Annotated in this window: 53 protein-coding genes and 1 pseudogene (1 of these 54 cut by a window edge); 22 read left to right on the plus strand and 32 right to left on the minus strand. The window is 58.9% G+C overall.

Annotation, left to right across the window (positions count from 1 at the left end; translation table 11 throughout):
• On the minus strand, positions 1–76 hold the 5' end (the start) of the coding sequence (locus AC1DLV_RS21480; protein ID WP_476801897.1) for an ABC transporter permease. It extends 932 nt beyond the left edge of the window; only the first 76 of its 1,008 coding nucleotides appear in the window; it begins with the start codon at positions 74–76; its stop codon lies beyond the left edge, outside the window.
• A 40-nt stretch (positions 77–116) separates the two neighbouring features.
• Positions 117–1,655 (minus strand): ABC transporter substrate-binding protein, encoded by a 1,539-nt coding sequence (locus tag AC1DLV_RS21485; protein ID WP_476801896.1) that lies wholly within the window; start codon positions 1,653–1,655, stop codon positions 117–119.
• A 267-nt stretch (positions 1,656–1,922) separates the two neighbouring features.
• On the opposite strand from AC1DLV_RS21485, the gene AC1DLV_RS21490 reads away from it, so the two are divergent.
• The gene (locus AC1DLV_RS21490; protein ID WP_476801895.1) at positions 1,923–3,503 is read left to right on the plus strand and encodes a phytoene desaturase family protein; all 1,581 of its coding nucleotides are present in this window, start codon (positions 1,923–1,925) and stop codon (positions 3,501–3,503) included.
• Positions 3,504–3,520: 17 nt separating this feature from the next.
• Here the strand turns inward: AC1DLV_RS21490 and AC1DLV_RS21495 are convergent, their stop codons facing one another.
• The 3 genes from AC1DLV_RS21495 to AC1DLV_RS21505 form a co-directional block, all read right to left on the minus strand.
• Positions 3,521–5,089 carry a phytoene desaturase family protein gene (locus AC1DLV_RS21495; RefSeq protein ID WP_476801998.1) on the minus strand — a complete coding sequence of 523 codons (1,569 nt, stop codon included), beginning with the start codon at positions 5,087–5,089 and terminating at the stop codon, positions 3,521–3,523.
• 445 nt (positions 5,090–5,534) lie between these two features.
• On the minus strand, positions 5,535–6,764 hold the full coding sequence (gene arsK, locus AC1DLV_RS21500; protein WP_476801894.1) for an arsenite efflux MFS transporter ArsK: 1,230 nt from the start codon (positions 6,762–6,764) through the stop codon (positions 5,535–5,537).
• 39 nt (positions 6,765–6,803) lie between these two features.
• Complete coding sequence (locus AC1DLV_RS21505) at positions 6,804–7,118, minus strand: ArsR/SmtB family transcription factor (RefSeq protein WP_476801893.1); 315 nt, start codon at positions 7,116–7,118, stop codon at positions 6,804–6,806.
• A gap of 148 nt (positions 7,119–7,266) precedes the next feature.
• Here AC1DLV_RS21505 and AC1DLV_RS21510 point away from each other — a divergent pair, with 148 nt between their 5' ends.
• Positions 7,267–8,085 carry a sulfite exporter TauE/SafE family protein gene (locus AC1DLV_RS21510; RefSeq protein ID WP_476801892.1) on the plus strand — a complete coding sequence of 273 codons (819 nt, stop codon included), beginning with the start codon at positions 7,267–7,269 and terminating at the stop codon, positions 8,083–8,085.
• A gap of 23 nt (positions 8,086–8,108) precedes the next feature.
• Here AC1DLV_RS21510 and arsH read toward each other — a convergent pair whose 3' ends face one another.
• From arsH to uxuA, 5 genes are all read right to left on the minus strand, one after another.
• Positions 8,109–8,834 (minus strand): arsenical resistance protein ArsH, encoded by a 726-nt coding sequence (gene arsH / locus AC1DLV_RS21515; RefSeq protein WP_476801891.1) that lies wholly within the window; start codon positions 8,832–8,834, stop codon positions 8,109–8,111.
• Complete coding sequence (arsC, locus tag AC1DLV_RS21520) at positions 8,809–9,231, minus strand: arsenate reductase (glutaredoxin) (protein WP_476801890.1); 423 nt, start codon at positions 9,229–9,231, stop codon at positions 8,809–8,811. The genes arsH and arsC overlap by 26 nt, the downstream gene beginning before the upstream one ends.
• Positions 9,231–10,292, minus strand: a complete 1,062-nt coding sequence (arsB, locus tag AC1DLV_RS21525; RefSeq protein WP_476801889.1) for an ACR3 family arsenite efflux transporter — start codon at positions 10,290–10,292, stop codon at positions 9,231–9,233. The genes arsC and arsB overlap by 1 nt, the downstream gene beginning before the upstream one ends.
• A gap of 89 nt (positions 10,293–10,381) precedes the next feature.
• Positions 10,382–10,729, minus strand: a complete 348-nt coding sequence (locus AC1DLV_RS21530) for an ArsR/SmtB family transcription factor (protein WP_476801888.1) — start codon at positions 10,727–10,729, stop codon at positions 10,382–10,384.
• Positions 10,730–11,200: 471 nt separating this feature from the next.
• Complete coding sequence (gene uxuA / locus AC1DLV_RS21535) at positions 11,201–12,403, minus strand: mannonate dehydratase (protein ID WP_476801887.1); 1,203 nt, start codon at positions 12,401–12,403, stop codon at positions 11,201–11,203.
• Positions 12,404–12,507: 104 nt separating this feature from the next.
• Here uxuA and AC1DLV_RS21540 point away from each other — a divergent pair, with 104 nt between their 5' ends.
• A complete protein-coding gene (locus AC1DLV_RS21540; RefSeq protein WP_476801886.1) occupies positions 12,508–14,106 on the plus strand; it encodes a PucR family transcriptional regulator in 1,599 nt (532 codons plus the stop codon).
• A 35-nt stretch (positions 14,107–14,141) separates the two neighbouring features.
• Here AC1DLV_RS21540 and AC1DLV_RS21545 read toward each other — a convergent pair whose 3' ends face one another.
• The 9 genes from AC1DLV_RS21545 to AC1DLV_RS21585 form a co-directional block, all read right to left on the minus strand.
• Positions 14,142–14,894, minus strand: a complete 753-nt coding sequence (locus AC1DLV_RS21545; protein ID WP_476801885.1) for a fumarylacetoacetate hydrolase family protein — start codon at positions 14,892–14,894, stop codon at positions 14,142–14,144.
• Positions 14,895–14,912: 18 nt separating this feature from the next.
• On the minus strand, positions 14,913–15,725 hold the full coding sequence (locus AC1DLV_RS21550) for a sugar phosphate isomerase/epimerase family protein (protein WP_476801884.1): 813 nt from the start codon (positions 15,723–15,725) through the stop codon (positions 14,913–14,915).
• Positions 15,722–16,930: a UxaA family hydrolase gene (locus AC1DLV_RS21555; RefSeq protein ID WP_476801883.1), complete on the minus strand. Its 1,209-nt coding sequence runs from the start codon at positions 16,928–16,930 to the stop codon at positions 15,722–15,724. Before AC1DLV_RS21555 ends, AC1DLV_RS21550 begins: the two co-directional genes overlap by 4 nt.
• An 18-nt stretch (positions 16,931–16,948) precedes the next feature.
• Positions 16,949–17,236 (minus strand): UxaA family hydrolase, encoded by a 288-nt coding sequence (locus tag AC1DLV_RS21560; protein WP_476801882.1) that lies wholly within the window; start codon positions 17,234–17,236, stop codon positions 16,949–16,951.
• A gap of 1 nt (position 17,237) precedes the next feature.
• Positions 17,238–18,866 carry a dipeptide ABC transporter ATP-binding protein gene (locus AC1DLV_RS21565; RefSeq protein ID WP_476801881.1) on the minus strand — a complete coding sequence of 543 codons (1,629 nt, stop codon included), beginning with the start codon at positions 18,864–18,866 and terminating at the stop codon, positions 17,238–17,240.
• A gap of 5 nt (positions 18,867–18,871) precedes the next feature.
• Positions 18,872–19,684: an ABC transporter permease gene (locus tag AC1DLV_RS21570; protein WP_476801997.1), complete on the minus strand. Its 813-nt coding sequence runs from the start codon at positions 19,682–19,684 to the stop codon at positions 18,872–18,874.
• A 23-nt stretch (positions 19,685–19,707) separates the two neighbouring features.
• Positions 19,708–20,679, minus strand: coding sequence for an ABC transporter permease (locus AC1DLV_RS21575; protein ID WP_476801880.1), 972 nt, complete (start codon positions 20,677–20,679; stop codon positions 19,708–19,710).
• Positions 20,680–20,751: 72 nt separating this feature from the next.
• On the minus strand, positions 20,752–22,323 hold the full coding sequence (locus AC1DLV_RS21580) for an ABC transporter substrate-binding protein (protein ID WP_476801879.1): 1,572 nt from the start codon (positions 22,321–22,323) through the stop codon (positions 20,752–20,754).
• Between the two features lie 100 nt (positions 22,324–22,423).
• Positions 22,424–23,533 carry a M20 family metallopeptidase gene (locus AC1DLV_RS21585; protein WP_476801878.1) on the minus strand — a complete coding sequence of 370 codons (1,110 nt, stop codon included), beginning with the start codon at positions 23,531–23,533 and terminating at the stop codon, positions 22,424–22,426.
• Between the two features lie 1,219 nt (positions 23,534–24,752).
• On the opposite strand from AC1DLV_RS21585, the gene AC1DLV_RS21590 reads away from it, so the two are divergent.
• From AC1DLV_RS21590 to AC1DLV_RS21610, 5 genes are all read left to right on the plus strand, one after another.
• Entirely contained in the window at positions 24,753–25,397 is a 645-nt protein-coding gene (locus AC1DLV_RS21590; protein ID WP_476836235.1) for a helix-turn-helix domain-containing protein, read from the plus strand.
• Positions 25,398–25,660: 263 nt separating this feature from the next.
• On the plus strand, positions 25,661–27,139 hold the full coding sequence (locus AC1DLV_RS21595) for a thiol-activated cytolysin family protein (RefSeq protein ID WP_476801876.1): 1,479 nt from the start codon (positions 25,661–25,663) through the stop codon (positions 27,137–27,139).
• A 146-nt stretch (positions 27,140–27,285) separates the two neighbouring features.
• Complete coding sequence (locus AC1DLV_RS21600; protein ID WP_476801875.1) at positions 27,286–27,969, plus strand: exonuclease/endonuclease/phosphatase family protein; 684 nt, start codon at positions 27,286–27,288, stop codon at positions 27,967–27,969.
• A 644-nt stretch (positions 27,970–28,613) separates the two neighbouring features.
• On the plus strand, positions 28,614–28,844 hold the full coding sequence (locus AC1DLV_RS21605) for a hypothetical protein (RefSeq protein ID WP_476801874.1): 231 nt from the start codon (positions 28,614–28,616) through the stop codon (positions 28,842–28,844).
• 34 nt (positions 28,845–28,878) lie between these two features.
• The gene (locus AC1DLV_RS21610) at positions 28,879–29,001 is read left to right on the plus strand and encodes a hypothetical protein (RefSeq protein WP_476801873.1); all 123 of its coding nucleotides are present in this window, start codon (positions 28,879–28,881) and stop codon (positions 28,999–29,001) included.
• Between the two features lie 75 nt (positions 29,002–29,076).
• Here the strand turns inward: AC1DLV_RS21610 and AC1DLV_RS21615 are convergent, their stop codons facing one another.
• Both AC1DLV_RS21615 and AC1DLV_RS21620 read right to left on the minus strand, forming a co-directional pair.
• On the minus strand, positions 29,077–29,274 hold the full coding sequence (locus tag AC1DLV_RS21615) for a hypothetical protein (RefSeq protein ID WP_476801872.1): 198 nt from the start codon (positions 29,272–29,274) through the stop codon (positions 29,077–29,079).
• A 176-nt stretch (positions 29,275–29,450) separates the two neighbouring features.
• Entirely contained in the window at positions 29,451–31,835 is a 2,385-nt protein-coding gene (locus AC1DLV_RS21620) for an arylsulfatase (RefSeq protein ID WP_476801871.1), read from the minus strand.
• Between the two features lie 634 nt (positions 31,836–32,469).
• Between AC1DLV_RS21620 and AC1DLV_RS21625 the strand changes: the two genes are divergently transcribed.
• The 3 genes and pseudogenes from AC1DLV_RS21625 to AC1DLV_RS21635 all read left to right on the plus strand — a co-directional run.
• Complete coding sequence (locus tag AC1DLV_RS21625; RefSeq protein ID WP_476801870.1) at positions 32,470–33,147, plus strand: Crp/Fnr family transcriptional regulator; 678 nt, start codon at positions 32,470–32,472, stop codon at positions 33,145–33,147.
• Positions 33,148–33,294: 147 nt separating this feature from the next.
• Positions 33,295–33,888: a Crp/Fnr family transcriptional regulator gene (locus AC1DLV_RS21630; protein WP_476836236.1), complete on the plus strand. Its 594-nt coding sequence runs from the start codon at positions 33,295–33,297 to the stop codon at positions 33,886–33,888.
• A 628-nt stretch (positions 33,889–34,516) separates the two neighbouring features.
• A pseudogene (locus tag AC1DLV_RS21635) lies at positions 34,517–34,828 on the plus strand (integrase core domain-containing protein); the annotation flags it as partial.
• A gap of 100 nt (positions 34,829–34,928) precedes the next feature.
• Here the strand turns inward: AC1DLV_RS21635 and AC1DLV_RS21640 are convergent.
• From AC1DLV_RS21640 to ytfQ, 8 genes are all read right to left on the minus strand, one after another.
• Positions 34,929–35,342, minus strand: coding sequence for a PIN domain-containing protein (locus tag AC1DLV_RS21640; protein WP_476801868.1), 414 nt, complete (start codon positions 35,340–35,342; stop codon positions 34,929–34,931).
• Positions 35,339–35,587 (minus strand): type II toxin-antitoxin system VapB family antitoxin, encoded by a 249-nt coding sequence (locus AC1DLV_RS21645; protein WP_476801867.1) that lies wholly within the window; start codon positions 35,585–35,587, stop codon positions 35,339–35,341. The genes AC1DLV_RS21640 and AC1DLV_RS21645 overlap by 4 nt, the downstream gene beginning before the upstream one ends.
• Before the next feature lie 143 nt (positions 35,588–35,730).
• Positions 35,731–37,500 carry an L-arabinonate dehydratase gene (gene araD, locus AC1DLV_RS21650; protein ID WP_476801866.1) on the minus strand — a complete coding sequence of 590 codons (1,770 nt, stop codon included), beginning with the start codon at positions 37,498–37,500 and terminating at the stop codon, positions 35,731–35,733.
• A complete protein-coding gene (locus AC1DLV_RS21655) occupies positions 37,497–38,195 on the minus strand; it encodes a FadR/GntR family transcriptional regulator (protein ID WP_476836237.1) in 699 nt (232 codons plus the stop codon). Before AC1DLV_RS21655 ends, araD begins: the two co-directional genes overlap by 4 nt.
• 59 nt (positions 38,196–38,254) lie before the next feature.
• Complete coding sequence (gene yjfF / locus AC1DLV_RS21660; protein WP_476801864.1) at positions 38,255–39,235, minus strand: galactofuranose ABC transporter, permease protein YjfF; 981 nt, start codon at positions 39,233–39,235, stop codon at positions 38,255–38,257.
• On the minus strand, positions 39,235–40,248 hold the full coding sequence (locus AC1DLV_RS21665) for an ABC transporter permease (protein WP_476801863.1): 1,014 nt from the start codon (positions 40,246–40,248) through the stop codon (positions 39,235–39,237). The genes yjfF and AC1DLV_RS21665 overlap by 1 nt, the downstream gene beginning before the upstream one ends.
• Positions 40,245–41,756, minus strand: coding sequence for a sugar ABC transporter ATP-binding protein (locus AC1DLV_RS21670; RefSeq protein ID WP_476801862.1), 1,512 nt, complete (start codon positions 41,754–41,756; stop codon positions 40,245–40,247). Before AC1DLV_RS21670 ends, AC1DLV_RS21665 begins: the two co-directional genes overlap by 4 nt.
• A 97-nt stretch (positions 41,757–41,853) precedes the next feature.
• The gene (ytfQ, locus tag AC1DLV_RS21675) at positions 41,854–42,819 is read right to left on the minus strand and encodes a galactofuranose ABC transporter, galactofuranose-binding protein YtfQ (protein ID WP_476801861.1); all 966 of its coding nucleotides are present in this window, start codon (positions 42,817–42,819) and stop codon (positions 41,854–41,856) included.
• 106 nt (positions 42,820–42,925) lie between these two features.
• Between ytfQ and AC1DLV_RS21680 the strand changes: the two genes are divergently transcribed.
• From AC1DLV_RS21680 to AC1DLV_RS21710, 7 genes are all read left to right on the plus strand, one after another.
• A complete protein-coding gene (locus tag AC1DLV_RS21680) occupies positions 42,926–43,378 on the plus strand; it encodes a hypothetical protein (protein ID WP_476801860.1) in 453 nt (150 codons plus the stop codon).
• A gap of 586 nt (positions 43,379–43,964) precedes the next feature.
• Positions 43,965–44,351 carry a hypothetical protein gene (locus AC1DLV_RS21685; protein ID WP_476836238.1) on the plus strand — a complete coding sequence of 129 codons (387 nt, stop codon included), beginning with the start codon at positions 43,965–43,967 and terminating at the stop codon, positions 44,349–44,351.
• 31 nt (positions 44,352–44,382) lie between these two features.
• On the plus strand, positions 44,383–44,652 hold the full coding sequence (locus AC1DLV_RS21690; RefSeq protein WP_476801858.1) for a winged helix-turn-helix domain-containing protein: 270 nt from the start codon (positions 44,383–44,385) through the stop codon (positions 44,650–44,652).
• Between the two features lie 136 nt (positions 44,653–44,788).
• Positions 44,789–46,018 (plus strand): YcaO-like family protein, encoded by a 1,230-nt coding sequence (locus AC1DLV_RS21695; RefSeq protein WP_476836242.1) that lies wholly within the window; start codon positions 44,789–44,791, stop codon positions 46,016–46,018.
• Complete coding sequence (locus AC1DLV_RS21700; RefSeq protein WP_476836239.1) at positions 45,973–47,364, plus strand: TfuA-like protein; 1,392 nt, start codon at positions 45,973–45,975, stop codon at positions 47,362–47,364. Before AC1DLV_RS21695 ends, AC1DLV_RS21700 begins: the two co-directional genes overlap by 46 nt.
• A 53-nt stretch (positions 47,365–47,417) precedes the next feature.
• The gene (locus tag AC1DLV_RS21705) at positions 47,418–48,773 is read left to right on the plus strand and encodes a gluzincin family metallopeptidase (protein ID WP_476836240.1); all 1,356 of its coding nucleotides are present in this window, start codon (positions 47,418–47,420) and stop codon (positions 48,771–48,773) included.
• A 170-nt stretch (positions 48,774–48,943) separates the two neighbouring features.
• The gene (locus tag AC1DLV_RS21710) at positions 48,944–49,573 is read left to right on the plus strand and encodes a hypothetical protein (protein ID WP_476801854.1); all 630 of its coding nucleotides are present in this window, start codon (positions 48,944–48,946) and stop codon (positions 49,571–49,573) included.
• 155 nt (positions 49,574–49,728) lie between these two features.
• On the opposite strand, the gene AC1DLV_RS21715 is transcribed toward AC1DLV_RS21710, so the two are convergent.
• From AC1DLV_RS21715 to AC1DLV_RS21725, 3 genes are all read right to left on the minus strand, one after another.
• On the minus strand, positions 49,729–50,205 hold the full coding sequence (locus AC1DLV_RS21715) for a GNAT family N-acetyltransferase (protein WP_476801853.1): 477 nt from the start codon (positions 50,203–50,205) through the stop codon (positions 49,729–49,731).
• A complete protein-coding gene (locus AC1DLV_RS21720; RefSeq protein ID WP_476801852.1) occupies positions 50,202–52,046 on the minus strand; it encodes a tetratricopeptide repeat protein in 1,845 nt (614 codons plus the stop codon). Before AC1DLV_RS21720 ends, AC1DLV_RS21715 begins: the two co-directional genes overlap by 4 nt.
• A 1,142-nt stretch (positions 52,047–53,188) precedes the next feature.
• The gene (locus AC1DLV_RS21725; protein ID WP_476801851.1) at positions 53,189–53,668 is read right to left on the minus strand and encodes a hypothetical protein; all 480 of its coding nucleotides are present in this window, start codon (positions 53,666–53,668) and stop codon (positions 53,189–53,191) included.
• 514 nt (positions 53,669–54,182) lie between these two features.
• Here AC1DLV_RS21725 and AC1DLV_RS21730 point away from each other — a divergent pair.
• From AC1DLV_RS21730 to AC1DLV_RS21745, 4 genes are all read left to right on the plus strand, one after another.
• Positions 54,183–54,680 carry a S1/P1 nuclease gene (locus AC1DLV_RS21730; RefSeq protein ID WP_476801850.1) on the plus strand — a complete coding sequence of 166 codons (498 nt, stop codon included), beginning with the start codon at positions 54,183–54,185 and terminating at the stop codon, positions 54,678–54,680.
• Positions 54,681–54,726: 46 nt separating this feature from the next.
• Complete coding sequence (locus tag AC1DLV_RS21735; RefSeq protein ID WP_476801849.1) at positions 54,727–55,080, plus strand: phospholipase D-like domain-containing protein; 354 nt, start codon at positions 54,727–54,729, stop codon at positions 55,078–55,080.
• Between the two features lie 359 nt (positions 55,081–55,439).
• Positions 55,440–56,612 (plus strand): type II toxin-antitoxin system HipA family toxin, encoded by a 1,173-nt coding sequence (locus AC1DLV_RS21740; protein WP_476801848.1) that lies wholly within the window; start codon positions 55,440–55,442, stop codon positions 56,610–56,612.
• Entirely contained in the window at positions 56,588–57,592 is a 1,005-nt protein-coding gene (locus tag AC1DLV_RS21745; RefSeq protein ID WP_476801847.1) for a helix-turn-helix transcriptional regulator, read from the plus strand. Before AC1DLV_RS21740 ends, AC1DLV_RS21745 begins: the two co-directional genes overlap by 25 nt.
• Positions 57,593–57,671 lie beyond the last annotated feature (79 nt).

Consider the following 57,671-nt stretch of genomic DNA (forward strand, 5'->3'; position numbering starts at 1 on the left):
CGAAGACGATCAGCCCGACGCCAAGAAGTGTCATGGCTGCCATCAGCACCTGTTTGCAAACCCGCGCAAAGCCCATCTACGCACTGACCTTCGTATCGGCTGCTCTGGCTGGCGGATTACGCCTTTGCAACGAGGATGGGCTGCAGCGAGCCCGCCACGCTCGGCGTGACCTTCAGATCAGACTTGTAGACGATTGGCTGCACATATTGCAGCAACGGAATGACGTAGCCGTTCTCCGCGATATATTTCGACACGGCTTTCCACCCGGCGATGCGCTTTTCCTCGTTCTTCTCGCCCCAAAGCGGCGCGATCATGTTGTCGAGATCATCGGTGTTCCACACGGAGTGCGGAGACGGGCCAAACATGGCAAAGCCGGTCGATGTCGTCGGATCGCCGATCGCGTTGCCCCAGTTGTAGAACGCCGCAGGCGCGAGTTGATCGGCAGCGCGAAGCTCGTAATGCTTGGCGATTTCGTAGACTTCGATCTCGGCTTCGATGCCAACCTTGCGCCACATGCCGACGATCGCCTGGATCATCTCGTAGTCTTTTGGCTTGAGACCGCGCGTGGTCTGGATGGTGAATTTCGCTGGCTTGTCGGTCGAGAAGCCGCTGGCGGCCAAAAGTTGTTTGGATTTCTCCGGATCATAACCAACAACAATGGTCGGATCGTAGGCTGCATATTCAGGAGCCTCGAGCGTATCGATCGGCACGCCGTAACCGTGCAGCAGGCGTTCGACGATCGCCTTCTTGTCGATGGCGTGATGGGCGGCGAGGCGCACGTTCTGGTCGAGCATGACATCGACATTGTTGAGGAAGATCATGCCGATATCTGTGATTGGCGTAGTGACGCCGGCCAGGCCCGAAACAGCCTTCAAGCGATCGAACTCTTCGTAGGGAACGTCGATTGTCACATCGGACGATCCGCTTTCGATTTCCGCCACGCGGCTGGTCGCGTCCGGAACGAACTTGAACACCACGGTCTCGAATGCGGGCTTGCCGCCGAAATAATTCGGATTTGCCTTCAGCCGGAGAAACGCGTTGCCTTCGTAGGCGTCGACCATATACGGGCCGGTGCCGATCGGCTTTTTCTCGAAACCCTCGGCGCCCACCTTTTCGTAATAGGCCTTGGGCAGGACATAGCCGGTGAGGAAAGCCATCCATTTGAAGAAGGTCGGCTCGAAGCGCAGCACGTCGCCGGTGATCTTGTTGCCTTCAATCTTGTAGTTGCCGGCGGTCGACCAGATGAACTGGATCGGGTTGCCGGTCTCCTGCTTGGCAGCTCGCTCAAGCGACCATACGACATCCTCGGCGGTGAAGGGTGATCCGTCGTGCCAGGTGACGCCGTCGCGCACTGTCATCCAGACCTTCGTCTTGTCGTCGTTCCAGCCCCATTCGGTCAGCAGACCCGGCTTGAAGGAAAGGTCGGGTGCCTGGCCGATGAACTGGTCGAAAACCGACTGATAAATCGCCTGAATCGTCGGGTTGACCGCGGATGGGCCAACAGTTGGATCAAAGGACGGCAGGTTTACGTTGAATGCAATCGTCAATGCATCGCCGACGGCGGCAGCCGATGCAATGCCTCGACCGGCAAGCAACCCGGCCAGAAATGTACCGGCACCCAGCGCAAGCGTCTCACGTCTTGTAAAATTCGTCATTGGTTCCTCCCTGATCCCTTGCTTCGCCGGTGTTCTTGCCGATGGGACCATCAGCGGCGCCGGTCTGAAGAGATATTTTAATGTTAAAATGGTTTCCGCCGTTTTGCCAAGCGGATTTATATGCAAACGGATATTTTTTACGCCGGTCGCGTAGGCTGAAGCAAAACACGGTCAACAGGCTTGATCCGATCGAAAATGTTGTCCAGCTTCTGGATGGGGCGTTCGGATCGGGTGCCGGATTTGCAGGAATGGGGGAGCCATAACAATATGAGCGACGCTGATTACATTGTCGTTGGCAGCGGCATCAACGCGCTTGTCGCCGCCGCTATGCTCGGCCGCAAAGGCCGCAAGGTTCTGGTACTGGAACGCAACGACAGGCTCGGTGGCTGCCTGCGTACCGAAGAAATTACGGCACCCGGCTTTGTCCATGATGTGATGGCAACGACCGTCGTCCTGTTTCTTCTCTCGCCGGCCTATGCAGCGCTCGGCAAAGATCTGCATGCGCGCGGCCTCGAGATCGCTACCACCGATACGCCGACCGCCGTTCTGCTGCCCGATGGCCGGGCGGCGGTGTTCTCAACTGAACGGGCGCGCAATATCGCCTTGTTCGATGGTCTGGCCGCGGGCGACGGCGGGCGCTTTGCCAAGGTGATGGAGGGCATGGGTGCCGATGCGCCGTTTGTTTTCTCGCTGCTCGGTGGTTCTCTCTGGTCCGGCGGCATGCTGAAAACAGTCCTGAAGGAGACCTGGCGGCGGGGGCCGCGCGCCATGGCGTCCTTCTTCGGCGAGGCGCTGGAGACGGCGCGGGCTCATCTCGAAACCACCTACCGGTCGGAGGTGACGCAAGCGCTATGGGCGCCGTGGGTCCTGCATACCGGACTTGGTCCTGAAAGCGCCTATTCGGCGCAAATGGCCAAGGTGATTGCATTTGCTGTTGAGGCCGCCGGCTGTCCGATCGTGAAGGGAGGGACCCAGAATCTGGTTGCCGCTTTCAAGCGCCTCATCGAAGACCAGCATGGCATGGTGAAGACAGGCGCGGATGTCGAGGCGATCGTGCTTGATGGCGGCGGCGCCGCAAAAGGCGTGCGGCTTTCCGACGGCACGACGCTACACGCAGCCAAGGGTGTCATCTGCTCGGTTACGCCGAACCAGCTCTATAATCGATTGCTTGCCGGCAAGCAGCTTCCTTCCGCCGTCACGGATGGCGTCACCGCCTATCGTTATGGCAAGGGCAACATGCAGATACACTACGCGCTGTCACAGCCGCCCCGATGGAAGGCGGATGGTCTCGACAAGGTCGCGCTCATCCATATGACCCCTGGTCTCGACGGCGTCTCACGCGCCTCCAACGAGGCTGAGCGTGGCATGCTGCCCGCCATTTCGACGATCTGCGTCGGTCAACCGACAGCGCTCGATCCGGGACGCGCTCCGGAAGGCAAGGCGATCCTGTGGCTGCAACTGCCTGAAGTGCCGCGTTTGCTTAAAGGTGACGCGGCGGGCTTGATCGAAACGCCTAAGGACGGTCGCTGGACCGAGCCTGTCAGGGAAAAATTCGCCGACCGCATCGAGGATATTCTTGCGACCAATATCGAAGGCTTCCGCGAAACCGTGCTGGCGCGTCGCAGCTACTCACCGGCTGATCTTGAAGCGCTGAATGTCAACCTTGTAGGTGGCGACCCCTATGGTGGCTATTGCGGCATTGACCAGTTCTTTCTCTGGCGTCCGCTCAAGAATTCGGTCAACCATCGGACGCATGTTCCGGGGCTTTACCACATTGGCGCATCCACCCATCCCGGGCCGGGATTGGGCGGCGGCTCCGGTTTCCTGCTAGGCTCCTCGCTCAAGTAGACATTGCTTTATGCGGGTTACTTGCCGGCCAATTTCCGGCCGAGCAGGTAGCCCGATCCTGCCCCTGTGCCGGCGCCCGGCCATGTCGAAGCGCCGCAGAGATAGAGCTTTTCTATCGGCGTCCTGTAGCGGGACCAGCCTGCAACAGGCCTGAACATGAAGTTCTGATCGAGCCGGTGGCTGCCCGACAAATTGTCACCGCCGATGAGGTTCGGGTTTTCGCGTTCGAGATCCACAGGAGAGAACACCGCTCGCCCGAGAATCTTGGAGCGAACCCCCGGCGCGTAGGTATCGAGCAGATCGAGAACCCGTTCCGCATAAGCATCCTTGGCTTCGTCCCATGAACGCGCTGCGATGGTTCCAGCAGCATCGCCGAGAATCTCCGCCGGGACCACCCGCACCTGCACCCAGAGCACATGCTTACCCGCCGGAGCGCGACTTGCGTCGACCGCTGTGGGCTGGCCGACAACCAGCACAGGTTCCCGTGGCAGCAATCCACCCGTAGCTTCCGCATAAGTTCGTGCCATGAGGCCCATCTCGGGCGCAAGATGCACGTAGGCGAAGCGTTGGAGATCTTCACCAGCCTTCCAGTCCGGCAGACTGTCCAGTGCGAGATGAAGCATCATCGTTCCGGGGCCAGCGCGAAAGCCGGCAATTCTGGTGTCGAAGGATGCGCGGTCTGGGTCATCGGGCAGGAGTTTGCCAAAGACAAGCTGCGGATGCGCATTGGCGACAACGGCGCGGCTTGCCGGCAAAACGCGGCCATCGGCAAGCCTAACGCCCGTCGCGCGTTTACGGTCGGTTTCAATTCGTTCGACCGCCGTACCGAGGATGATCTCGCCGCCCTTCGCCTTGAGAAGCGAACTCATCGCGCGAATGATCGTATCGGCTCCGCCCTTGCCAATGACCATTCCGAAAGCCTGGTTCGCCATCGATTCCAGATAGGGGAACAGCGCGCCGCCCGCCGTGTCGGGCGCGAAATCCAGATGCAAGCCCCATGCGGCCATCATGGCCTTCACCTTGGCGCTCTCAAAATGCGCGTCAAGGAAATCGCGAGGTGTGGCGAGCAGCATGCGCGCCATGTCGTAGACTCCGCCGGTGCCCAAAGCACGCCAGGCATTCCAGGCAACCCTTGCGGTTTTCAGCGAAGGCATCTCGGCACCGAGCAGGCCGAAAATATGTGGCGCCTGTACGCCGAATTTGGCGAACATCGTCCGCCACGCCTCGGCATCCTTCGGCGACATGGCTGCAATGCGTGATGCGGTCTCTTCCAGGCTCGCGCTGACGCCCAACCAGCCGCCATCGGGAAAGGCAGACGCAAACGTATCCGACGCCGGCGCCAGTTCCAGTCCATGTGCGACCAGTTCGTCCTTGTAGTCGGCAAAAAAGGCGGACCCTGCGAACATGGAAAGATTCATGGCGCAAAGGTCGTGACGGAAGCCAGGCAACGTCACCTCGCGGGTCTTGACCGCGCCGCCGGCCTCGACGGCCTGCTCGATGACCGCAACTTTCCAGCCGCGCGAGGCAAGGTGTATGGCCGCAGCGAGGCCATTGTGGCCTGCACCTACGACAATCGCTTCATACATGAGCCCCTCCGTCCGGTTTTCATTTGCCCATTCCCGCAGGCATCGAACGTGTTCGCCGCCGTCCCGGTGCGAATGCTCGCGGGAACAAGCTTTCCATAAAAAAACTTTTAAGTCTAAAGTAATTTCAGGCCTTCGAAGCCAGACCGCTCCAGGCGAGAAAACGAGAGGGAGGGACCAGTGCGCTTTTCGATATCTTGTGCGGCGGCAGGTCTTTTGCGGCTTTGCCATTCCTCTCGGCGGCCCAGGCTGGCGGCCTGCCCTGCATGCGAGGACTGGTAGCCGGTTGCGGCGGCGTACTCCGAGAACTGCAGACAGGCAGACTCGTTGGATGTCCGCTACTGGCCAAGTATTTTGCTAAGCCGTCAGGCTGCTTGCGGCCCATTGCTGCCGTTGCCCATGGGCGCTCCCTAGCTTTGGGCCAACCTCTCATGGGATTGGTCAATGCTCACGTCTCTGGCACGAGTTCCGGAGAACGGCGAGTCCATCCAATGCTCGCGAAGGCGATTGCACCCCCGATGCCAAGCACGATGGCAACGGAAAGAGCGGACCAGGTCCCAACACGTGCCATGAGGATGGAGAAAATGAACGGCGCGAGTGCGGAGACGATCAACCTGATGGCGGAGATGCGGCCAAGCAGTGCTCCGTAGCCTTCAGAGCCAAACAGGGCCAGGGGAAGGGAACCCTGGACGATGCTGGTCAATCCTGACCCCAGTCCGAAGAGGATGGCAAAGGCGACACCGCCGGCAAACCAAGGGGCAGTGGTTAGCAGCACCATCAGTCCTGTGACCAAAAACATCGCTGAGACGACTGCCAGTATCAGTGGCGAAAGCCCGCGTCCGACAAGCATGTTAACGAAGCGGCTGAAAACCTGGGATGGCCCAAACAGCGTCCCCACCAGAACTGCACTTGCTCCGAGCCCGACTGCAGTGAGTAGCGGAACCATGTGTACGAGCAAGGCGGAGAGGACAAAGCCTTCGAGAGCGAAACCAAGCCCCATCAGTGTGAAAGTTCTCCGCCGATCTGGTGCGCTGATGCTCCCCTCGATTGCCGCCGCGCTTTCTGATTTCGCCAGCCCTTGCCTCGATCTGTCCGCCTTCATGGCTCTCGCCAGCCAAAAATGAACAGGCAGGCAGACAACCAAGTTTAGCGCGGCAAACGCCAGATACACCTCACGCCACGTCAGATGTTTGTGAAGCTCGGAGGTAATCGGCCAGAACAAGGTGGATGCGAACCCGGCGATCAGGGTCAGATGGGTGATGCTCCTCTGCGCTGTCTGGGGGGTGATCTGCACCAGTGCCGCGAAGGCGGCGTTGTAGAGGACAAATGCGGACGCGATCTCCATGACGACCATTCCCGCAATGAAGGGAATGCGCCCTGGAGCCCACGCACACAAAATCAGAGCGCATGCGGCTACAAGGGATCCAAGGGCCATCATGGGGCCTGCGCCATGTTGATCGATCCGACGACCAATCGACGGAGCCGCTAAACCGCCAACAAGCAGCGAGGCTGAAAAGATGCCGAACACCCATTCCTGCGGCCAGTCGAAGTCCTTGGCCATTCCAGGAGCAAGGATGCTGAAGCTGTAATAGAGGGTGCCGTATCCAATAATCTGGGTTAGGCCCAGGCCCCAGATGACCATGCTGCGACGATGTTCAATTGAAACAGCCGATGACATATTTCGTCTTTCTGGCATTATCGAAGTTTCAGGTAAAAATTAAGCTGCGTCGTCCCGTTTTTGGGTGGCCGCATCAGCGCAGCATTCGTCGACCAGGAACCCAAGCAATCCGTTCATGGCAGCGTAGTTGGCCCTGCAGATCAGCGTCGTCGCCTGCCGTTCCTGCGTGACCAGTCCAGTGGCGATCAGTCGATGTAAATGATGGGAAAGCGTCGATGCGGCGATGCCGATCCTGTCTTGCAGATGTCCAACGGCAAGACCTTCTTCGCCGGCACGGACGAGCGCCCGGTACACCCGCAAGCGAGTCTGATTGCCGAGCGCCTCAAGCTGATTGGCTGCTGTTTCGATGTTCATGGAAGTAGGCTAGGCGCAGCAGTTCACCCCGTCAATTCATACTTCGATAGTTATCGAAATATGACAGGTTCATGAATGCGTCCAACCTTATTGAAAGTCATGCCGCAAATGCTGCAATGACAGATGGTTGAGCGGAGGTGGAGAAGGAATGGGCAATAAGCAGGGGGCGAAGGCTCGTTCTGGGGTGGCCGCGTTTGGGGGCGGAGCCATTATCGGCACTCTGGGCGGGTTGATTGGATTGGGAGGTGCTGAATTCAGACTGCCTCTTCTCATAGGTCTGTTTCGCTTCGCTCCTCTCGAGGCGATCATCCTGAACAAAGCAATGAGCCTTGTGGTCGTCGCTTCAGCCTTGCCGTTCCGTATGCAGGCCGTACCTGCCGCGGACATTCTTCAACATTGGGGAGTAATCGCCAATCTGTTGGCCGGGAGCATTGTGGGCGCGTGGTTCGGAGCCGGATGGGCGACAAGGCTGAGCTCAGAAAGGCTGAGCTCAGAAACGCTTTTCAGGATTATCGCCGTTCTTCTTGTTCTGATTGCTGGAGTCCTCCTGATCGGCCACGGCCAAGGCCACGGCGCGCCTGCTCTTTCAGACGGTTATCTGGTGGTCGCAGGCGTATTCGCAGGTTTCCTGATTGGCGTCGTCGCCTCGCTCCTTGGCGTAGCGGGCGGCGAATTGCTGATACCAACGCTGATCTTGCTTTTTGGTGCCGACATTAAATTGGCTGGAAGTCTGTCGCTGGCAGTCAGCCTTCCGACCATGACTGCCGGATTTGCCCGCTACAGCAGGGATCAGAGTTTTTCGGTCCTTAAACGCAACCAGGCGTTTCTGGTGATTATGGCCGTGGGTTCAATCGTTGGCAGCTTCATCGGTGGGAGGTTGCTTGGCATTGTCCCCAGCGCCCTGCTTTTGCCGATGCTTTCGCTGATCCTGGTCATTTCTGCGGTGAAGGTTTGGCAACATCGCTGACCTCCATCATCAATCTCGGGGGCTCAGATGGCCTTCAGCCTGACCCGTGCCTCGAGTTTCTCGGCGTCCTCTTTTCGCTCACTGTAGCGACTGGTCAGGTAGCCGGAGACATCCCGGGTGAGCAGCGTGAATTTTACCAATTCTTCCATGACGTCCACCACGCGATCGTAATAGGACGATGGCTTCATGCGGCCAGCCTCATCGAATTCCTGATAGGCCTTGGCCACAGAGGACTGGTTGGGGATGGTGATCATGCGCATCCAACGGCCGAGGATCCGCATCTGGCTGACCGCGTTGAAAGACTGCGATCCTCCAGACACTTGCATGACCGCAAGCGTACGCCCCTGCGTCGGCCTGATCGACCCAACAGCGAGCGGGATCCAGTCAATCTGGGACTTCATGACACCACTCATTGCGCCGTGTCGTTCCGGGCTAGTCCAGACTTGGCCTTCCGACCAAAGTGATAGGTCACGAAGCTCTTTGACCTTCGGATGATCCGTAGGTGCGCCGTCGGGCAAGGGAAGGCCCGTCGGGTCGAAGATACGCGTTTCTGCTCCGAAGTGTTCGAGCAGACGAGCCGCTTCCTGTGTGAGAAAACGGCTGTAGGAACGGTCTCGCAGTGAGCCATACAGTAGCAGAATGCGTGGCCTGTGAGTGGAGGAGGGGGCGGACAGGCGGGCAGGGTCGGGAAGCTGGAGCGCTTCCCCTATGATGTTTGGCACGTCACGCAACTCGGTTTCCTTCGGCATCGATCAGCACTTCACCGTCTTCCTTGTAGAAAGGTCCCTTTTGAGGAAGCGGCAGGATTTCAAGAACGACCTCGGACGGGCGGCTGAGGCGTACGCCCCAGGGGGTCACAACGAATGGGCGATTGATCAGGATCGGGCTCTCCAGCATGGCATCCAGCAGCTGGTCGTCGGTCAGTGCCGGATCATCCAGGCCCAAATCCGCAAACGGCGTTCCCTTCTGCCTGATGGCTTCGCGTACCGTCAGGCCTGCCTTGGCAATTAGATCCTGGAGGACGGTACGCGTCGGCGGCGATTTCAGGTACTCGATCAATGTTGGCTCGATGCCAGCATTGCGTATCAATGCCAACGTATTGCGCGACGTGCCGCAAGCGGGGTTGTGATAGATGGTGACGTCCATCATGCAGTCCTTTCAGTTTCTTTTGTTGCAGTGACCGCCGAGCCGCGCTCGTACCAGCCCTTGCTGCGGTTCACGATCCAGACGACGGACAGCATCACGGGGACTTCGACCAAGACGCCGACGACGGTCGCCAGTGCTGCTCCTGAGCTGAAGCCAAACAGGCTGATCGCCGCGGCTACGGCCAGCTCGAAGAAGTTGGATGCCCCAATCAATGCGGAGGGACCCGCGACGCAATGCTGTTCACCAGAAATGCGGTTGAGCAGGTAGGCCAGCCCGGAAGTGAAATAGACCTGGATCAGGATCGGAACGGCCAGCAGCGCGATGATCGTGGGCTGGGCGATGATCTGTTCGCCCTGAAAGCCAAACAGCAGCACCAACGTCGCAAGCAATGCCACAAGGGACAGCGGCTGGAGCTTGTGGAGAATGCGGTCGAGCGCCTTTTGTCCTCCAGAAGCAAGTAGCCGGCGTCGTACCACCTGCGCGATGATCACGGGAATAACGATGTAGAGCACCACTGACAGGACGAGCGTGCCCCACGGAACGGTGATCGCGGAAAGGCCGAGGAGCAGTCCGACGATTGGGGCAAAGGCCACAACCATGATGGCATCATTGAGCGCCACTTGTGACAGCGTGAAATGAGGTTCACCCTTGGTCAGGTTCGACCATACGAAAACCATGGCAGTGCAGGGGGCCGCGGCCAGGATGATCAAGCCTGCAATGTAGGAATCGATCTGGTCAACGGGCAGATAGGGCCGAAACAGCCAGCCAATGAAAAGCCACCCCAGCAGGGCCATGGAGAACGGTTTCACAGCCCAATTGATGAAGAGGGTCACGCCGATACCGCGCCAGTGCCGCCCGACCTCGCCCATGGCAGCGAAGTCGATCTTCAGGAGCATTGGGATGATCATCAGCCAGATCAGAACGGCGACGGGGACGTTGACCTTGGCAATTTCTGCACCTCCGATGGCCTGGAACAGGCCCGGCATCAGATGGCCCAAGGCGATACCCGCGACAATGCAAAGCGCAACCCAGAGGGTCAGGTAGCGTTCAAATGTCGACATGGCTCAGGCTGCGTCCGTGCTCTTTGAAGTAGACCGTTCCAAGCGGCCAATCACTTGGAGGTGGTGGTGGACCTGCACCTTCCTTGCGGTCATTGGACAGTATCCGTTGGTTCACAGAATGAGGGGGTGAGGGCAGGTGCGCAAATGGCGGGGTTGCCCGCGCAGCAATCCTCCATCAGGAAGCGGATCAGGCCGCTCAACGCCTGGAATTCAGCTGAATAGACGATCGACCGTGCATCCCTACGGGCAGCAACCAGACCGCCACGTTCAAGTTCCTTCAGATGGAATGAAACGTTTGAGGCCGACACCCCAGCGGCTTCTGCAATGTTACCTGCGGGCATGCCTTGCGGCCCCGCTCTTACCAGCAGCCTTACAATCTTGAGCCGCGTTTCCTGGGACATTGCCCCAAACGCAATCAGCGCTTGACGTTCATCCATATTTCAACAATCCTAAAAGTGTCAAAATTACTGATAACGCAGATGCTCGCGCCTGACAACCGCGAATTTGAACGGGTCATTGAGACGGCTTTTGATGGGATCGCGATTGGCGGGCTGCTCGGCTTCCTTGCAGAGCATCAGGAGAAGCGGCTTTGGCGTCGGTTCGCAGCTGAGCCCCAACGGCCAAGCCTAATTTGGGTCCCGCACCACCATCGCGCTTCTCCGCTGGCCTTCACCCTCTGGATCTTTGCTAGATCGGCCTCCTAATTTTCAAGGTTGGTCCGAGAGAACCAGCACGGCAGCGACCGTGACAGGCGAGCGGCCATTTGGAGCTTCGTCGCTACAGGGCATAGATCGTTGGCGACGCGCCCGAGTTCATCTCAGACGTGGTGCCTCAATCGAATGAGCCAATAGAAGCCGATCGCCATCGATTTGACCGGCTTCCACGTTCCAGAGAGCTGGCGAGGTTATTCATTGGCTCTTTTCGATCGAGTGGATCATCCCTCGCAATTCTGCCATTGCCTTGACAAGTCCGATAGGCGTGTATCCCGGTACGAAATCCGCTCTTTCCTGATCGTAGAGGATTCGACAGGCGTGGTCTGCGCGGTAGGGGATCTCCCAGTCGGCAATGCCCTGCCTGCGCCTGCGTGCCTCCTCCGCCATCAGAAGCGCGAGAACATCGTGGAGGTCGAATGCTCCTAAGCCGCCCAGATGCTCAGCCTCGGTGAAGCTTCCGAATTCGTCTCGGAAGCGTATGCGCCGGGGATGGGCATAAAAGATGCGCGGACCGAACCTGTCGATGAAATCCGTCAGCGCATTGTCGCGCCTGCTGGCGAGCGATCCTGAGCAGAATATCATGCCTGCGCGCGGAGATGATACGCCTTCAAAGATTTTCCTGAAATCCTCCAGGGTGCTTGCGATGCGTGGCAGTCCGCACAATGGGATCGGAGGATCGTCGGGATGGATAGCGAACACCGCTCCCTCCGCCTCGCAGGTGCGCGCCACTTCACCGAGAAAATCGATCAGGTTTTGCCGATAGGCTTCCGTTCCCATTTTCTGATAGGCACCGAGCAATGAATGGAATTCGCCGCTGCGATACTGTCCGGGGCCGCCTGGCAGGCCGCGCGTAAGCATGGACAACAATTTCTGCCACCGCTGCGCTGGTGTTTCGAGATGGCGCCGGCGGGCCGCCGCGGCGATTTCCGGAACGATCTCCTCCTCAGCGCCGGGCCGCTTAAGCAGATGGATGTCGAAAACCGCAAAATCGACCGCATCGAAGCCCAACGCCTCGGCTCCGCTTTCAAGGCTTGTGTCCAGCCCGGTCCGAACCCAATCGAGCAGTGGCATCACGGTGAAGTTGATACGGCGTACGCCCGCTTGCGCCAACCGCCGTACTGTCTCCTGAAAATTGGCGGTCAGCCTCGCAGTACCCTGGCGGCCCAACTTGATGTCGTCGTGAATGGCGATGCCGCCGAGCGTATCCCATTCGAGCGGTGTGTGCCCTGCGGGAGCCGTCTGGACAAGTTTCTTCAACTCGTCGATAGCATCTGCCTCCCACAGGCATCCAGGGGGCAGTTGGGACAGGCTGGCTTCGATGCTGGTCGCACCCGACTGGCGTATCCAGTCGATCGTCATCGGATCTTGTGGACCGAACCACCGCCATGTTGCGCGCATTGAGTTGTTTCCTTCTTTACTGATACTGAAATGAATTTTTGGACCACTGAAAGAAAAAATTTCACCATGGCGCGTACGCCCGAAGTAATTCCTCCCGAGGCTCCATGCTGAGCCTGCGCGAAATACTGGATTGGGAAATCCTCTCCGGCCACACGGTCATAGCCGGCACAGGCTCTTTGGCCGTCGATGTACGGTCGGTTACCGTTATCGACGCTCCTGATGCGGTGAACTGGGTAAAGCCGCACGAATTCGTCGTGACCAGCACCTACCCGGTCCAGCAAAGCCCGGATGCGCTCGTTGTCTTGATCGAACAGCTTGCAGCGCGCAATGCCGCAGGTCTTGGCGTCAAGCTGACGAGGTACCTGCGCGAATTTCCCGACAACGCGTACCGCCGTGCCGAGGAGCTTGGATTTCCTATCATTTCCCTGCCCGGGCCGCTGGCGTGGAGCGATCTCATCGGAAGGGTATTTTCCCATGGCGGTCAGCAACAGGGCAAGGAAGCGGCTTACCTCAGCGCCATCTACCGCGCATTTTCGCAGCATCAGTCGGGCATTGGCTCGCTGCGCGAGCTGTTCGAACTGGTGGCTGGCTTTATCAAGCTGCCGCTGGTCCTTGCCTTTGAAAATGAAGCGGGTTTGCAGCTCGAAAGTCGGGGGGTCGCGGCTGCAGAGGCCGAAATGCTGGCGGAAGCCCTCATCGAGGGGGCGGTGACTGGTGCCCAGCCGGACGACATACCTCTGCGCATGACGGTCGCTGGCACAAAGGTCGCGGTGGCGCGTTCGGGAATGGGGGCGGACGGCGGCGGCATGGTAGCTGTCGTCGAGCGCGACCAGAGCGCTTCCGAGCCCGATCTCGAGTGCTTGCGCCTCTCCGTACATCTGCTGCAGACGCTGGTAGACGCAAACGCCGGCACGCGCGCCAATCTTGCGAGCAACGCGAAACTGCTCAGCGATCTGCTTGATCCGATGCTTTCGCGCGAAGCCAGGAATGTGCTCATTGCCAAGGCCCTGCCGCCGGCAAATGGATGGCATGCGGTGGTTGCCCGCATTTTTGATGCCGATACGCTCGATGCCGCACTGTTCAGGCTGCGCCTGCGCCAGTTTTCGCGGCGCCACAAGGCATTGTTGCTCGAGGAAGAAGATGGCAGCGAGTACGTTATTGCCGTGCCGGTTCCAGGAGCCGATCCCCGTTCCTACGAGGCTGTGCTGCGAGAACTGCATCAGGTTTTCGAGCGGCAACTCGAACACGCTCGTGGCCTTCGCTATGGTCTTGGTCAGTCGGGACCGGCGGACCTGTCCGAGGTGGCTGTCCTGCGGCGTGAGGCCAAGCAAGCAATGACTTTCGGCATCAGGCTGAACGGCTTCAATCGCATCAGCCGGCATGAGGACATGTTGCTGCTGCGGCTGCTCGCCCATCCCTCTGTCATCGAGGAAAGCCGCCCTGGCTTCCTGCGACTGCTCGATCCGCTGCTGGCCATGGGCGAGCAGGGGGCGACGCTCATGGAGACGCTGAAGGTATGGCTGCGGGAAGATGAAAGCATGCCTCGCACCGCGGAGCTTCTGGGCCTGCATGTCAACACGGTTCGCCAGAGGCTGGAGCGATGTCGTTCGGCGCTCGGGCTGACCGATTTCAGGACCGATACGCGGCTTCGCCTTTACGTGGCACTGCAGCTTCTTCCTATGCTGACGAACGCAGAGGGCTGAAGCAGAAGCCTTTCTGCTAGCCCTCCGCGCTGTGTTCATTGGACGATGTTTTTCAGCATTCCGATGCCCGAGATCTCGACCTCGATCCGGTCGCCAGACTGCATTGGGCTCACGCCCGAAGGGGTTCCGGTGATGATGACGTCGCCCGGCTCCAGCGTCATGATCGAGCTGACGAACTCGATGATGAAGGACGTCGAGAAAATCATGTCAGCCGTGGTCGAGTCCTGCCTGACTACCCCGTTCTGGAGGAGACGGATGCTCTGGTCATCAGGGTTCAGATCCGTTTCGATCCATGGTCCCATGGGCTTGTAGGTATCAAACGACTTGGCCCGCGTGAACTGCTTGTCCTTGAGCTGGAGGTTACGGTTCGAAACGTCGTTGGCGCAGGTGTACCCCAAAACGACCGATGCCGCCTCGGCTGCCGGAACGTTGCGGGCACGTTTCTTGATAACAATCGCAAGCTCGGCCTCGAACTCGACGCGCTGCTCGTGGTTGTCCAGAACGATTGCCTCGCCGGGGCCGATGATCGCCTGCGGCGAGCACATGAACAGCAGTGGTTCGTCGGGGAGCGGCAGACCGGATTCACGTGCGTGCAGGACATAGTTGAGCCCGACGCAGACTAGTTTACCAGGCTTCACCGGAGCAAGAAGCTTGACCCCAGCAAGCGGTAGGACATCCGCCGACGGCACAATCTCGCCGAAGGGACCGTCGGGCAGGGTGCGCACCCCTTCGTTGTCGAGCAGGCCCCAATGCTCGGCGTTGTTTTGGGCAAAGCGTACGATCTTCATGACTATGTCCTGTGTGGGTCAGTGCTTGTCGTAGTGTCCATTCAGCCAGCGGATGGACTGCGCCATTGCCGCTTCGGCGTCGGGAACCTGGAAATGCTCAGCGGTGGTCCAGCCGTCGTAGCCGATCGCGTCGAGATCGTTCAGGGCGGCGGCGATATCCCAGCCGCCATGGCCAACGGCCCGGCGGTCGCTGTCGCAGACATGGTAGTGCCAGAGCAGGTCGCCAGCCTCCCGGAGGCTGTCGCGGTGCACTTCCCCTTCGATGGTGATGTGGGCCAGATCGAGCATCAGGCCGATGTTCGCCCGCTCAAGGTCGCGCACAAAACGCACGGCTTCGGCCGTACCCATCAGGAAGTTTGCATATTGATGGTTGACGGGCTCCAGAACGATGCGGGTATCGGGGCGCGCGTCCGCGGCCGCCTGCATCCCCTCGACGACCCACGCTTCGGTCTGGCCGCGCGCGATCCCGTCGAGATAGCGACCGCGCATGCGCCCGACATTGACCATGGCACCGAAGCGTGCCGCCAAGTCCATGGCGGCGATCATTCGTTCCAGCGTCTCGGCCCGGCGTGCCGGATCGGGATCGGCAAGGGAGAGCTTGTCCTCACCGTAGACCTCACCAGTGCAGATGGCCGGCATGGCGAGGCCCGCATCTGCAAGCTGACGCTCGATCAAGCCATGATCGAGGGCGCGCGGATCGCGCACGAGGAGTTCGACACCGTCATAACCCAGTTCGCGGATTCGGGCGAAACAGGCCGAAGCGTCGCCCTGTATTGCGGTGACCTGTGCCGGCGTCACCTCCGGAGTGGCGTACATGTAGGCGAGCTTCATTGCATGAAACTCAAGTCGTTGCGCTTGACCATCTCCGCATGAATCACTTCCTTACGCAGCACGCTGACATTGGGAATGGCGAACTCCTGTATCTGGAAATACTCGGCCTTGCCTTGTTCGCCGCGCGCGATGCGCATCACTAGATCGACCAGTTCCTCCCCGACCTGGCGCAGCGATTTCGTGCCTTCCAGGATGTCGCCTGCGCTGATGTCGATGTCGTCGGGCATCTCGCGGAAGACGCGGTTGTTGGAGCTTACCTTCAGAACGGGGGCAATGGCCGAACCCGAAGGCGTGCCCTTTCCGGTGGTGAAGAGCACCATGTGGGCGCCACCGATGATCTTGCCGGTCACTGACGAAATGTCGTAGCCGGGCGTATCCATGATGATGACACCCTTCTCATGAGGTTGCTGGCCGTAGTCGACCACCTCTGTGATCGGGCGGGTGCCGGCCTTGTAAATGCAGCCGAGTGATTTCTCCTCGATCGTCGTCAGCCCACCCTCTATGTTTCCGGGCGAGATGAACACGCCGCTGTCGTCCTCGGTGGTCATCGACAGCTCGATCTCGTAGGCCTTGATGCGGCGCATGAGTTCGTCGCGCACCTCGGGCGTCTTGCAGCGGCGATAAAGGACGCTTTCGGCGCCGACCATTTCGGTGAGCTCCGAGAGGATGACCGTGCCACCTGCGTCGACGATGATGTCGGCGGCCTCGCCCACGGCGGGGTTGGCCGTGAGCCCAGAGAAGGCATCTGAAGAGCCACATTCGAGTGCAATGATGAGTTCAGAAAGATCGCCTTCGTCCGTCGGCTGCGCCGCCAATTCGGCCTTCATGTGTTCCACGATCGTTACACCGGCGTCGGAGGTCGTGCGCGAACCGCCGGCTTTCTGAACGACCAGGCGCTCGACCGGTCGCCCCGATGCGTTGATGGCGTCGAACACTTTCGAACCGGATGCCGTTTCGCAGCCGAGGCTTACCACCAGCACCGCACCGACATTCGGGTGCAGGCCGTGGCCGATAAAGGCCTCTTCTGTGGTCCGGTTCTCCTCCGCATCAAAGGTACAGCCATAGGGATGCATGAATGTCGCGGCGCCGGTGCGGTTGGAAATGTCCATCGCGACACGGTTGACGCAGGCCACTGTAGGAATGACCAGCACATGGTTTCGGATGCCGATGCGGCCGTCTGGCCGTCGATAGCCTTGGAACTTCATAACAGTGCTCCTCTCAGCCTATGAATGGCGCCGGGCCTTCACGCCCCAGCAGTTGTGCGTGTGAACATGACCACCCTCGGCTATGTCCGTTGTCGCTTCGCCGATGACCTCGCCGTATTTCAGGATTTGCTCGTGTTCCTGAATCGGCCGGATTGCCAGCTTGTGGCCCGCCGGCATGTCGTTGCGTGCGATGATCTCGCGGGTTTTCCCCTGTCCGGTGATCAAGACGGCATCGCCGGCCGCAACCGCTCCGGTCAGCGTCGCGACATGATCCTGCGCGCGGATAAGAATTGCCGTTACGGGCATCTCAGGACATCTCCATTGAAGCTTCGTTGAAAAGGGTCGGAATCGCAGCCAGAAGCTGCTTGGTGTAGTCGTGACGCGGGGAGGACAGTACCTGCGATCCTGTTCCGGTCTCGACGATCTTGCCGTGCTGCATCACCGCGATGCGATCACACATTCGCGCTGCGACCCTGAGGTCGTGGGTGATGAAGAGCATGGCGAAATCGAGTTTCTTTTGAAGTTCCTCGAACAGGTCGAGCACCTGCGCCTGAACCGAAACATCGAGCGCCGACACGGGTTCATCCGCGACGATGAGCACTGGGTCCATCGCCAGCGCTCTGGCGATGCCGACGCGTTGGCGTTGTCCGCCGGAAAACTCATGCGGATAGCGGTTGGCTGCATCTGGCTTGATGCTGACAAGTTCAAGCAGTTCGCGGGCACGGCGCCAGGCTGCATCGCGTGGAACGCCCTGCGTCATGGGACCGATGGCGATGGACTGCCCGATGCTCATCTTCGGATTGAGCGACGAGAAGGGGTCCTGGAAGATCATCTGCACACGTCCACCACGATGGCCCTTGACCGCGCGGTGACGGTTCAGCTCCTCGTCGGCAAAGACGAGGCTGCCTTCGTCAGGTGCTTCCAGCCCGACCACGCAGCGTCCCAGTGTGGATTTGCCGGAGCCGGATTCGCCGACGATCCCGAGTGTCGAGCCCCGCTCGAGCGTGAAGCTGACACCCTTCAGGGCTTCCAACTTGCGTGGCGCCTTGAACAGCCCAGACGTCAGGAAGTAGGTTCGCTCGAGGTCTTTGACTTCAAGAAGTGGCCTGGCCGAATTCTCAGCGCGAGGCGCGGCCGTTCCGGTGGGAATGGCCCCGATGAGCTGGCGGGTGTAGCCGGAGGCGGGGTTGCTCAACACCTCGCGCGCCGGACCCTGTTCCTCGATGCGGCCATTGCGCATGACGATCACATCGTCGGCGATCTCGGAGACCACGCCGAAATCATGGGTGATGAAGAGCACGCCCGTTCCGCGCCGCTCGCGCAACGAAGCGATCAGCTTGAGGATCTGCGCCTGGGTTGTGACATCCAGCGCGGTGGTCGGCTCGTCGCAGATCAGCAGGCGCGGTTCCAGCATCATCGCGCAGGCAATCACCACGCGCTGACGCTGCCCGCCCGAGAGACGGAAAGGGTAGCTCTCATAGAGCTCTTGCACCCTTGGCAGCCCAACGTCACTCAAGGCGACAAGGGCACGGCGGCGACGTTCGGCAGCGGACAGGGATAAGTGGACTTCCAGCACCTCTTCCAGCTGTGCCCCAATCTTCATCAGCGGGTTCAAGGCGGCCATCGGCTCCTGGAAGACCATGCCGATCTCGCGTCCGCGCAAGGCGCGCATGCCCGCCTCGTCGAGTTTGAGAAGATCGAGGTCGCCGAAATGGATCGATCCGGCTTTCGCCTCCAGGTGCGGACGTGGCAGCAGACCCATGATGGCATCGGCAATGGTGGATTTGCCGGAGCCGGACTCGCCCACAATGCAGACGGTGCGGCCCGGCATGAGGTTGAAGGATGCCCCTGAGACTGCGAGTTCTCGGTCCGAGCCCTTGGGCAGCGAGATGTCGAGTCCCTGGACTCTGAGCAATGGAGTGGCGTCGGTCGACATGGCCTTCACCTGTTGCGCGAATGGATATTGAGAGCGTCATTGAGCGCTTCGCCCAATACGTTCAGGACTAGGACGGTTATGGCGATGGCAAGCCCCGGGAAGGTTGCCATCCACCATGCCTGGCGCAGAACCGTACGCGAAGCGCCGATCATGAAGCCCCAGCTCATCTGGTTGGGATCACCAAGGCCGAGGAAGCTGAGGCTCGACTCCAGCAGGATGGCGGTCGCCACCATCAGAGAGCCCATGACGATGATGGGAGACGCCACGTTGGGCAGAATCTGCCGGAACATGATGGCGAGCGCGCTTTGGCCCTGAAGCTTGGCCGCCAGCACGAAATCCCGGCTGCGTAGTGACAGGAATTCCGCACGCACGAGGCGCGCTACTGGCGGCCAGGAGACGATACCGATCGCCATGACGATAGAGCCCACGGAAGGTTGCAGGACGGCGACAAGAACTAGCGCCAGCGCGAAGCTTGGCACCACCTGGAATATCTCGGTGAAGCGCATCAGCGCGCTGTCGACGTGGCCGCCGCCATAGCCGGCGATTGCGCCTATGACGACACCAATGAAGACCGAAACAACCGTCGAGACCAGCCCGATCAGGAGCGAGACCCGGCCGCCCCACACCAGGCCCGCGAGAATGTCGCGGCCGGTGGTGTCGGTTCCCAGCGGAAAACGCATTTCCGACATTGGGGGAAGGAAGGGCCGGCCGCCCATTGCCCATGGCCCGCGCGGGAAAAGCAGGGGCGCAAGCAACGATATGGCAACGATGACGAAGATGATAATCAGGCCGACCCACACTTCCGTGCGGGTGAACATGCGGCGGAGAACGGAGTTCGCGATCACAGTGCAATCCTCGGATCGATCACGGTGTAGATGAGGTCCGTGATGATGTTGAAGACGATGGCCAGCGCCGCTGCGACCAGGAAAGCGCCAAGCAGCAGGTTGTAGTCGCGTTGCAGCAGCGCATCGAACATCAGCCTGCCGATGCCGGGCCAGGCGAAGACGGTTTCGGTCATGATCGCGCCACCGACCATGTTGCCGGCCTGCAGCCCAGCAAGCGTCACCACCGGCAAAAGCGCGTTGCGCAAGACGTGGCGGAACTGGATCCGCGTTTCGCCGACACCTTTTGCGCGTGCGGTCTTGACGAAAGCCATCTGCGCCATCGCCATCATGTTGGCGCGGGTCATGCGAGTGTAGACCGCGATGTAGAAGAAGGAGAGTGCAAGCGTCGGCAAGATGAGATGCTTGGCGACATCCAGTGCGGCGGCCATGCCGGTAAGGTTGGCGCCGACGGAGCTGTAGCCGAATGCCGGCAGCCAGCCGAGCTGAATCGAAAAGACCAAAACCGCCATCAATGCCAGCCAGTACATGGGCGCGGCGTAGAAGATCAGCGCGGCGAAGCCGATCGCCCGGTCCACCAAGCCGCCGGGTCGGCGGCTGGCGAGCACGCCCAACCCCACCCCGACAACCAGCGAAAACACGAAGGCGCAGACAGTCAGCAACAGAGTTGCGGGCAATCGGTCAGCAATCAGTTGCGCAACCGTTTCCTGCTGGCGGTAGGAAAAGCCGAGGTCGAGCGTGGCAATGCGCGAGATGTAGGTCCACCACTGCACGAGAAGTGGTTGATCCAGCCCGTACTGGATCCGCAATGCGTCCAGGAACCGCTTGTCGACCGCGCCTGCTTCGCCCGCCATCACGGCGACGGGGTCGCCCGGTGCGGCGCGGATCAACAGGAAATTCAGGGTGGCTATGACAAAGAGCGCAACCACGCCCTGCACGATGCGCCCCAGCAGAAATCTCAGACGGTTCACACTCTTCGCCCCTGAACAAAACCTCATGGCAGCCCGGGCATCCGGGCTGCCAGTTGACGCTGTTTGCGCGTCCTATTCGACCCGGGCGCGCCCAAGGCTGTCGTTGAGGCCGACCGCCGACGAGATCAGGTTCTTGATGTTCGAGCGGTGGATCGTCGGCCAAATCATCTCGAATAGCCAAGCGAGCGGAACTTCCTCGGCGATAAGCGCCTGGGCGTCCTGATAGATTTTTGCACGCTTTTCCGGATCGATCTCAACCGCACCCGCATCGAACAGCTTGTCGAGCTCTGGGTTGGAGAAGGCCGAAACGTTATTCCAAGGCGAACCCTCGATGATGTTGGACGTGGTGTAGAGACGTGCGACACCCAGCGCCGGGTCGCCATACTGCGACATGTACGAGAAGGCGATGTCGTAGTCCTTCTCGCCCAGGCGCTGGTTCCAGCCGGCGACGTCGGTGGCGGTGAGTTCCACTTGGATGCCGGCCTCGATGAGGTTCTCACGTGCAATTTCCGCGAGCCGCTGCCAGGTTTCGCCATAGGGCAGGGGCAGCAGGCGGATCGGGCTGCCGTCATATCCGGCTTCGGCGAGCAGTGCCTTGGCCTTTTCAACATCGCGCGGGTACTGCTTGATGTTTTCAGAATAGAACCTGGTCGAGCTGTTCCACGGGCTCGGCGCGACTTTGGCATAGCCGAAGAAGGCGATGTCGCGCATGTTCTCGCGGTCGAGCGCATACATGATCGCCTGACGGATGCGCTTGTCCTGGATCCACTTCGACCCGTTGTTGAGCCACAGGAAGCACTGCGATCCCTGGAATTCCCAGCCCTTGGTCGTCAGTTCCGAGTTCGGCAGTTCGGCGAGGCGCTGCACGTCGAAATATTCGACAGCGCCGCCCGGCAGCACGTCCACCTTGCCGGTTTCATAGGCGGTCGCGCGACTGGCGCCATCGGGGATGACGTGGAAATAGACCGCGTCGATCGTCGGCACGCCTTCCTCGTGATAGGTCTCGTTGGCGACCAGCTTGAGGTACGAGCCCCTCTGCCATTCACCGAACTTGAGCGGACCGGTTCCGATGGGAGCATTGTTGATTGGATTGGTGTTGTAGTCCGTGCCTTCGTAGAGATGCTTCGGAAGCATCGGCATCGAGCCGACCTCGAAGGACTGGATGAAGGGCGCGAAAGGGGTCTTCATCTTGAAGTCCACCTTGTAGGGCCCGTCTGCGGTGATACTCTCCACCGCCTTGAGGAAATTACGGACGCGCGGATGGGTCTCGCGCAGCATCTTGTCGACGCTGAAGACCACGTCTTCCGAGGTGAAGGGCTTACCGTCGTGCCACAGCACATTTTCCTTCAGCTTGAAGGAATAAAACATGCCATCGGCTGCTTCCTCCCAGCTTGTGGCCAGCAGCGGGTGCGGTTTCAGGTCGGCGTCGAAACGCAGCAGACCTTCGAAGATGTTGCCTCCGACCATCTGAGAGGGCACGTTCTGATAGATGCCGATCATGATGCCGGGCGGCTCCGGCTGGACTACCACATTCAGAACGCCACCCTTGGCCTGTGCCTGGGCCATGAGGGGAACGCCGCTGAGTACCCCGGCGCTGACGGTGGCAGCGGAAATCTGCAGGAATTGACGACGATCGAGTGACATTGAAACTCCTCCTGGAAAAAATCGTTGGTTCCTCTTGGTGGGAACTTGGATGTTGGGCGCCGGCCCTGACGCTCAGGATCGGCGTGTGACGTCTCTCTCGTTATTCGGGAGAGTGCAGAAAGCGGCGGGCCATTTCCGTGTAGATACGACGGGAGGTCAGAAAGTCCGAAAGGTCGAGGCTCTCATCCGTCTGGTGCGCCTCGCCGGGGTCGCCGGGGCCTAGTATTAGGATGTCGGTGCCGACAGACTGCAGAACCGAACCGTCGGTGAAGTAGCTGGCGCCACCGGCTTCGCCGGCAGGCGCGCCCAGTTCGTGCCTGATGTCCAGAGCCGCGCGAACGATCGAGCTGTCGGCTGGGGTGTCGAGCGCGGGCAGAGAAATGATTGGCTCGACGACGATCTTGCCGCCCTCATATTCGGCTTCAATTTCACGCGCGATCGTTTGTATCGCCGCGAGGATGTCGTCGTGGCTCTGCCCGGGCAGCGTGCGCATGTCGAATTCGGCGATAGCGCGGTCGGGAATGACGTTGACCTGCGTGCCGCCTTGCAAGCGGGTGAGGCAGATGGTCGGCCGGCCCAGAAGCGGGTCGGACGCGGCGAGGGCGTCGAGATCGATCAGCCTTTGCCGGAACTGGACCAGCATGTCCAACGCATTGAGACCCATCTGCGGCATTGACCCGTGGCTCGTGCGTCCGGTTGCCGTGAAGCCCAGCCACAGCACTCCCTTGTGGCAGCGCACCGCCCGGTTGGAGGTCGGTTCGGCAATGATCATGGCGTCGAACGGGGCGAGGCTACCGTCGCCGGCCATCAGGCTCGCGCCCTCGGAGCCAGTTTCCTCGCCATAGGTCACGGCCAGCGAAAGCCGGCCCGACCAGTCATCACGGACGTACATGTCGAGGAAGCTGGCGATGAGGGCGGCAAGGCCGCCTTTCATGTCCGAACTGCCACGCCCATAGATGCGCCCACCCTCGACCGTCCCTCCGAATGGCGATTTTTTCCATTCGCGGTCCCCGAGGGGTACGGTGTCGCAATGCCCGCAAAAGACCAGATGCGGGCCCGCACGGCCGTTGTCGAGGCTCGCGATCAGATTGGCCCGTCCGTCATCCCCCTGGATCGTTGTCGACGCGACGCCACGCTCGGCCAGATAGTTGACTAGCTCGGCCACAAAGCCTTGTTCACGGCCCTGCAATGCCGTCGTGTCGTGCCGCAACATCCACTGCAGGAGAGATATGCAATCGTCATCCGACAGGATGCCCGACTGGATAGTCGAAAGCGAACTGTCTTGGCTGGCAGATTTTGGATGGGATTGAAGCACGATCGTCACCTCGCTGGATAACAAACAGCGTAGTCACTCTCGTCATTTCCTGTCCATTGTGCTTTTATACATTCAATATATTCAGGAATGTAAAAAATTACATATGTTCTTGGTGGGCCAGCTCTGCCTTCACGCTTGGGTCAATACCTGAAATTACCAGCGATCGCTGCAATCACGCCCGAACGCCTTCCTTGACGGCCGACCGTTGCGCGCCTTCCAGAATCCGGGCGCTGCTATGGCCAAGCTGGCAAAGCGCCCTGCCAGACAGGCGAACCACGATGTCGTTTCGATAGGTCAATTCGCTTTGGCCGATGCGACCGCATCAGGGTAAGCTTGTGGCGGGTTTGGAAATACGGGGCCCATTGAGAAGGCCGGCAGGCAGGGATCAGGTCGACGGCCTGTGCATCATCGTCGTCGAACGTGCCTTCCTCGTATTTCTGGATTTGCGGACCCAGATGCGGATCTGGCATCCGCTTTGCCAATCCATGCGCGTCTACCCCGACAAATATTCCTGCGCGACCTAGCGCTAAAACTCGATGCGCGCAGTTTTCATTCGGCAGAAACCTGTTGTGCTGGCGCGCCGCTAACCTGCCCCCGCGCCCGATACTTTCTCATGCAAGAGGCGAGCCGTAATCGACAGAGTTGGGGTGCCAGAGCTGACGGAGATAAACCTTGAGTTATAAAACTTTAACCACGATCCAATGATAAGCTGGTGTTTCGACACTAACACGCCCGTTGTGATGGTCTGTCTTCGGCAATTTGACGTCGTTCGAGTGTGCCGGGCTCCGAACAGAGCAAGATGCATCATGAATGCGGTGTCATCGCTTGGGATTGGACTGACGACATCTGGTCGTCGACGTCGAATATTAGGAGATCGCAAAACGGTCGTGTTCCGCCCACGGCTGTCTTTCTCGATATCTCGACGGAGGAAGCCAGCGAGGGTGATAGGACCTTCGCCTTCGAAGCAAGCGCACTTCCAAATGGTAGGCGCAAGACAGGGTTGCGAGGGCGACGGTCTGGTGATGTCAGTTTCGACTGCATCGACCTAGACCTTGAGGATCTCTGCAAGAACCAAGATCGAGGCGAAGCAGCGCGGATGATCCGAGCGGCTGGCTTGTTCCTCTACAATGCTGCAAGCCATTCAAGCATTGGTCTTGAGGAACGCGGAGGTGTTCATTTGTTGCTCCGACGCGAGATTGTAGAAGGCGCGCTGGGGTGTCCGATGCCTTCGGCCAACACTATGACGGAGGCGATGGTCGAGTCTCACGTCGCCATGTTCCTGAGGGAACAGATGTTGCTTCTAGCCCAGGTGATGACCACTCTCACCAAAGAGGACAACAACTTTCTGCTCAATCAAACTGCGCGCTTAGCGCTATACACCCTTAAGGGGATGTCGGAGGCCCCGCAGCGAGCTTTGTCGACAGATTCCGTACGAGCGGAACTTTATGATGCCGCGCAGGAATATATTCAGCGGCATTTTTCGAACTTCAATCTTGATGCAAAGCGCATTGCCAAGGGCATTGGAGCTTCGCGTGCCACCTTATATCGCGCTTACGCCGACCGCGGTCGCACGGTCGCGGACGCGATACGGAAAATCCGCTTAGAGCATGCCGAGGAAATGCTTAGAGCAGGCCCCGTGTCGACAAGCATTGACGTGATCGCGGAAACCTGTGGGTTTTCATACTCACGCAGTTTTCAGCGCGCATTCCGGACGTTTTACGGGTTCAACCCGAGTAACCTTCGTCGGCGACGCCGCTGAGCATTGCCCTGAGTTCAGGGCCATCACCCGGCGGGCGCGCAAAATACTCAAAAATATAAACGCATGAGACGGCATGTCTCTTGTGAGACTCCGTGTCGTAGAATGATCTCGGAATCTACGATATGAACTCGTCGCACTGTAACTTTGACATGCAATGATCTTGTTAACGACCAAGCGGCTCCGGGTCTAAAGGTCCGGGCTGTTCAGCGAAGATTTGTAGTTTCTCCAATCTATGGCGTTGCCGCACCACCACGATGCATTGCTTGCAAGGTGCACAGCTTCTCAGTCGATTCAACAGGAGGAAGTGCGTCATGACGAACAACAGAGAGACAGTCAACCAGCATATATTCGCCCTCAAATACGATCCGAAGACCGTCATGGTTTTCAACGGTACCCAGATCGCAAATGTCGATCTGCCGACCGAAAGTCGTTTCGACGGGTCTACCTACCTCGTCGTCACCCGGGAGAAGTGCAGTTACGATGCCGACTTCGACATCGCTGTGCCGAGCGCCTTTGACGATGTCACCTATCCGGGAGCGCTGCTGCTTGCGAGCAACGAATTGCTCGACGGGAAGCCGCAAGAGCTGGCGACCGGAAAGGCATCGATCAACATCACCGTCAATTTGCCCGGCACGAAGGACATATCGTTTGCTACCGAACCCACCTATTCCAAGGTTCAGGCGGGCATCAACGAAACCTTGGTGAAGTGGTTTGACAGCCACGGTGGCGAGTGGAGCTTGCCAGCGAATTTCCAGTACCGCAGCAGTCTAATCTATGATGAGAACGAACTCGCACTCAAGTTCGGTTGCGACGTCACGTATCTGAAGCAGAAGCTGGGCATCGACTTCTCCCGCAAGAACATGGAAAAGAAGTCGGTCTATCTCGTCCAGTTCAAGCAGATCTTTTACACCGTGTCGGCGGAGCGACCGAGCAAGCCGGCTGACATCTTCAGCGAGTCGACCACCTGGGAAGACCTATCGCATGCGGGTATCAGCGATGTGCATCCGCCGCTGTTCGTCAAAAATGTCCAGTATGGCCGCCAGATTTTTCTCAAGTTCGAGTCCACTTTGACGTCAACAGAACTCGAGTCGATCATCAAGGCCAATGTTACGGCCAACGGCGTTCAAACAGACAGCCACGGCTCGACCGAATACAAATCGAAACTGAGCAAAATCAACGTCAGTCTCGTCGCGCTCGGCGGATCCGAGGAGGTCTACAAGGACCTCAATCTCGGTGGTGCAGAGGACTCGCTGAAAATCAACAAGATTATTTTCGAGAACGCCAAGCTGTCCCGTTCGAATCCCGCAGCACCTCTGAACTACTACACCGTCTATCTCAAGGACGGCGTTACGGCGGGAGTGCATGGAAAGACCGAGTACGTCGCCGAAAAGACGGAGAGCTTCACAGGCGGAGAAATCAAGCTCGAACACACAGGCGCCTATGTCGGCCGGTTCTGGGTCTCATGGGATGAAATTGGCTACGACGACAAGGGCGTGAAGGTTACCCGTCGCGTGAACTGGAATGGCAGCGGAGCGGATCGCACGGCTTCGTATGCGACGAATATCCCCCTTCGCGGCAATGCTCGCGGAATCAACATTAAGACCGAGGGTTGCACAGGCCTCGCCTGGGAATGGTGGCGCACCTCAGGCGACAAAGTCGACCTTGCTCTCGTGCCCGAGCGGAAGGTGTCGATCGGCGGTACGACGCTTCATCAAAGCTTCGTCATGAATCCTGGTGCTTAGCCAGCTCTGGTGGGGGAGTTGCCTGACTCAATGAGGCCGTTGAGGGCCTCGAAAGATGCGGTCGCTGCCACACCGGACCAGCCTGCAAATTCATCCAACTGCCAGCGCGCATTGCCCTGGCTCCTTCAACGATTGAGGTATTCAAGATGACTTACTTCACAATCGCGAGCTTCAACATCGAGAAAAACGGACAATCATCCGAGCTCCTCAAGCAGCAGAAAGTGGAAGAATTTATCGACTACTGCTGCAGGCGTGGAACAGACCTGATATTCCTATGTGAGGTGCATTCGAGAAGGATTGAAGACTACATCTCTCACTTGAGGGCTGTGTACAGCGAATATTCGTGTGACTTTCTTCCCGGTGGCGGCAGCAACGCATACGTGATCCTTTATCGCAACGCGACCGGATTCACATTGTCATTCGATGGTTTGCGTGGCCTCAACCGCAACTTCCTCCTGTGCCATATCGCTGACAAGGTGGCGCTCGGATTTGCACATTTTAAGTCCGGTCAGAATGGTCTGACAAAGGACCAAATCCAGGCAGGGGCAGACTTTATGAGCTCGTTCGCCAACGGCACAGAGCGCTGGGCAATTACTGGTGACATGAATTGGGACCTGCATCGCGTCAATGAATTGGCGTTGCCAAACGGAACGCACTACGCGACTTGCTGGCAGGACATGACGCAAAAGAGTGGCGGAATTCTAGATTGGTGCCTTGCTGGCCGCGGTATCCAGCTTGCAGCGGTGAATGGTCCAACTGAGTTCAATCCAGCCTTTCAAGTGATGGATGGTCCAGATCATAGACCCGTATTGTTTCAGGTTGAATGCTGATTGTCGGAGCATGTCATGGACCGCCTAGGTCCATGACATGCCGATCTAGATCATTCCGGACGAGGTCAAAGGCGTGGCTGGGGTGGCAGGGCCGGCATAGGATCCGATAACGGACGACACCGTCTGACCATCGAGGTGAAGCGAGAACTCAAGGACGACTATCTCGATAGCCTGCGGCGCCGCTGGTTGAGTTCCTTCCAAGGAGGAACTCAACATGTCCGATGAAAACAACCGGGAGACCGGAGCTCGCGCACCTCAGCCAAAGCGGACGAGGGATGCCCGAGACGAAGTTTCGCAGAAAGCGGCTGAGAATAAGCAACCGGCTGACAAATATGGGAACACGGAGTCTACCGATGACGCGCCAGAAAAGACACGCCATTCCGATGGTCAAAATATGAGATCGAAGGCAACATCCAGCCCAGCGACCGAAAGGACGTCGGGTGCCGGCCCCGCAATTGCCGAGAGATCGAAGGACGCCAAGACAACGAAGCCCGGCCGCCAAGCCGGGGCATACGTCAAGCGCTAAAATCCCCGACCCCCGGGTGGCCGTCCCGCCCGTGGCGGGTGTTTGACCTGCGCGTGGATCGATGCTGCCTGGTCGCGCGTTACATAGCGAATGAACCGTGCTTGGCGACGCAAACACCGTGAAAGACATCAAGTCCATAGATTTGGACGAGCCCGCCACCTTCTATGAGACGCGGCTGGTCCCTGGAATGGTGTTCGACCACCTTTCCAGGGCACTACGGCACGCCGTGAATGTCCCGCTGCGCAAGCAGCATCACTCGGCAAAAATCCTTACCCAGTCCGGTGATCAATACGGATGGGAAGAGATCAACCTTCTTCACGACCGGCTACGGGCAACGGACAAGAAATAATCGCAGGATTGGTCGTATGCGGAATAACAGCCAAATGATCTACACAATGATGGTGGCCATGGCGGTTGTGGTGGTGGCCTTGTTCGTCTTCGGCGTCGTTGACCGCGCGAAGGAACCTGCATCTTTCGAGCAGGTTAGCGAACAGAGTTCAAACTAGCCAGCATGCCGGGCGGCCACGCCCTTTTTCGTTTCCAGCCATCTGTCCGGAAACCGACAGACGGCACGCAGGCCATCAGTGCGTTGTGGCTGGCGCGACCTTGGCGCTGGAACGCTTGGCGGACGTCGAGCGCTTGGCCGCAGTCGTTCGGCTCTTGGGCTTCGTCGGCGCCGAAGGAATGGGTTCGAAATCAGAGGGAACGCTGGCAATGAATTCTCGGCCGAAGCGATAGAACGCGTAGCCAACGGCTAGCAGGGCGATAGTTCTTAACATGGTGGTCTCCTTTGCCTCTTCGAACGTCGGCTGGCGCCGATGGTTCCAGCCAGATCGGGACGGAGGGTCGCTACTATGATTTTTCTGGCGGAAAATCGTCAATCGACCTCGGCCATGGCGGGAAGTCATTGGAGAGGCGGCGAGAGCCTTGCTCGCCACCTCCAGCCGGTTGGCGCTTAGTTCAGGTAATCGACCTTCAGATGCCGGATCTTGCCATTGAAGGCGAACGGCTTGCGGTCAAAATACGCAAGTGAGACCGGGGAATAGCTGTCCCGGCCGACGTCAAAGGCGTCATTGGCGGTAAAGGTGATCGCTGTCGAGCGTGGGACACGCCCCTTGCTGACCTCTTTGCCGTCAATGCGGATGACGATGTCGAGAGGCGCGGGGCGGATGCCGTCAGCCTTGCGGGTTTCGACCTCGATTTTTACTTTTCCTGTCGGGAGTAGTGTGGAGGTTTGCAACTGCGTCCGTTCGATCTCGAACAGATTGTACTCGTAGTTAAGCTTCCCGTTCTCGATCCAAAGGGCGACACCGCCTGAGACGGCACCGAGCGCGTAGAGTACGCCCTTCGAGTCGGGCTTTAGATCCGCATCGATCGTGACAAGATTGCTGCGCGATCCCAGTCGCGGTGCGGTGAACTCGGGAACACCAACAACCTCCTGCGTGTACTCGAACGTCGTGGCCGGATTGGATGGTGCGTCTTCCGGGTGGAAGACTGCGGACCATAACCCCCCGCCAACCGGATAGACCTTGTTGTCGTTCGCGCTGACCTCGAACCCGTTCTTCAGCTCAATGAGCTTGTCTGAATTCTCGGCGGCGATGTCCTTCGCCTGGGAGAAATCCTTGTTGAGATCATAGAGCTCCCAAACATCGTCCTTCGGAGACCATTTCATGATCGAAGGATCGACGCCTGCTTGCCAAGGCACTCTCGGCCCGAATGCCGAAGCCATCCAACCGTCCTTGTAGTAGGCACGACTGCCCATCACCTCGAAATACTGCTCCTTCTTGTGTTCCGGCGCGGTCGGCGACGCGAAGGAATAGGTCATGCTGGTGCCGTCGATCTGATCCTGGCTCACGCCGTCGACAAGCTTCGGCGGCGCGATGCTCAGGATGTCGTAGATCGTCGGCACGATATCGTTGACGTGATGGAATTGCGGACGCGGCGTCTTGTCCGCCTTGATCCTGGTTGGCCAGGACACTGCCAGCGGCGTGCGGGTTCCACCAAAATGCGCTGCAATCAGCTTGGTCGACCGGTATGGGGTGGAGCCAGCCCAAGCCCAGCCGGCATGGTACATGTTGTCCATCTTGGGCGAGCCGAGCACATCCAGGCCGCCGAGCTCGTTCATGGTGCGAATGTGATCCTTGATCTCGGAAGGAATGCCATTCTGCGCCAGGAGTTCGCTGATCGTTCCGTTCTGGCCTTCCGCGCTCGAGCCGTTGTCGCCCCAGATGTAGAAGACGAGCGTGTTGTCGCGGATGCCGAGCTCGTCCAGGGCATCGATCAACCGGCCGGCCTGCGCGTCAGCGTGTTCGGTGTATCCGGCGAATACTTCCATGAGCCGACGCTGGAATGGCTTTTCATCCTCGGGAATATCGGCCCATGCGGCAAGCGTCGTCGGCCGCGGCGTCAGTTCGGTGTCTTTCGGGATCCAGCCGAGTTCCTTCTGGCGGGCAAAGACGCGCTCGCGCATGACATCCCAGCCGTCGTCGAACTTGCCCTTATACTTGTCCGCCCATTCCTTGAAGATGTGATGCGGGCCATGGGAAGCGCCGGGGGCCCAATACATGAAGAACGGCCGCTCCGGCGTCAGCGCGTGGACCTGCTTCATCCAAGAGACGGCCTTGTCGGTCATGTCTTCGGTGAAATGATATTCCGTCTTGCCTTCAGACGGATTCACCCGAACCGTGTTTTCGACGACCGCAGGCTCCCATTGCGAGGACTCTCCGGCAAGGAAACCGTAGAAGTAGTCGAACCCGATCCCCTGACCCGCCGGCCAGTTCGTATAGGGGCCGACGGCCGTGGTCTCGTTGGCCGGCGTGTTGTGCCATTTTCCGAAGGCGCTAGTCGCGTAGCCATAATAACCGAGGACCTTGGCAGCGGTCGCGGATGTGCGCGGGATCCGGCCGGAATAGCCATCCCAGTCGTTCGCCAGTTCGGCGATCTGGCCGTAGCCGACGCGGTGGTGATTGCGCCCGGTCAGCAGTGCCGCTCGGGTGGGGGAGCACATCGCTGCGTTGTGGAAGCGATTATAGGTGATCCCGTCTCCGGCAACGCGGCTCAACGTGGGTGTATCGATCACGCCGCCAAAGGTGCTCGGTAGAGCCGGACCAACGTCGTCAAGCATGATCACGACGATGTTCGGCGCGTTGGCCGGAAGATGCGACTTTGCCGGCAGGGGGCTGTAGGTCGACTCCGCGATCGTCGGGCCGGCCTTGCTGCCTGAGGGTGTTGGCGGAAACGGCAGCGATTCCTGGGCTGCAGCGGGCGATCCCAACATCAGGAGTGTCGTGCTTACGCCCAACCAGCGCGCTCTGAATCTGTGACTAAGAGGCAGTTTCATTCATTTCTCCATTGATCTGAGCCCATCCAGCAGGTTCCGGCGCGCACGAAAATCATGCCGACGTGCGCACTCTCCGAAGACAAATCCGTCTGAGCCTTCTCAGCCTGCGTTGCCAGCCTTCCCGTCAAGCTACATCATGATCGCGAGCGCACTCGCGACCCGCGCAAACCCATACAGGGTATGATGACTGAGATTGTTCCGGTGGTACGTTTCACGAGATTCATTGCGTCTCCTCGAGCAGGTCGCGCAGACCAGGTGCGTCTTCGCTGACGGCGGAGCGGCAGAAGTACCGGCCATACGAATGGCGTACGGAGCGGGAGAATATCGCCGAAGCTGAGGTCGAGATTGGCCGCGGGGAGAGGCGGCGGCGAGGTGGAAGCCCGCCTGTCGAGCGGGGCGGCCCCGGCATAGCCGGTGAAGGGAAAGCTCGGTCCGTTGGACAGCAGTGTCGGAGGGGCAAAGCGAAATCAGGCGCTGAAGTGAGCAGATCGACTGCGGCGGCAAGAACGGAGCCGAAGTACTGGCTCCGATTGCATCTCCCTCGGCGGATCATGCACGAATCGGTGGAACGAGACTGTTCCGTTGGTACAATCTCTTAGTTTGAATGTGCTATGGGCTCCATATGAGCCCGCGATTGATCAAAAGAGACGCCGCCGAGGCCATTCTCCGGCAGAATGGCTGGCTGTCCTATCAGCCCGAGGCTTTCCAGAACGAGGTCCTGCGGCGCTCAATCCTTGTAAATCTTGCGCCACGCGAGCTGATTTTCGGCTTCGGCGACGAACTGGGAGGCATCTATGGACTCGTCAGCGGCACGGCGACGATAAACACCGCTCCGCCAGACCATATCCCGCAGTTAATCAATATTGGTGCGCCTGGTGCCTGGGCCGGAGAAGGCTGCTTCCTAGCACGCCAGCCGCGGAGCGTCGAACTACGCGCCTTGGTCGAGACCTGGCTCATGTACCTGCCTCTTGAGCAGATGGACGAAATGGCTGACGCCGACCCGATGGTCGCTTACAACTTCGGCCAGATCATCATGACCAATGTCGACGCACTCATCAGAGTGATCCATGACCTGCAGAGGGTCGATCCCGATCGCAGAATTGCCTCCGTTCTACAGCGGGCGCGGTGGATCGGGGAGCATCCCCTCCCGTTGACGCAGTCCGAGATCGGCACCATAGCCCGCGCGTCACGCAGGCAGGTCAACGCCGCCTTGAAGCGTTTTGCGGACTACGGATGGCTGAAGACCGGCTATCGGTCGGTCACCATCCTCAATCATGAGAAGCTACGGCTCTTTTCAACCGAAGATGACTAAGCCAACCCGTCTAGGCGGCGTGTTTGTCGGTTCTATGTGAGGCGGTGGTTCATGAGCGCAATCTTGATCAAAAGAGCAAACGCAGAGGCCATCCTTCGCCAGAACGGATGGCTTTCGACACAACCTGAGGCTTTCCGGAACGAGGTCTTGCGACGCTCCATCCTGCTGCGTTTCGCGCCTGATGAGGTCATTTATCACTTCGGCGATGACCTTGGGGGGATCTATGGCCTTGTGAGCGGCGTCGTTGCAGTCAATACCGCCCCCCAAAGCAATGCTCCACAGTTGGTCCACATGGGCGTGCCTGGTGCCTGGACCGGCGAAGACAGCTATCTGATCCGCGAGCCGCGGCGGCTCGAACTGCGCGCAGTGATCGAGACCTGGGTGATGCATCTGCCCCTTGACCAGATGGCCCAGATGACCGCTGCCGATCCTACGGTCATTCGCAATTTCTGCCAGAATCTCCTGCACGGCGTCGGCGTGCTCATCAGGATCATCCACGATCTGCAGAAGCAGGATCCCGATCGCAGGATAGCCTCGGTGCTGCAGCGCATGACCTGGAGTAGCAAACAGGTCCTGTTGACGCAGACCGAGGTCGGCACGATGGCTTCAGTGTCACGCCGCCAAGTCAATGCCGCCTTGAAGCGGTTTGCCGAGAACGGATGGCTGACGACCAATTATGGTTCGATCACAGTCTTGAATGCCGAAGCGTTACGGATCTTCGGAGATGATGATCGTCGCTGAGTTAAGCCGCAGAACAAGGTCCTGTTCCATTCTGACCAGGGCTCCCAATTCACCAGCACGGAAGCGGCAGCGTTCCTGAGGCACCACAATCTTGAGCCTTCGGAAAGCCTAGGAAAACTTCTAGCTTGAAGCCGTCGGGCACCTAGGCAACCGAGTCGTTCGGAATCCACTGAATGCAGAGACACGGATTGGCTCTGTCGAACGCGCCTTGTCAGGTACCGCGATCGTTTCCTGATATGTCACAAACCATAAGCGTCATGGCGATCTGCTTTTAGGAGGAGTCTGCCGCAGGTCATGCGGCACGCTATCGCAAAATTTTGCGATGGCGTAAGCAGTTTCTCGACGCCCGGCAAATGATCGCCCCGCTGCCGAGAGGAGCAAGAACACCGACTTTGGTTCACAGAGGATGCCGCTGGAAATCAGGCTTTGTAGTCCTATTGGCGGACGCGCAGGGATAGTGGCCCCGCGAGACGCATGTTGCGGTTGGCGATCTTGATGTGGATGGCGATCTCGTTCTGTTGCGCGGCGAAGTAGGTGCTACGGCATCCAGTTCACTACCACCGGCGCCGGCGGTTCGGCCGTTCCGCTAATCAAGGAGGCCATCGCAAACGGCCAACTCTTCCGCGCCCATGCCTTCGAATACGCCTGCGCCGCAAACGACATCGAACACCGCACGACCAAGGCAAGGCACCCCTGGGCCAACGGCCAGGTCGAAAGGATGAACCGGACCATCAATCATGCGATCGTCAGGCGCTTCTGCTATGAGAGCCACGACCACTCCGCCACCACCTTGCCGACTTCGTCTCGGCCTACAATTTCGGCCGCAGGCTCAAGAACCTCAAAGCCTCACGCCTACGAATTCATCTGCAAGAGATCGCTTTCCCAGCCCGAACGATTCTCTCTCGACCCGCTCCAGCAAATGCCGGGACTAAACATCTAGCAACTCACTTGGCGATGACTGAGAACACGATCGCGATTGTCGCGATCCAGACAGCGGGGAACAAGGACAGCTCCGTGCCGATTTCATATTGTTGATGGGATCAGAACTCCCAAGACGAGACAAGATCGAGTGTTGTGATTGCGAAATCGCTCAAGTTGCGGGTTGCAAGACGGCCGCCATTCACCGATGCGATTGCCGCAATCATGCCATCGGGCGCTGACATTCCACGACCCTGACGGGTTGCCGTTTCCATAATCTGTCCGTAGGCGACAGCCGCTTCCTCTGTCAGGCCGAATATTCGATCCGCAAAGCGACGGCGCCAATCGGAAAGCCCCTGTTCCAGTCGGTCCGCGCGCTGATCGGGCCGTATTTTCTGAATGCCGAAGGCGATTTCTGCAATCGTCACAGTGGGGAGCGCCAGTTCGGCATCATGGCGAACAAGCCAAGCGACAACAGCATCGCTAGGAGACTTCTTCAGGGTTTCGGATATGACGTTTGTATCCAGAAAGATCACAGGTCGATACCTGTGTGCACTTGCCGGCCGTTCTTGATGATGGATTCGAGATCGATGTCCGTACCATAAGCAATTGCCAGCCGTGCGTAGAATGCTGACGCTGGCTCATGGCCCGCCTCCCTTACGTCATATGATTCGAGTGCCCGCTCGACGACATCGGCAATCGATCTGTTTTCCCTGCGGGCTAACCGATGAGCAAGATCGCGTGCCTTGGCGCTGCGAACTGACAGTTGGGGCTCGGCCATTGTGGTCTCCTTTGCGGCGCTAGCAGCGGTTGCTAGCAAGATGGCAGCTGCCGGCTTGCCGTCAAGGATTAGTCCATTCTCGTCCGCGCAACACCAGCCAAACTTGCGCTGCTTCCTCTTCGCGTTCGTGGATGAACACGGCCTCAGTGGGAATCTTTGGGCACGTCCTTGCCGCGGTAGCCACGCAGGAAGTCAAAATCCGCGCCGGTGTCCGCGCCGGTCACGTGCTTGTGGTAAAGCATGGCGTAACCACCTTTCGGTTGCTTTACCGGACTGCTCCATATTGCTAGCCGGCGCTCGATCTCGGCTTGCGAGATGTCGAGATGCAGGCGCCGGTTCGGCACGTCGAGTTCGATGAAATCGCCATCCTGCACAATCGCGAAGGGGCCGCCTGCCGCGGCTTCAGGGCTGGTATGAAGAATCACCGTGCCGTAGGCAGTACCAGACATGCGCGCATCTGAGATGCGCACCATGTCCGTGATTCCCTTCTTAAGAATCTTCGACGGCAGGCCCATGTTACCGACCTCGGCCATGCCGGGATAGCCGCGTGGCCCGCAGTTCTTGAGCACCATTACACAGGTCTCGTCGATATCCAGACCAGGATCGTCGATCTTCCTTTTGTAGTCGCCAATGTCCTCAAAAACCACCGCGCGACCGCGATGCACCATCAGTGAAGCCGTTGCCGCCGACGGCTTCAGCACCGCGCCATTTGGGGCCAGATTGCCCCGAAGCACAGCAATTCCACCTTGTGCCATCAATGCCTGGTCGACCGGGCGGATTACATCCGTGTTCCAGTTGGACGCGTCCTTGACTTCATCCCATACAGTCTCACCGGAAACAGTCAGCGCATCCTTGTCGAGCAGACCGCCTTCGCCCAGGGTCTTGAGGACAACGGGCAGGCCCCCGGCATAGAAGAATTCCTCCATGAGGTATTTGCCGGACGGCATTAGATTGACGATGGTCGGCACGTCTCGCCCGAGCCTGTCCCAGTCGTCGAGCGTCAGATCGACTTCGGTACGGCCGGCCAACGCCAATAGATGGACTACTGCGTTCGTCGAACCACCGATAGCGCCATTGCAGCGAATGGCATTCTCAAAGGCAGCCCTTGTCAGTACGTCGGACGGCTTCAAGTCGTCCTTGACCATCTGGACGATACGGCGGCCTGTTAGCTGCGCCATCACGCGGCGGCGGCTATCAACGGCCGGGATGGCAGCATTGCCTGACAGAGCCATGCCCAGCGCTTCGGCCATCGAAGCCATGGTCGACGCCGTGCCCATGGTGTTGCACGATCCCGGAGAGCGGCTCATGGCCTGTTCTGCTTCGAGGAAATCGGCCTGGCTCATAGCCCCGGCCTTTATCGCCTCCGACATCTGCCATAGTGCGGTTCCAGAGCCGATGCGTTCGTTTCGGAACCAGCCGTTCAGCATCGGCCCACCGGTCACCACGATCGCAGGAATGTCGACCGATGCGGCCCCCATCAACAGCGCTGGAGTGGTCTTGTCGCAGCCGACCATCAGTACCACGCCGTCGAGCGGGTTTGCCCGTAACGCCTCTTCGACATCCATGGAGGCGAGGTTGCGATACATCATTGCCGTTGGACGCAGCGCGCTTTCGCCCGTCGAGAAGACCGGAAATTCCAGTGGAAGGCCGCCGGCTTCGTAGATGCCGTGTTTTACGCGTTGCGCCAGATCGCGCAGATGCGCATTGCAGGGCGTCAACTCCGACCAGGTGTTGCAGATGCCGATAACTGGCCGGCCGTCGAACAGATCCGCCGGCAATCCTTGGTTCTTCATCCAAGACCGGTGATAGATGTGGTCGCGCGACGTGCCCCCGAACCATTCAGTCGAGCGCAGCTTGCGAGGCCATTGCGCCGGCACGAATTTTGTTGGTTGCGGCTTGGAATGTATTGTCACGCCGACGGTCCTCCTGGCGGATGTTTGCCAGTCACTTCAGACACCCTGTCGACGCCTTCCTGGATGACCTTGCGCATGGCCTGGCGGGCGGCCTCTGAGTTGCCCATTTCTATCGCTTCCGCGATCGCGCGGTGGCGCTGGACGGTGAGCTTGTGCTGTTCGGTGTTGGGGATAGGCGAACTGACCCTGAATGTCGCCGCCAAAGCTACTTCAATCAGCGCACTGATGGATCGCATGAATGGATTTTGCGAGGCTTCCGCAACTGTCACGTGAAACCGCAAGTCATAGTCGACGAAGTCCTGTCCCGATACTGTCGGCTCGCCCATTTTATCAACCCAGGTATAGATCTCGACAACCTGTTCGTCCGTGCGTCGCGATGCAGCGAGCGCTGCGGCTTCCGGCTCGAGCGCAAGGCGCATCTCAGAGAGGCTGAACAGGAACTTGGCATCGACAGCGCCGACCTCTGCATGCCACTGCAGGATGTCTGGATCGAAAAGGTTCCAGCTTTGCCGGGACAGGACGCGCGTGCCGATCTTCGCTTTCGGTTGCACCATTCCCTTCGCGGCAAGTGTTTTCAGGGCTTCGCGCATGACGGTGCGCGAAACTCCGTAAAATTGCTGCAACTCGCCATCGCGGGGCAGGATTGAGTTCTCGGCATAGACCGCCCCGACGATGCTGCGGCCGAGATCACCCATGACATGGCCGTGGAAACCTTTGGCCGGCAAGGTGCCGGTGATGCTGCTTTGAATCGAGCTCATGAAATGACGCCTCTCAATGTTCCCTTGCGGGCCGATAGGACAACCAATAGCCGCTGCAGGGCGATGAAGGCAAAGAGCAACAAGCCGACGACGATCTTCGTCCACCAGCTCGATAGCGTACCATCGAAGACAATATAGGTCTGGATAATCCCTTGGATGATCACACCGATGAACGTGCCTGCCACCAGGCCAACGCCACCGGTCAGTAGTGTGCCTCCAATGACAACGGCTGCGATCGTGTCGAGTTCGACGCCGACGGCCGAAAGCGAATATCCAGCCGAAGTGTAGAGGGAAAAAACAACGCCAGCGAGGCCGGACAAAAACCCCGACAGCGCATAGATGCCAATAGTTGTGCGCGCCACCGGCACGCCCATTAGTTCGGCTGAGACCTTGTTGCCGCCGATCGCGTAGACACAGGAGCCGAAGCGCGTGAAATGCGCAAGCATGATGCCAGCGACAAAGACCAGCACCATTAGCCCGCCGATGAAAGTGATGCGCCCGCCGCCTGGCATGCGCAGGTATAGCCCCGAAAGTGTCGAGTAGAATTCATGCTTGATCGGAATGGATTCCGTGGTGATGACGAAGGCCATGCCGCGGGCCAGAAACATGCCCGCAAGTGTGACGATGAAGGCCGGTACGTCCAGATAGTGGATGACGGCACCCATCGCCGCGCCGAATGCCGTGGCGATTACCAGCGCGATGAAAAAAGCCGCCAGCGGGTGAACACCATACCAGCCGATCAGCACGGCGATCAGAACGCCCGTAAAACCGATGACCGATCCGACGGAGAGATCGATACCTCCGGACAGGATGACGAAAGTCATGCCGACTGCTGCAATGCCTAGGAAGGCGTTGTCAGTGAGCAGATTGCCCAGCACTCGCGTCGACAACATGTTGGGAAACTGGAACACGCACACAGCATAAGCCAGTACGCAGATAACCACCGTGGCGTAGAAAGGCAGGAGACGCGACGACATCATTTCGCACCAGCCTTTTTCGGCGCCAGCTCTGCCCTTACCCACCAACCGAAGCCGGACAGTGAGGCCGACTGCGCCAGCAGGATCATGATGATCACGCAGGCCTTTACGATCAGATTGTATTCCGGCGGAAAACCGGAGATCAGAATGCCCGTGTTCATGGACTGGATAATGATAGCGCCGAGCACCGACATAAGGATGGAGAAGCGCCCACCAAGCAGCGATGTTCCGCCAATGACTACGGCAAGGATCGCATCGAGCTCCAACCAAAGACCAGCATTGTTGGCATCGGCGCCGCGGATATCGGCGGCCACGATGATGCCCGCCAATGCTGCGCAGAAACCGCAGAATGTGTAGACGAGAATCAGCAGACCCCGACTGTTGATGCCGGCGTAGCTCGATGCCGAACGATTCACGCCAATCGACTCGATAAGCAGTCCGAGCGCGGTCCGCCGGATGACGAACACGCCCAGAAATGCCAGTACAGCCGCAATCACCACCGGCATCGGCATGCCGAGAAAAGACCCGGTACCAACGAAGATAAGGCCGGGCTCGACGAACGTTACGATGACGCCTTCGGTAATGAGCTGCGCAATGCCGCGACCAGCTACCATCAGGATCAGCGTCGCAACGATCGGCTGTAAATCCAGCACCGCCACCAGCAAGCCATTCAGCAACCCGCAGGCAATGCCGGTGGCAAGTGCTGCAGTGAGTACTATCGGCAATGCGTGGCCGTCGACGGTCATCGTGGCGGCTACAGCGCCGGCCATCGCCATCACAGCGCCAACGGAAAGATCAACGCCTTTTGAGGCAATGACCGGTGTCATGCCGATTGCAAGGATGGCGACAGGGGCACCGCGATTCAATACGTCGATCAGACTGCCGAACAGCCGACCATCCTGGAGGCGCATTTCGAAGAAGCCGGGGAATGCCATCCAGTTGAAGAACAGAATGATTGCCAAGCATGTAACCTGTGGCAACGCCTTGCGCAGGCCCGCAGGAAGCGCGTTCATTGCGCCGCTCCTTCCTGCGCGATGGCGCGCATGATATTGCCTGTCGAAATGTCGTTGCCCGTCAGCTCGCCTGCGTGCATGCGGTCGCGAAGTATGCGCACACGCGTCGAATAGGCGACAATCTCATCGATTTCCGACGAGATGACCAGCAGGGCCAGTCCATCGTCGCAAAGCCGGTTGATCAGTTCGATGATCTCGGCATGAGCGCCAACATCGATGCCGCGCGTAGGTTCATCGAGGATCAGGAACCGTGGCTGGGTTGCCAGCCAGCGCGCGAGGATCACCTTCTGCTGGTTGCCACCGGAAAGTAGTTTCACCGGTTTGTCGATGTTGGTGGTGCGGATGTCGAGCGCCTTGACGAAACGGTTAGCCAGGTCAGTCTGATCCCTGGTCGACATACGCTTGAGCCATCCTCGCCGCGCCTGGAGCGCGAGCGCGATATTTTCGCGAACTGAAAGATCGCCAATGATCCCCTCGGCCTTCCGGTCTTCTGGGCAGAGCCCGAAACCGAAGCGAATTGCAGCGCGGGGGGAGGCGATCTTGACCGGCCTGCCATCGATCTCGATCGAACCGCTGTCGGGCATGTCTATGCCAAACATCAGCCGCGCGGTTTCGGTCCGGCCGGACCCCAGAAGTCCCGCCACGCCAACCACCTCGCCAGCGCCAATCGTCAGGTCGAAGGGGGAAATCGAGCGAGCCCGTCCGAACTGGGCAAAGCCGATCTTGCGATCCGAAGCCGCCGGCGCGGGCCGCCGCCCATGTTCCGTTACAGCGGCTAGCGTGCGACCGAGCATCAACGAGACGAGCTCCACTTTCGGCAGCAGCTTACTGTCATGCGTGCCCATCAGCCTGCCGTTGCGCAGCACAGTAATCCGGTCGGAGACGGCATATACCTGGTTGAGGAAATGAGTGATGAAGACGATGCCGATGCCGCGGGCCCGCAACTTTCGCATCACAGTAAAAAGCAGTTCGACTTCATGCCTGTCGAGGCTGGCTGTCGGCTCGTCAAGAACAAGTACGGAGCCCGACATGTCGACGGCACGAGCAATCGCGATCAGTTGCTGTACCGCTACGGAAAAGCTGGAGAGCTGTGCACTGACGTCGATATTGATGTCATATTGGGCAAGTAGTGCAGTGGCCTGCCGACGCATGGTTCTTGCGTCCACGAGTCCGAACCTTCTTGGCTGGCGGCCGATGTAAAGGTTCTCCGCCACGGTGAGGTTCGGCAGGAGATTGACCTCCTGGTAGACTGTGCCGATGCCAAGCTGCTGGGCATGCAGTGTGTCCCGTACCGCAATCGGCTCGCCCTTGAGCTCGATGACCCCGCTGTCGGCCTTCACGACGCCGGTCAGTACTTTGATCAGGGTCGATTTACCGGCGCCATTCTCGCCAAGAAGGGCGTGGATTTCGCCGCTTCGGACTGAAAAATCGACACCGTCGAGTGCCTTGAAACCTAGGAAAGATTTGGAGACGTTCTTTGCGACGAGTAGCGGATCAGGTTCGCTCACGACTTCCTCCACGCGTGTCGGACGGCGAGCAGCCCCGTCCGATAGCTGTAACAGGGCTAGCCGGGCGCAGTACCGCGCCCGGCTAGTTTAATCGAAGTCAGTATCCGAGGCCTTTCTTCTCCTCGTAGACCTTCATGGGATTGTCGGCTTGCGTGTAGAGCTTCGATTCCGTGATGATCTGCTTCGGCGGTACTGTCCCGTCCTTCTTGAACGCTTCGAGCGCGTCAAAGGCCGGGCCAGCCATGTTCGGTGTCAGTTCGACCGTGGCGTTGGCTTCCTTGTCGGCCATCGCCTTGAAAATATCGGGCACGGCGTCGATCGACACGACTTTGATGTCAGTACCTGGTTTCAGGCCGGCTTCTTTGATCGCCTGGATTGCGCCTACCGCCATGTCGTCATTGTGGGCGTACAGGGCGCAAATGTTTTTGCCACCGTTTTCGGCCTTTAGGAAACCCTCCATGACTTCCTTGCCCTTTGCGCGGGTAAAGTCGCCAGTTTGGCTGCGGGTAATCTTGATATTTGCTGCGCCAGCAATCGCCTCTTCGAAGCCCTTCTTGCGATTGATGGCAGGTGACGAGCCCGTGGTGCCCTGCAGTTCAACCACATTACAGTCTTTGCCCGACACATCCTTGACCAGCCATTCGCCCGCGACCTTACCTTCAAGGACTTGATCAGAGGCCACCATTGTCATGTAAAGATCTGGAGAACCCTCGATACCACGATCGAGAAGGATGACCGGAATTGACGCATCTTTGGCTTCCTGAAGCACGGTGTCCCACCCGGTCGCCACCACCGGCGCGACCATGATCGCATCGACGCCCTGCGCGATGAAGCCACGGATCGCCTTGATCTGATTTTCCTGCTTTTGCTGCGCATCTGCGAACTTCAGGTCAACACCGCGCTTTTCGGCTTCTCGCTTGGTTACGCTGGTCTCGGCTGCCCGCCAGCCGGATTCCGAACCGATTTGCGAGAAACCAACCGTAAGGCCTGCAGCGTGCACGGCGCCTCCCAACGCCAATGCAGTGGCCGAACCTAGTAGCAAGGTCTTGAGAATTCTCGTCATTGACACCTCCCAGTAGACACAATCGCAGGCCAATCTGCGATCTGCGATATAGTCATATAGTATGATTTTTTGAAAAGGAAGATGTCGAGTCACTAGGGATCAAAGAATGCGCGGGCTCGCTTTTTTGGCATTCCCACCCAAACCGCACTTCAAGGTGGAACCCAATCGCAGGATTGGTCGTATGCGGAATAACAGCCAAATGACCTATACAATGATGGTGGCCATGGCGGTTGTGGTGGTGGCCTTGTTCGTCTTCGGCGTCGTTGACCGCGCGAACGAACCTGCATCTTTCGAGCAAGTCAGCGAACAGAGTTCAAACAAGCTCGCAAAGGGCAGCCGAGCGGCCACGCCCTTTTTCGTTTCCAGCGATCTTTCTGGCACCGACCGACGGCACGCTGGCTATCAGTGCGTTGTGGCTGGCGCGACCTTGGCGCTGGAACGCTTGGCGGATGTCGAGCGCTTGGCCGCAGTGGTTCGCCTCTTGGGCTTCGTCGGCGCCGAAGGCATGGGTTCGAAATCTGAGGGAACGCCGGCAATGAATTCTCGGCCGAAGCGATAGAATGCGTAGCCAACGGCTAACAGGGCGATAGTTCTTAACATGGCGGTCTCCTTTGCCTCTTCGAACGTCGGCTGGCGCCATATGGTTCCAGCCAGATAGGGACGGAGGGTCGCTACTATGACTTTTCTGGCGGAAAATCGTCACATCGTAGCCGACATTGATCCAGACAACGTTGGATCATTACGCGTTGCTGAGAAGAGCCGATCACGTTCTTGGTCCAATGGTGGTTGATTGTTGACCGCAGGAAAGCAGGAAAGGCAGCGATCGCGTCGGTATTGGCGACATAGTAGAGCTTATTGCCAATCAGGGTCATCCCATAGGCTTTGAAGCAAGGTGCTCCAAATTCGGCTTCCCATCTCCGTCAGCGTCAAGAAGGAGGGATATGCGGTTGGCGCTTTGGGTGGACGCTCCCGCTCGCTTCATTGCTGGGGATTGGTCCAGTGCCTGGCGGCCTCAAGATTTTGGATGTTTAGCAAGCTGCACACAACAGTCCGCGGGCGGCCACTCGTCTGCAAAAGCGATCCTGCTGTGCAGCGTGCTGGAACTGTTTTGCGGTTGCAGGCTTGTGCTGGTTCGGGGTGTTGCGATGCTCAACGATGGCGATCCAGTGAAGGCGGCACGATCAGCGTCGCTCAAATATGTCACCGATAGTGAGCCCGGCGTTCTGCGGCGGAGAATAGGAAGATCTTTTCGGTATACGTCGAACGGCAAGGCAGTGAGCATGGCCACACTTGGGCGCGTTGAAGCGCTCGCCATTCCTCCCGCATGGACTGACGCCTGGATATGCCCTGACCCGGATGGACACATTCAAGCGACCGGGCGCGATCAGCGGGGGCGGAAACAGTACGAGCATAACAATTATTCCGCTCATTCATGTATGAGCGTTTCTACAGGTTGCGCTCATACATATATGAGCAACATACGGCTAATGGCTCAGCGCGATACCTGCAATAGCGGCCAAAGGGTTGCGTAGGTCGATCTGTGGCGGGTGTGGAATTAGGGGGATGTCCAAAGTTCTGCTGACGGCGAAAGCTTTCGATCTGCTGATTTCGGTCCTTCGCAGGGTATTGCGAGCCGGGCAAAATGGAGCGGGTTTCATCGAAACGGTGCCGAAACGCGGCTATCGGTTTGTCGCGCCTATGGAGATGCTAAACGTGGTCGCACGCCTTGCGTTGCGGGCAGAGCCTGTGAGGATCGGTTTATCCGGCGAGATCGCCAGCCTCACCTCCAGCGACTTGAATTCGGACTTGTTTGCGCCCGCCCCGCCATTCTAAGACGCTCCCAGAGCCGCGCTTTTCCTGGCCATCGCGGCACTGGCGAATTCTTTCTGGCGGCGTGCTGATTGCTGTAGCCGCAATCGCTGCGACCATTATGCTCGACAACCAGGCGCAATTCCTGCCTTACTTCTGCATGGTTTCAGATTGTACCTCTGCCCATGCGCCAAAACTGTACCGCCAAGGTACCCATCGCACGATATCTCCCGCCGAAACCCTTGCGCGGGTTCGCCCCTTTCTAGCGGCTATGGGGATAACGCGGGTCGCCAACGTCACTGGTCTTGACCGCATCGGAATTCCGGTGGTGACCGTTGTCCGGCCGAACTCGCGTTCTGTCGCGGTTTCGCAAGGTAAGGGTATCACGCTCGACGCCGCGAAGGCCTCCGGCGTCATGGAAGCCATCGAGGGTTTCCATGCCGAGCGCATTGAAAAGCCGCTCAGGCTTGGCAGCCGAAACGAGCTTGCGGCAAGCCTTGATCTGGCAGACCTGGACGGCCTCGCCCGGCTTCACGAAAGTCACATTGACGGCGACCTGCCGATTTTGTGGATCGAGGGTTTCGACTGGATTGGCCAGCGATCGATCTGGTTGCCCTATGAGGTGGTTCACGCCAACTACACGCTGCCATCGGTCGGTCGCAGCGGAAGTTTCGTTGAAAGCACCAATGGCTTGGCCTCTGGCAACCACCTGTTGGAAGCCGTCGCTCACGGTATCGCCGAAGTCGTGGAACGCGACGCAACTACCTTGTGGAACTGGCTGTCGGACGCAAGCCGGCGCAAGACCCGACTCGATCTCGACTCCGTCGACGATGCCACTTGCTCGAGCTTAATCGAACGGTTGCGCAAGGCTGGCTTGTCCGTCGGCGTTTGGAACATCACGAGCGATGTCGGGGTGCCCTCCTTTTATTGCATGATTGTCGATGAACAGTTCAAGCTGGGCCATTCCGGCGCCGGAGCGGGCAGCCACCCCGCCCGCGAGATCGCCCTGTTGCGCGCGCTGACAGAAGCGGTTCAGGTGCGGACCAACTATATTACCGGGGCCCGAGACGACCTTCGGCGGGATGAATATGAACCGTCGGGACTGGCAGCAAAGCTCGCATGGGCGAGGCGCTTGATGAACGGAACGGGGAGCGTTGACTTCAGTCGCATACACTCCACTCAATTTGCTTCGCTTGGCGAGGATGTCGACTGGATGTTGGAGCGGCTCCAGGCAGTCGGTATTGGCCAGGTGATTTCGGTCGATCTTACGAAGCCGGAGTTCTGCGTGCCGGTGGCGCGGGTCGTCATTCCTGGGCTGGAAGGACCGGACGACCACGACGACTATTGTCCGGGGCCGCGGGCGCTTGCACTCGGCGGCAGGCGATCATGACATTCTTGGTCTTTGCGGGCCCCACGATTTCTGCCGCCGACATCACCGCGAAATTGGACGCCGTCGTGCTGCCGCCTGTGTCTATGGGTGATGTCTATCGATACGGCCGAACGCGACCGCGCGCGATAGGCATCATCGACGGCTATTTCGAGGGCGTGCCGTCGGTCTGGCACAAGGAGATATTGTGGGCGATCGACCAGGGCATCGCCGTGTTCGGCGCAGCCAGCATGGGAGCGCTACGCGCGGCGGAATTGCAAGCGTTCGGCATGCGTGGTGTCGGCACCATTTTCGAGGCCTTTCGCGACGGCCTGCTGGAAGACGACGATGAAGTGGCCATCCAGCACGGCCCGGCGGAGATTGGCTATCTCCCCTTATCGGAACCCATGGTCAATATCCGCGCAACCCTCGACCACGCTATACGGGAAGGCACGATCGAACGGCAGGTCTCGGAGACGCTTTCGGCAATGGCAAAGGCGACTTTCTATCCCGAGCGCCGGTGGCGAACGCTACTGGAACACGCGTCGGCGGAGGGCCTAAACAATGAGGCGCTAAAGGCCCTCGAAGCCTGGCTGCCGCAGGGCAGGGTCGATCAAAAGCGGTTGGACGCGCTGGTCATGCTCGAAGCCATGGAAGCGCTCAGGCGCGAAGGAGGTCGCCAAGGGGCGGCCGAGTATCGGTTGGAACGGACGACGATGTGGGCGCAAGCACTGCGCGACATCGAGGCTACGGAGATGCATTTAAGCGACGGGTCGGCGATCATCGACGAACTCAGGCATGATCCGCAACTGTTCAGAACGGTCAGGCGCAATGCCGCTGCAAGGCACTTTGCGGGACGTGCCGACCCCGGGGATCAAGGATCGGATGCCGCGCGCAATGCTGCAAGCGCCACGACACGGTTCCGCCGTGAAAGAAGGCTGTTCACCCAGGCCTCATTCGATCGGTGGCTCATCGACAACGACCTGGACAAACGCGGTTTCGAACTGATGATCGAAGGCGAGGCGCGATTGGCGGCGATCGAAGCCGGAACCGATCTCGGCCGCCATATGCTGGACGAGCTTCGCCTTGGCGATGCTTATGGCGAAATGGCCAAGCGCGCGCGGCGAAAGCACGACCTTCTGCACAGCCTAGGGATGCCAGACCCAACTCCTTCCCACACTGGCCTGACTGTCCTAGAATTACGGCGGTGGTTCTTCGACATGCGCCTCGGCCGTCGAATGCCGGCTGACCTAGCAGATTTCCTTGGGGAAGCAGGCTATCCGGATAAGGAGACCTTCGACCGCGTGATAGCTCGTGAGTACATATTCTGGAGCAGGGCTGCCGCTGACAGCAAACCGTCGGCGGAATGACTTGGCAGGAAGAGAGCAGGCGCCGTAGTCTTGTCAGTGAGGGGGTTCCGGCCATGTTTGGTGCTTCGCCTTCAGTCGAACATCCCCAAGGGACGCGCTTCCGCCTGTTCCCTCAACTTCCGACGCTAGAAGAACAGGGGGAACCTGAAACAGTCTGGGTTTCGCCGCCTGCAGGTACGGTCTTTCCGGGACCGGCCGACGCTCGTTTGTATGTCGTCGACCCAATCGGCAAGGAAAAACCCTATGGCTTCTACGAGGAGCCGGGAGGGCAAGTTACGCACTACGGCCCGCCATGGGATGGGCCAATCGTTGCGCCTGCCGAGCCCGACAGGGATGGGCATTTCGATCATATCGAATTCGGTACGCCGCAGTTCCTCCAGGCGCACGCCTATGGCGCAATACGCTTCACGCTGGACATATGGCAGGAGTATTTTGGACGCGGCATCGGCTGGCATTTCGCAAACAGCCGAGAAAGGCTGGAGGTCGTGTTCCTGCCCGGACTCGACAACGCCTATGCCGGCTACGGCTCGATCGAAATAGGCTCGTTTCGCACGCCAAGCGGCAACTGGGTCGAATTCGGCTTGAGCTTCGATGTCGTATCGCACGAGACCGGCCACCTGATCATCTACGGCGAGGTGGGCCTTCCCGACACCAGCAACATTCCTGGCGAACATTTCGGTTTCCATGAGTCATCGGCCGACATGGTGTCGTTGATCTCGCTCATGCATTTCGAGTCTGCCCTGGTAGGGCTGCTCGAGGCGAGTCATGGCAACCTTTACAGCTACAACCGTCTCAACCGATTTGCGGAAGTATCTGATTTCGAACAATTGCGCGTCGCGTCCAATCCGCTAACGCTCTACGATTTCGCGGATGGATGGGTGGACGAACATGACCTAGCCCAGCCGCTGACGGGCGCCCTATTCGACATATGGGTCGATGTTTTCCACGAGGACCTGCTGAAACGAGGGTTGATCCCCGCGCAACTCGAAGACCTGTCGGATCAGCTCGAAGGCGATCCATCCTATCATGAAGTCATCCAACCTCTGTTCGACAACGCCTATGGCACGAACCCGGAAGGCTTCGCCGCATGCCTTGCTGACGCTCGGGACTATATGGGCCGCGCGCTTGCGCAAAGCTGGTCCAGCCTGCGCCCGCTTCACCTGGACTATGCTGCAGTCTCGCGGGCCTTTCTTGCGGCCGACGATCGGCTGACCGGCGGACGTTTCCAGAGGATCATAACGGGCAACATGGAGCGGCGGGGGATCGGTCTCGTGCGCGCAGGCCCGAAGCTGTTGTCGACAGGCGAAGACAGCCACACCTATTCACGGCGTGCCCCCAAACCGGAGATGCAGCAGAATTGCCGGCATTTTCCCTACCGGACGAGGATGGCGCTTAGGCGAGGTGCGTGATGTCCCTTCTGGCATATGTCGCGCGTGCTGCAGTTGCACAAGCCAAGGCTACTTCTCGTGAGAAACCCGCCATAACATCGTCAGTTGTATGAACAGCAACGATTTTATGATAGTTTCGACCCCAAGCTGAGTGTGGATGATTTTTTGTTTATTGGCTAAGGAGAGGTGGCGTGGCAGAAACCCTTCTCAGTACCTCCACGATACTGCTGTTCGGCAGGGTCATGGACGACATGAAATACAGTCCTGTTGATCCGCGAACGCCTGACGGACCGCCCGCGGTAGGTAACGCTGGAGATCCGCCGCGCTTCGGCGACAACAACGACTTGATAGAACAATTGCTGGCAGACAAGGAGAACGAAAAGAAGAGTGTCAGATTCGCCAGAATCTACGGCTTTGCGTTCGAAGGCCAGTATTATGACTTTGCGAGGCCGCAGATATTTCTTGTTCATGGAAGTGGAACCAAGGCTGAGAGCCCTGTCCCTGGCGCGGGCGCCAAGGCCCGTGCCAACCGTAGCGCCGACAGAACCGGCGTAGCCTCAACCGACACGTCCTTCGCCGAGGACATCATGGTGTGGTCCTACGACAAGGGTGACTATCTCGTGCGTCTCGATCCGTCCGCAGGGCCGCTTGAGCAGATTGTCCTTGATGCAGAGTTGGATGCGGCTAGCACGTATAGCGGCGGCAAAGCCTACAGTGGTGGTAAAGCCTATAGCGGCGGCAAGGCCTATAGCGGCGGGAAGGCTTATAGCGGAGGCAAAGCTTACAGCGGCGGCAAGGCGTATGGTGGTAGCAGCGACTAGTTCATGGCCCCGAAAATCGGGATCTATTTTCGGAAAGGATGATGCACAGCATCCTTGCGCATCTTAGACGCGCTACGCGGTTTGGCTGCGATAGAAACGGGATTGCGTTTTAGCTAGTTTGATCCCGCGTGATATTTTCCATCCCTTTGGTGGGACTATTGGGCGCTCCAACGCATGTGCAGCTTTGTGTTGTCGCTGCCATTAGGCTTGAAGCCCAGCCTGCGATAAAGGCTGATCGCGCGGTTGCCCCGCAGCAGTGACAGCAGCACCGGCTTGCCGACGCTGCGCGCATCGGCCATCGTCTCACAGATCAATTTCGTGCCGACACCTCTTCCCCGGATCGTTTCGTTGAGATGGATCTGGTCGAGATGGACTTCGCTCTCAGCGTGCGAAACCTGGATCCAACCCGCCTCGACCCCATCCACAAGGACGATCCTGATCTCTTCCGGCTTAAAGTATTCTTTGAAAGCGTTCTCCACCTTCTTTTCGTCCCAGATGCCGAGCGCCTTTTGAAGTGGGCACATGGAGGAGAGGTAAAGGGCCTGGCAGTAGCCGAAGTCGCCTGCAACAGCGGGGCGCATCGCAATGGGTGTAGGCGCATCGCGCGCCACTCCAGGCTCTTGCAGGCTCATTTTATCCCTGCCTCTCTCAAGCCGTCGATCAGCCGTTCACGTGGTTCGGGGTTGCGATCTGGTGGCACGTTCACCCAGTGCGCAAGGGTGAATTCGGGATGGGTGAGCAGAAGCTGCCTGGCATACTGGCGAGCTTCGTCCATGCGCCCGAGCAAGGCATTGCTGGCGGTCAGCATGCGGTAGGCCTCGGTCTTGTCATGCATCTGGTTGAGTGTGCGGATCGCTTGCTCATAGTCCTGCATATCGAAATAGGCTTCACCCAGATGCCAGAGATACCAGTCGGGATAATAGGGATTGAGGCGCATGGCCCGCTTGATCAAAGAAACGGCCCGCTCCGTATCCCCATAGACGGAGACTGAATGCCCCATTTCGGCCAGCACGTCGGCGTCGTTGGGATTGGCGTCGAGGGCACGCTCATAAGCGGCCAGGGACGCCTCATGGTCGCGCTTGTAGAGGTAGGCGCTACCCAGGGCGGCATAGCCGCGCGCGTCGCCCGGATCGAGGCTGATGGCAATCTCGGCCTGCCTCAGCGCCTCGTCCAGCGACGGCTCGGGTGGGTCGGCCCAGTTGAAACGCCACGCGTCGTTGAGTGTGCGCGATATCCCTATGTAGGAGCGAGCATAATTGGGATCGACCTCGGCGGCCTGCTCGAAAAGACGGCGAGCATGCTGGTTGGTTTCGCGCAGCAGTCGCTGGTAGACATATTTGCCGTGCAGAATGAGCCCGTAGGCCTGCAAGTCGGAGGGTGCACTCAGCGCCATCCGGTGCATTTCCGATGCGCTCACCTCGATTGACAGACGCGATGCGACAACGGTCGTGACTTCGTCCTGAAAGGCGAAAATGTCGCTCATGTCGCCGTCGTACCGGTCAGACCATATGGTGCGTTCCGACATCGAGTCGATGAGCTGGAACTGGATGCGAACCCTGTTTGCTATCCGTTGATAGCCGCCATCAACGAGATAGCGGACCCCAAGCCGGGCGCCGATTTCTCGCGACGACAGGTTCAGCCCGTGGAATACCGAAGAAGATCGCTGTGCGATGACGTGGAGGTCATGGAAACGGGTCAGGTTCGAAATGATGTCACCTGTCACGCCGTGGCAGATATGAGGCGGTTCGCCGGATAGATTCTCCAGCTGCAGAACCGCGATCGAGTTTTCCGGCATCAAATGGAGCGAGACCTCGGCCAGACCGTTCGTCTCGTCTTGTTCCAGGCCATCGCCAGTAACTAAACCTGCTCCGCTCGTTTCTTTGCGGCCATTGAGCGGCGGAGAATTCGTCGCGTGTTCCGGGCGCCCGGCCTGGTTTGGGCTCTCCGAAGCAGGAATTTGAGGTTTTGCCTTGTTCGTCTGAAGTAGGTGTTGGCGGGCCTGCCACCAATAGTTTCTTTCGGTGGTCAACCAGTCCTCGAACTCGGGGTCGCGAATGTCGATGCCTTCGAGAAAGTCCGCATCGATGGACTCCCGCAGGAGTGCGGTACCTTCCATCTGGGAAGTTCCCTCGGTCAGGGCAAGAAGGTCGAGTTCAATGAGATCCAGTCGAATACGGACCGAAGTCCTGTCCGTCTCGATCACGTCAGCATGGGACCCCAGGCACTTTCGTATATGCGTCAGTGCTTGTCGCAGGCTCGACGAAGCCTGTTCGGCCTCTCGGTCGCTCCAGAGCTTATCGCAGAGCCAGACCCGGCTTCGCACCCCGTGCTCGGAGGTTGCAACCAAAGCCAAAAGCGCCTGAGCTTTCTGTGCTTTCGGCGTAATGTACTTTCCGTCAGGTCCGATCAGCGCAAATGCTCCAAGCAGGCACATTTGTACGCGCCGCATGGGTACATCTTCACCATTCTTCATCGGGTCGCGCTCTTGATTACGCAAGGGCAGGTAACATCAGTTTCCTGCGTAACGCAATGCGATCGCGACGAGATCGAGCCCGCATCATCTCGGGCGGCAGAGACCGGTTCATTCACCTCATGAAGGTTGCGGCCGAGCTGGTCTCCCGCCATGACCCCGGCGATGACAGCGCAAAACTTGGAATGACAGCGACCCGCGATTAAAGGCCCTTTTCACATGCATCTCACGCCTGCTTAACGCTGACATCACGCCTGCATGGAAATCTATCGTTCGCAGGGTTTAGAGGTGCCAGGTTGCAAACCTACCCTCCATATCACTTGCGAAGCAACAAAGGAGGCTCACATGACTAAGATCATTCTTGCATGGATAGCAGTCCTCACGACTGCCACGTTGGTTTACGCTGGCGGCATTTCGGGAAGAGAATGCCGTGATGTAAACAGTCATCAATCTTGCGTTAAGATAAATGACACTGAGGGGAACTGAGTAGGCTGTTGATTAGGAAACCCTCTTCTGGCCTATCACGTCGCCGCTAGTACAGTTGTCGATCCGCGCGGCGGTTGGCCAATTTGGGAGACTGACGCGACCGAAAGGATTTGGAGGGCCGCCATCAATCGAACCTTTCAGCAGGTCAACGTACGCTTGATGGTTCTGTTGAGGTCGTGCCTTCCATTCAGCCTAGCAGTTGCAACAGAAAGGCCTGCTGGTTGAGGGGGGCAGCAGGCCCCAGTTTGGCGCGCTAGCGCTTCTGCCCGATGTCAATGAGCGCCGCTGACCTCTACCTTACCCGCTCTTTCGGAAGTAGCACTCTAGAGCGACATTCGGCTGTTTCAGTGCCTGAAGCTGTCGAGGGTAGGCGGCTTGAACAGCTGCACCCGCCTCGGCATGGCTATTGGCCGAGAGTTGGCCGTAGGTGTCAAACGGCGACCAAAACGGGGCCGGACGCAGAATGGCAGCTTCTGGTCGCAGATCCTTGGTTGCGGACGTTCAGGTCAGGCGTGGGCATGGTCGCGATCTGACCCCTAGCGGTCATTTGCCCTCGCGATGGTTCCGGCAGCTTTTTGCTCGACGCTAAGTTCGAGGTCTCTGTGGAGTGACTGGCTTGCACTCGCCAGCCTTGCAGTCCTTGGGGCGACCACGGGAGTCTAGAAGATGTAGTTGACGATTTTCTCGTCGATGACGCGAGCGATCGGAAAGACCGAACCGTCAAGAAGACCACGACGAACTTCCGGAAAGTGGCGTTTTCCTGGATGACGAGAGCCTCTGCCCGCGAACACCGGAATGTCGGTGTCACGGTCGACGACCTTCATTGGTCCGCTGTGAACGACCCTGGCATAGATCGGATCGGCCACATCGCCAAAGGCGCGTCGAATTCGAAACTCCGGCGGCTGCCCGCTTGGAGTGGCCGCGAACAGGCCACTCTCCTCGGCCATCAGCCGCTTGCGGTTGAACCCGTCGGAAGTCACCACGAGCTTGATGCGTCCCGTCTCCGCATCAACGTCGCCATCGAGCAGCGGAAGCGCTGGTCGACGCCCTTCGGGGATAGCGACGGGCACGATCGGCGCGTCGGCGAACTTCGCCTCGAGGCCATCTTTTCTGACGGGGACGACCTTGAGGAACTGCACCGTGGAGATGCTTCGCGGCAGCTTGCCACGATATCGGGCAACACCATCCCCGCCGGCTACGACGGCATCCTTGGACGTGCGGTGCTGTTGTAGAGAGTCTATTCGTCAGTCACCGAGGATCAGTCTTGACAGTCGTCGTGGACAAAGCGAACTTCTAGAGCGTCGCCTCGCAGAGCAGTGCATGAAAGGGGTACATCAATTTTAGACCCCTAAGTGTTGGATTGTATGGCATCCTGCTCCCCAATGCAATAACATCTGTTGCGGAAAGTTTATATCTGAAGTACAATTAATCTATATCTATAGTGTCATGAATAAGGTGTGGCCCAGAATGGGGTCGCTGCCCATTCGACGCGTAGTTGCTGTCACTCCGTACGGTGTTAGTCGACTCCGATAGGTGTTGTGGACAATATGTCTACGCATTCCAAGGGAGGGTTGGATGCGTCCGCGGCTGCTTCTTGCGACTATTTTGTGTCTTTGGACATCCGCGGCGTTCGCATGGTGGGACGAAGGTCACATGCGTATTGCCGCCATGGCCTACGAACTGCTAACGCCGGCGGCCAAAGCGGAGGCGAACCGGTTTTTCCGGCTCAATCCCCGCTACAGCGAATGGAAGGCCGCCGCCCCCCCAAATTCCGACGGGAGTCCCGGAGATGTCGACCGATACACCTTTATCCGCGCCTCGGTTTGGGCGGACGACATCAAGAACTACAAGGAATATCGCGACGCCAGCACTCAGGATAAGCCTGACGGACCCAAGGCTGGTCAAAACGTGGGCTATTCCGACAAGCTGATCCACGCATATTGGCATTACAAGGATATTGGCTTCAGTGTCGACGGGACACCGGTCGGCGACGCCGATCCAGTCAACGCAATTACGCAAATCGAGTTGCTCCGCTCGGGATTGGCGTCGGCGCAGCGCCTCGAGGATGAGGTTCGCTCGTATGATCTGGTATGGCTGCTTCATCTCGTCGGCGACGTTCACCAGCCGCCTGTTGCGGGTTGCCGCCCATGACGCAAAGACACGGTTCATCTGCTGTACCAATCGCGTTGGCGCAAACATGGTTCCGGCCCTCTTTGATCCTGCTGAAGTGGCGGGCCAAAGGCTGGACGAAGTGTCGATCTACTATTCCAGGCGCGGCGGCCCCGTGAAGCGTGGCCACGTAAGTGACCATCGAGAGCGGCTAACGGGGACTGTGGGGATTTTCGGCATCCCGGAACCTCAGTTGCACGCGAAGTTCCTCGCATGGGATGACGATCATATCGTCGTCAGTAGCCTGAACTGGGGATCCCAATCCACCACTGTGAACAACCCGTTGGATGAGTCGGCCTTGTACCTCCAAGGCACTGGCCTCGCAGCTATCCTGCTGAAGAAATTTAACGCCGAGAATAAGCGGATAGACAAGGATGCCTAAGTAGGCGCCATCACTGAGGTGGCCTAAGACGTATCCTGGGGTCCAAGGACAAAGGACGATGTAGGCATCGGATCTTAGGAACAGGAGGATGCGGCGGCAAACGGGGGGTTCGTCCAAATGCGGCGCGCAGCCACTAATCGGGCTTCCTAGGGGACTGCTTGGAAAATCATACCTTCGTTAAACGACTTTTTGGACAGACAGAGGACATCGAGGCAATTATAGATTGCTTGGAATGGCGCGACAGCGGAAAATAAAGCTATAGTTTGCTTTTTTGGATTTTTCACGATAAGATAAACGATGATTGCGCCGACGGGGTAATTCTAGGAACCCTATGCGCCAAAAGTAAGGTATGGTTTATCATGGTCTTGCGGACCGCCGACATTCTGTTCAAGGACCGGCTCGCCGGAACGCTGGTGGAAACGGCGGGCCGTGGAACGCGCTTCAGTTATACCGCGGATTGGGCCGAGGACATCGCCTGCTGTCTGCCCGTCACCCGCCGCGAGCATGAATGGGCACAGGGGCTGCATCCGTTCTTTCAACATCTCGGGCCAGAGGGCTGGCTCCGCGAACAGCAGGCACGCGTCGCCCACGTCGTCGAGGAGGATGATCTGGGTCTGTTACTGCGCTATGGCGCGGACTGTATCGGCGCCGTCAGCGTCAGGCCGCCAAAAGGGGCCGAGCCGCCGACGGCCATCACCGAGGCCACGGCCAGCCCCGGGCGCACGGTCTCGGGCATTCAGAAGAAGCTTCTGGTTTCCCGCGAAGGAGCAAAGGGTGCGTTCCAGCCTGCCGCCGCGGACGGCATCGCCCCCTATATTGCAAAGTTCAATTCAGAGCGGATAACAACGCTCGTGCGAAATGAGGCCCTAAGCCTGCGCTGGTCTGCTGCGGTACTGGGCGCACGGGAGGTCAATGAGTTCACGCTAGCCTTCATTCCCGTCGTTAATGAGCAGGCGCTCATACTCACGCGCTTCGACCGCGGGCCGAAGGGTGAAAAGCTGCGGCTGGAAGACTGCGCGCAGATCCTGTGCAAACCTCGCGGGCAGGACTACGCCGGAAAGTATGATGCCGCCTATGAGGATATCGCCGCCATCATCAGCCAGTATTCGGCGCGGCCGGCAATTGACCTCGCCCGATTTTTTCGCCGCCTGATCGCTTTCGCGCTGATCGGCAACTGCGATGCGCACCTAAAGAATTTTTCATTGGTGGAAACGCCAATAGGGCTGCGCCTCTCGCCCGCTTACGACATCCTGAACACCGCTTTCTATGACGGCTTCGACCAGACGCTGGCCCTCTCGATCAACGGGCGCAAGGTACATCTTGATGTTACCGACGGCGATCTGTTCCGCAGCTTCGGGCGAGAGATCGGCCTACCGGACCGGGCAATTGAGCAGATCTTTGCCGACCTTCGGCGTCAAGTGAAGAAAGCCGCGCCCGTAATTCGCCCGCCGGACGCCGAAGGGCCGGATGGATTTGTAACCCTCTATGCAGAGATTGTGAGCAACGCATGCCTGAGAATCCTCGGGGAATAGGTCCCCTCAACTGGCAGGGTCTTGTCGATGAGACATTGCGGCGACGCAAGACCGAAGGCATGACCCAGAGGGAGCATGCGGCGCTCGCGGGTGTCAGTGTGCCGACAATTGCCGCGTTCGACCGGGCCGAGCGGACTCTCACGCTTGCCAAGGCGTTTGACATCCTGCGCGTAGTCGGCCTGATCGACGAGCAGCCCACAGACGGTGCACAGAATGCGTTTGTCCATGAGTCTTTCAAACGGTGGCAGACGCTGATCGATACGCTGCCGGCCGAGGCGTCGGCACGTTTCCCTCATGGCTGGTATCGCATCGACTACTGTCTTGAGGGCGACCTGCGACCTGTCAGCCTTACGGAATACGAGGGTATGCTGCGCCAAGCGGTAACGCGTCACACGGGCTGGCCCGTCTTTATCGTCATGTCGCGGCCGGAACTTGCCCCGCGCGAGGTGGATGGCGCGATCGAGTGCTGGCTGGCAGAGCCCAGCGTAGAGCGTACGTTCAATGATGCGGCTCATGCAGACTTCTGGCGCGCGTTACCGTCAGGGCGACTCTTCCTGATGCGCGGCTATCAAGAAGACGGGCAGGACACTTTCCCGCCCGGAACGATCTTCGATACGACCCTCCCGGTTTGGCGGCTTGGTGAAGGTCTGCTCCATGCTGAGAAGCTTGCATCCCTTCTGCGGAAGAGTGACGACACTCCCATAACGGTTCGGTTCAGAGCAATCTATAACGGCCTAAGCGGACGCTTGCTGCGATCATGGGCGAACCCGCTAAGTGAATTGTGGCTAGAGGGCCATGCCGCGCGCAGCGACGAGGCGGTGCTGGAGGTAACTGTGCCCGCTGAGACCATCACGGAGCGGCTCAGCGAACATCTGTTTCCGATTATTGCCTCTCTCTATGAGAGGTTCGGTGTGACCGGCCTTACCGTCAATCGCGTCAAGGCCGAAACCGATCGCCTACTGAACAGCCGGACAGGGTAGGCATAAGCCAGGCGTTCAACAGGTGGAACATAGAGCTCGACAGCGCGGAACAGCGGACCCTAGCTCACAAACATATAGC

Source organism: Aminobacter sp. 01T433, from assembly GCF_056398585.1.

Coding starts and splice junctions, on each gene's coding strand:
- AC1DLV_RS21490 (WP_476801895.1), top strand. CDS start 1,923: ATGAGCGACGCTGATTACATTGTCGTTGGCAGCGGCATCAACGCGCTT.
- uxuA (WP_476801887.1), bottom strand. CDS start 12,403: ATGCGCGCAACATGGCGGTGGTTCGGTCCACAAGATCCGATGACGATC.
- arsB (WP_476801889.1), bottom strand. CDS start 10,292: ATGTCGACATTTGAACGCTACCTGACCCTCTGGGTTGCGCTTTGCATT.
- AC1DLV_RS21570 (WP_476801997.1), bottom strand. CDS start 19,684: ATGTTCACCCGCACGGAAGTGTGGGTCGGCCTGATTATCATCTTCGTC.
- AC1DLV_RS21735 (WP_476801849.1), top strand. CDS start 54,727: ATGGTTCCGGCCCTCTTTGATCCTGCTGAAGTGGCGGGCCAAAGGCTG.
- AC1DLV_RS21560 (WP_476801882.1), bottom strand. CDS start 17,236: ATGCCCGTAACGGCAATTCTTATCCGCGCGCAGGATCATGTCGCGACG.
- AC1DLV_RS21615 (WP_476801872.1), bottom strand. CDS start 29,274: ATGTTAAGAACTATCGCCCTGCTAGCCGTTGGCTACGCGTTCTATCGC.
- AC1DLV_RS21555 (WP_476801883.1), bottom strand. CDS start 16,930: ATGAAGTTCCAAGGCTATCGACGGCCAGACGGCCGCATCGGCATCCGA.
- arsC (WP_476801890.1), bottom strand. CDS start 9,231: ATGGACGTCACCATCTATCACAACCCCGCTTGCGGCACGTCGCGCAAT.
- AC1DLV_RS21510 (WP_476801892.1), top strand. CDS start 7,267: ATGGGCAATAAGCAGGGGGCGAAGGCTCGTTCTGGGGTGGCCGCGTTT.
- AC1DLV_RS21610 (WP_476801873.1), top strand. CDS start 28,879: ATGATCTACACAATGATGGTGGCCATGGCGGTTGTGGTGGTGGCCTTG.
- AC1DLV_RS21580 (WP_476801879.1), bottom strand. CDS start 22,323: ATGTCACTCGATCGTCGTCAATTCCTGCAGATTTCCGCTGCCACCGTC.
- AC1DLV_RS21715 (WP_476801853.1), bottom strand. CDS start 50,205: ATGAGCCTGCAAGAGCCTGGAGTGGCGCGCGATGCGCCTACACCCATT.
- AC1DLV_RS21485 (WP_476801896.1), bottom strand. CDS start 1,655: ATGACGAATTTTACAAGACGTGAGACGCTTGCGCTGGGTGCCGGTACA.
- AC1DLV_RS21620 (WP_476801871.1), bottom strand. CDS start 31,835: ATGAAACTGCCTCTTAGTCACAGATTCAGAGCGCGCTGGTTGGGCGTA.
- AC1DLV_RS21645 (WP_476801867.1), bottom strand. CDS start 35,587: ATGGCCGAGCCCCAACTGTCAGTTCGCAGCGCCAAGGCACGCGATCTT.
- AC1DLV_RS21680 (WP_476801860.1), top strand. CDS start 42,926: ATGCGCGGGCTCGCTTTTTTGGCATTCCCACCCAAACCGCACTTCAAG.
- AC1DLV_RS21745 (WP_476801847.1), top strand. CDS start 56,588: ATGCCTGAGAATCCTCGGGGAATAGGTCCCCTCAACTGGCAGGGTCTT.
- arsK (WP_476801894.1), bottom strand. CDS start 6,764: ATGTCATCGGCTGTTTCAATTGAACATCGTCGCAGCATGGTCATCTGG.
- AC1DLV_RS21540 (WP_476801886.1), top strand. CDS start 12,508: ATGCTGAGCCTGCGCGAAATACTGGATTGGGAAATCCTCTCCGGCCAC.
- AC1DLV_RS21505 (WP_476801893.1), bottom strand. CDS start 7,118: ATGAACATCGAAACAGCAGCCAATCAGCTTGAGGCGCTCGGCAATCAG.
- AC1DLV_RS21565 (WP_476801881.1), bottom strand. CDS start 18,866: ATGTCGACCGACGCCACTCCATTGCTCAGAGTCCAGGGACTCGACATC.
- AC1DLV_RS21730 (WP_476801850.1), top strand. CDS start 54,183: ATGCGTATTGCCGCCATGGCCTACGAACTGCTAACGCCGGCGGCCAAA.
- AC1DLV_RS21695 (WP_476836242.1), top strand. CDS start 44,789: ATGGTTTCAGATTGTACCTCTGCCCATGCGCCAAAACTGTACCGCCAA.
- AC1DLV_RS21545 (WP_476801885.1), bottom strand. CDS start 14,894: ATGAAGATCGTACGCTTTGCCCAAAACAACGCCGAGCATTGGGGCCTG.
- AC1DLV_RS21530 (WP_476801888.1), bottom strand. CDS start 10,729: ATGGATGAACGTCAAGCGCTGATTGCGTTTGGGGCAATGTCCCAGGAA.
- AC1DLV_RS21655 (WP_476836237.1), bottom strand. CDS start 38,195: ATGGGTGATCTCGGCCGCAGCATCGTCGGGGCGGTCTATGCCGAGAAC.
- arsH (WP_476801891.1), bottom strand. CDS start 8,834: ATGCCGAAGGAAACCGAGTTGCGTGACGTGCCAAACATCATAGGGGAA.
- AC1DLV_RS21705 (WP_476836240.1), top strand. CDS start 47,418: ATGTTTGGTGCTTCGCCTTCAGTCGAACATCCCCAAGGGACGCGCTTC.
- AC1DLV_RS21600 (WP_476801875.1), top strand. CDS start 27,286: ATGACTTACTTCACAATCGCGAGCTTCAACATCGAGAAAAACGGACAA.
- AC1DLV_RS21550 (WP_476801884.1), bottom strand. CDS start 15,725: ATGAAGCTCGCCTACATGTACGCCACTCCGGAGGTGACGCCGGCACAG.
- AC1DLV_RS21740 (WP_476801848.1), top strand. CDS start 55,440: ATGGTCTTGCGGACCGCCGACATTCTGTTCAAGGACCGGCTCGCCGGA.
- yjfF (WP_476801864.1), bottom strand. CDS start 39,235: ATGTCGTCGCGTCTCCTGCCTTTCTACGCCACGGTGGTTATCTGCGTA.
- ytfQ (WP_476801861.1), bottom strand. CDS start 42,819: ATGACGAGAATTCTCAAGACCTTGCTACTAGGTTCGGCCACTGCATTG.
- AC1DLV_RS21495 (WP_476801998.1), bottom strand. CDS start 5,089: ATGTATGAAGCGATTGTCGTAGGTGCAGGCCACAATGGCCTCGCTGCG.
- AC1DLV_RS21665 (WP_476801863.1), bottom strand. CDS start 40,248: ATGAACGCGCTTCCTGCGGGCCTGCGCAAGGCGTTGCCACAGGTTACA.
- AC1DLV_RS21720 (WP_476801852.1), bottom strand. CDS start 52,046: ATGAAGAATGGTGAAGATGTACCCATGCGGCGCGTACAAATGTGCCTG.
- AC1DLV_RS21690 (WP_476801858.1), top strand. CDS start 44,383: ATGTCCAAAGTTCTGCTGACGGCGAAAGCTTTCGATCTGCTGATTTCG.
- AC1DLV_RS21685 (WP_476836238.1), top strand. CDS start 43,965: ATGCTCAACGATGGCGATCCAGTGAAGGCGGCACGATCAGCGTCGCTC.